We start from the raw sequence: 55569 nt of genomic DNA, 5'->3' as shown, positions 1-55569 counted from the left end.
TGGCCATCCAGTTCACGCTGTGGACCGGATTCGGGCTGGTCTTCGGGGAGTTGGCGGAGCGGGTGCTGAACCCGAGGCCGGCGAGGGCGCCGGCCGCGGCGGTCGCCGCGCCCGGCTGAGGGTGAGGGGCGACCAGGCGAGAGGGCCCGCGGAACGCGTCCGCGGGCCCTCTCGCGTTCTCGGCTAGTCGGCGGGCAGTTCGGCCCGGACCGTACGGGCGGCGGCCACCAGGTTCTCCAGGGAGGTGCGGGTCTCCGGCCAGCCGCGGGTCTTCAGACCGCAGTCGGGGTTGACCCACAGGCGCTCGGCGGGGATCGCCTCCAGCCCGGTGCGCAGGAGGCCGGCGGCCTCCTCGGTGCTCGGGATACGCGGGGAGTGGATGTCGTAGACGCCGGGTCCGGCCTCGCGCGGATAGCTGTGCGCCGCCAGATCGCGCGCCACCTGCATGTGCGAGCGGGCCGCTTCCAGGCTGATGACGTCCGCGTCGAGGTCGTCGATGGCCTGGACGATGTCCCCGAACTCGACGTAGCACATGTGCGTGTGGATCTGCGTGTCCGGGCGGACGCCCGCGGTGGTGAGGCGGAACGACTCGGTGGCCCAGCCGAGGTAGGCGGGCCGGTCGGCGGCGCGCAGCGGGAGGGTCTCGCGCAGCGCGGGTTCGTCGACCTGGATGACCGAGGTCCCGGCCTCCTCCAGGTCGCCCACTTCGTCGCGCAGGGCGAGGGCGACCTGGCGGGCGGTTTCGCCCAGCGGCTGGTCGTCGCGGACGAACGACCAGGCGAGCATGGTGACCGGCCCGGTCAGCATCCCCTTGACCGGACGCCCGGTGAGCGACTGCGCGTACGACGTCCAGCGCACGGTCATCGGCTCGGGGCGCGAGATGTCCCCGGCGAGGACCGGCGGGCGGACGTAGCGGGTGCCGTAGGACTGGACCCAGCCGTGCTGCGTGGCCAGGTAGCCGGTGAGCTGTTCGGCGAAGTACTGGACCATGTCGTTGCGCTCGGGCTCGCCGTGCACCAGGACGTCGATGCCGGTCTTCTCCTGGAAGGAGATGACGTCCTGGATCTCCGTCCTGATGCGCTCCTCGTACCCGGCCGTGTCGATGCGGCCGGCCCGCAGGTCGGCGCGGGCGGTGCGCAGTTCGTTCGTCTGCGGGAAGGAGCCGACCGTCGTCGTGGGCAGCAGCGGCAGCCCGAGATGGGCGCGCTGGGCCACGGCCCGCTCGGCGTACGGCTGGGAGCGGCGGGCGTCGGTGTCCGTGACGGCGGCGGCGCGGGCGCGCACGGCCGGGTCGCGGGTGATCGGCGAGTTCGCGCGCGAGGCCAGGTCGGCCCGGTTGGCGGCGAGTTCGGCGGCGATGGTGTCGGTGCCCTGGGCGAGGCCCTTGGTGAGGGTGACGACCTCGGCCGTCTTCTGCTTCGCGAAGGCGAGCCAGCGCAGGATCTGCGGGTCGATGTCGCGTTCGGCGGACGCGTCCAGCGGCACGTGCAGCAGCGAGCAGGACGCGGAGACGTCGACGCGGTCCGCGAGCCCGAGGAGCGTGCCGAGGGTGGTGAGGGACTTCTGGAGGTCGTTGATCCAGATGTTGCGGCCGTTGACGACGCCCGCGACCAGCCGCTTGCCGGGCAGTCCGCCGACGGCCGCCAGCGCGTCGAGGTTGGCGGCGGCGTTGTCGGTGAAGTCCAGGGCGAGGCCCTCGACCGGCGCCTTCGCCAGGACCGGCAGGGCGTCGCCCAGCTGGTCGAAGTAGGAGGCGACCAGGAGTTTCGGCCGGTCGGTGTGGGCGCCGAGGTCGCGGTAGGCGCGGGCGGCGGCGTTGAGTTCGGCCGGGGTGCGGTCCTGGACCAGGGCGGGTTCGTCGAGCTGGACCCATGCGGCGCCGGCCGCGCGCAGGTCCGCCAGGACCTCCGCGTACACCGGGAGCAGGCGGTCCAGCAGGGTGAGGGGTTCGAAGTCGGCGGCGACTCCGGGAGCGGGCTTGGCGAGGAGGAGGTAGGTGACCGGGCCGACCAGCACCGGGCGGGGGGTCAGGCCGAGCGCCAGGGCCTCCTTCAGCTCCGCCACCTGCTTGGCGGAGTCGGCCGTGAAGACGGTGTCCGGGCCCAGCTCCGGGACCAGGTAGTGGTAGTTGGTGTCGAACCACTTCGTCATCTCGAGCGGGGCGACGTCCTGGGTGCCGCGGGCCATGGCGAAGTAGCCGTCCAGGGCGTCGGCGTCGACGGCCGCGCGGTGGCGGGCGGGGATCGCGCCGACCATGACGGAGGCGTCGAGGACGTGGTCGTAGAACGAGAAGTCGCCCGTGGGGACTTCGGTGATGCCCGCCTCGGCGAGCTGGCGCCAGTTGCTCTGGCGCAGGCCGGCGGCGGTGGCGCGGAGGTCGGCTGCGGTGACGCGGCCCTTCCAGTAGCCCTCGATCGCCTTCTTCAGTTCCCGGCCCTGGCCCTGGCGGGGGTAGCCGTACACGGTGGCCCGGGCTGCCGCGGCTGCGGACTTCGGTGTCACGGAGATCTCCTTCGCGAGATGAATCCCTGAGATTCCCCGGAGACGGAATCGGGAGCGCGAAGGGGATGACGGACCGGACGGCCGCGACCCCGCGCGGCAATGGCGCGGTCGCTTTTCCGTCCGATATGTACGCCGACCCGCCCACGAGGTCACCGGGGTGTCCGCGCACGGAACGGTCCGTGCGCGGGCGGCTGGCAGGTCTTCGGACTCACGAGCACACCTTCTTCCCCAAGAATTCAGGAAGAAGACACCTACTGGCCGTCGCTTCCCAGACCCAGTACTTCGGGTCCAGTGCTTATGACGGCGGTCGTTCCCGTTCACCGCTGCGGGGCAGTCCCGGATTTCCACCGGGTTCCCTCTTACGACGCCCCGCCTGGCGGACGGGGCGAACCAACTGCTGGGGATCACCCTACGGGCTGTCGCCGTCCGGGGAACAGAGCGCCCGCGCTACGGAAAACGGTGGTGGGGTTTTTCAGGGGGTGCTCCTAGGGGTTATTCTCCGCCGCCGCGCCTGCTCCCCTGGCGGGGCACGAGGCCCAGCTGGTCGGAGAGTTCGGAGCGGCGGCGGACCGAGAGTTTGCGGTAGACGCGGGTCAGGTGCTGTTCGACGGTGCTCACCGTGATGTACAGCTGGGTGGCGATCTGCCGGTTCGAGCGGCCCTCGGCGGCCAGTGACGCCACGCGCCACTCGGCCTTCGTGAGCACGTCCTCCTCCTCCGGGTCCCCGTCGTCCACCGGATCGGGGTGCGGGTGCGGTCCGGCCGGGCACGGCGTTCCGTCGCCCGTGGCCAGGAGCCGGCTGATCCGGTGCGCGATCCCGCTCGCGCCGGCCAGTTCCATCGCCTCGTTCCAGCGGGCCCGCGCGATCCGGGTGAGGCCGTCCGCCAGGTCCTCCTTGCACAGGTGGGCGAGCGCGTGGACGAGCGAGACCTGGTCGCCCGTCTCCCGCAGGGTCACTTCGGCCTCCTCCAGATGGGCGCGGCGCCGGTCGGGGCCGTCGACGGCGGCCAGGACCAGCAGGGCCCGGCCCCGGGAGTCGCTGGAGCCGCGGGGCCGCGCGAGTTCCTCGCCGGCCATGTGGCGGGCCCGTTCCGGGTCGCCGAGCGCGAGATAGGCCTCCGCCGCGCGGGCCCGCCAGCCCAGCAGGTCCGGTGCGACGCAGACGGGGCGTGGCCGGCCCTGCGGCTCGGGCGGCTCCGGCGGTTCGGCGGCGGCGCAGGCCAGGAAGTCCTGGAGAGCGGCGTGCGGGTGGCCGGTCTCCAGGAGGTAGGCGCCGCGCGCGAGCCGGTACTGGGTGCCGTGGGGGGAGTCCCACATCTCGTCGGGCACCGGGCGCTCCAGGTAGCGGGCCGCCAGGTTCGGGTTCCCGAGGAGGGTGTGCGTGGAGACGAGGACCGCCAGCGGCGTCCCGATCACGATGCCCCAGCTGTGGTCGGGCAGCAGCTCCAGGGCCGAGGCCGCGTACGCCGCCGCCGTGCGCAGGTCGCCCATGTGCGAGCGGACCCGGGCGTGCAGGGCCGTCACGAACGCCTGCCGGGCCGGGAGCCGGCCCGGGGGGAGCTTGCTCAGCTGCTCCTGGCACAGCTGGTCGGCGGCGGCCAGCTCGCCCTGGCCGATCAGTCCGACGACGGACGCGAGGTCGAGCCCCCAGAGCCGGCGCGCGTCCATGGTGCGGTCGGGGGAGCGGCCGGCGCCCCCGTCGCGCTCGCCGGCCGGGGTGAGGGCGGCGGTGGCGCGCCGGCCGCGGAAGCAGGCGCGCAGCTCGGGCGCGTCCAGCAGCTCCGGCCACAGGGAGTCGATCAGGGTGGCCAGGCGCTCCACCTCGGCGTGGCTGTGGAACGGGTAGCAGGACTCGGCCAGCATCAGCGCCAGCTCCCGTGCCTGGTCGCGGTAGCCGAACCAGAGGAACCAGATGGTCAGCAGCCGCAGCGCGGAGCAGTCGGTGTGCCCGGCGCGCGCCGCGGCCAGCAGCCGCTCCACCTCCGGCTCCGCCGCCAGCGGGCTGAGCTGGCACAGCGTGGCGACGAGCAGGCAGACGGTCTTGGCGTGCTGGGCCTCGTCGAGGTCGACGCGGTCCGCGAGCCGCAGACAGGCCAGCGCCCGCTCCGGCTGCCCGGCCGCCAGGAACTGCCGCCAGGCGTGGTGCAGCACCCGTACCTCGGTCGGGTCGGGCGGCTCGTCGGCGGCCATGAGGTGGCCGGCGATCTCGGTGGCGGGCGCCCCTTCCCTGAACAGCAGCGAGGCGGCCCGCCGGTGCAGGGCCGCCAGCTCCGGGCCGAGCATGCCGAGCAGGGCGCCGGGGATCGCCGGGTGCAGGAAGCCGCCGTTCTTCAGCAGGCCCGCGTTCTCCAGTTCCACGATGCGCTGCTCGACGTCCTTGAGGGGCTGGCCGAGCAGGACGGCGGCGCGTTCGGGGGTCGCGTTCTCGCCCAGCACCGCGAGCGCCTCGACGGTCCGGGCGAGCGCGGGATGGCGTACCAGGGAGGCGAGGAAGGCGGTCCGGAAGGACTCCCCGATCGTCACCGGCGCCTGGGCGCGCCCGTGTCCGGCCCGCAGCAGGTCGAGGACCAGCGCGGTGACCAGGGCGAGGTTTCCGCCGCTGACCCGGTGGACCTCCTGGGCCAGCTCCCCGGCGGCCCGCGCCCCGATCCGCCGCTCCAGCAGCGCCCGCACCTCCTCGTGGCTGAGGGGGACGACCTCCAGCAGCCGGGCGTCGGGCAGCCCGAGGAACTCCAGGTGTCCGTCGGTGATGGAGAGGGTCCGGGGGAACGCCAGGACCAGGGTGATGGCGTGGGAGCGCACCCGCCGGGCGAGATAGAGCAGGCAGGCGCGCGACGCCGGGTCCATGAACTGGGCGTCGTCGACGACGAGGACGACTTCGGTGCGCCCGGCCGCCGCGCCCAGTTCGGTGGCGAGGTTCTGGAGCAGCCGCGCGGGCGCCGGCTCCGGGTGCTCGACGAGCCGCCGTACGGCCGATCTGACCTCTTCGGGAATACCGGGAGCGTGGCCGAGCTGCTCGACGACGGAAAAGGGTACTTCGTGTTCGTCACGGAATCCGGTGGCGTGCAGACAAACTGAGCCGACCCCCGCGGCTCGTCTTTTCATGTCCTCCAGAATGGAGGTTTTTCCTGTTCCAGGGCCTCCTCGAAGAATAAGGATGCCGCTGCGTCGTTCGGTCTGCCGGTCGCAGCTTTCCGATTGCATGATGATCAAGTTTAGGCGAGCCGGGACAGAGCGACAGATAGAGATCGGCTATTTTACAGCTTGTTTAACGGGGATGTCACATTACTTATAAGAAACTCATAGCGTTCTATTCGTGCCCTTCGCGACCTTCACGGACCTAGCGGACGTGCACCGGCCTGCCGGTGCGCGCGGACTCGTATACGGCCGCGACCACGGCCACCGCCCGCCGCCCGGCCTCGCCGTCCACCAGCGGCGCCCTGCCCTCGCGCACCGCGTCGCAGAAGTCCGCCAGCTGGTCCCGGTGCGGCTGGTACAGCAGGCCCCCGGCGTCCCGGGTCAGATCCCGCGCCAGCGCCTGCGCGTGGTCGGCCGACTGATCGCCCGCGCCGAACGCCCCGTACGCGGGCGCCTCCTCGCCGTCCTTGGAGAGGTGGACGAAGGCGAGTTCGTCGTCGTCGATCACCACACTGCCCCGGTCCCCGTTCACCGCCGTGCGCGCGGTGCGGCCCGGGTAGGCGGCCGTGCTGGCGAGCAACGTGCCCAGCGCGCCGTTCGCGAAGCGCAGGCTGGCGCTCGCCACGTCCTCCACCTCGATCTCCGGGTGCGCCAGCCGCGCGGTGTGCGCGGCCACCTCCTCCACCGGACCGGCCAGCCACTGCACCAGGTCCACCGTGTGGATCGCCTGGTTCATCAGCGCCCCGCCGCCGTCCAGTTCAGGCGTGCCGCGCCAGGTCCCCGACGCGTAGTACGCAGGCGCCCGCCACCACGACAGCTCGGCCACCACCGAGGTGATCCGGCCGAGCCCGCCGGAGTCGATCGCCGTACGCGCCAACTGCGCGGCCGGGTCGAAGCGGTGCTGGGACACCACCCCCAGCGTCCGCCCGGTCTCGCGCGCCACCGCCGTCAGCCGGTCCGCGGCCTCGGGCGTCACGTCGACGGGCTTCTCCACCAGCACGTGCTTGCCCGCCCGCAGCGCCGCCTCCGCCAGCTCCGCGTGCGTGCCGCTCGGCGTGCAGACGAGGACGGCGTCGACGTCCGGCCGCGCCAGCAGCCCCGCGACGTCGCTCGCCGTGCAGCCCGCCTCGGCCGCGAGCGCGCGCGCCCGCTGCGGGTCGCGGCCCGCGACCGCCGCCAGCCGGGCCCGCCCGGCCAGCATGCTGTCCTCACGGGCCAGCAGCCGGGTCCAGAACCCGCCGATCGAACCGCAGCCGAGCACGCCGAACGTCAGCATGAGACCTCACATTCCAGGGAGAGATGATGGGGGAGCGCGGCCGACTCGCGCTCCAGGGCGTCGAATTCGGCCTGGTAGCGCTCCCAGTACCGCCGGTTCACGTCCTGCACGCCCCGCCAGGTCGCCGGGGCGCTGCCGCCGCCGAGCGCGGGGGCGAGCCGGTCGTACGCGGCGGTGCCCGGCCGCAGGACGAACCGGCCGAGGGCGAAGCGGGCCGGCGGGTCCGGGACGCGGGTGCCGCCGGGCTCGCCGACCAGCAGCGGCACGCACGGCACGATGCCCGCGCGCGACAGCTTCAGCGCCGCCGCCCGCACCAGGGGCCCGGCCTCCAGCCACATGCCCCGGCAGCCCGCCCGCGCCCACCGCCCGACCTCGCTGCGCAAGACGACGTCCGCGCGCGTACGGCCCGTCCACTCCACGCCCAGCCCGGCCAGCCGGCCGCACAGCGCGCCGTGGAACGCCGCGTCCGCCCCGAACACGTCGTCCAGGAACACCACATGGCCGAGCCCGGCCGCCCGCTGCGCCGCGATCTCCGCGAGCACCTGGCTCACCGACCGGTACGGGCCCGGCGCGGAGCGCACCGCGCCCGCCGGCACCAGACGCGGGACACCGTCCACGACGACCTCGGCCGTGTACCGCGACAGCGGCACCACGTCGTAGGCGGGCGGCGGCCAGTGGCCCAGCTCCCGGTAGGGCGCCGGGCGGTTGCCCACCACCAGCACCGGCGGCACCGGACGCGTGAGGCCGCCGTACAGCACGGGCACGTCCAGGCCCGACGCCAGGTCGCGCACGCCCCGCACCGCCGCCGAGTCCGCCGCGCCGACGGCGACATGATCCGCCGTCAGCTCCAGCAGCGTCGCGCCCGGCAGCTCCGTGCCGTGCGGGCCGACCGCCAGCACCCGCACGCCGGGGAACCACCGGCGGACCCGGTTGACGGCGGCCCCGGCCGGCCACAGGTCCACCGGCCAGGGCGCGCCGACCGCCGTGAACACGACCAGCAGGTCGGGCACGTCGGCGGTCGGCGGCAGCTCGGAGAGCCGTTCGTCCCAGACGGTGACGTCATGGCCGTCGGCCCGCAGCCGGGCGGCGGCCAGCAGGGCGTCCAGCGGAACCCTGACGTCCGGCTCGCCCGTGGCGGGCACCAGCAGACAGACCCGTAGCCGCATCACGTACGCACGGACGGCGGCCGGGGCGCGGGGTGCGCGGTCTCGGCGAGCAGACCGATCCGGGCCACCCCGCGCAGGTCGAGACCGGGCGGGCCGTCCGGGGACAGCAGCGTGGCGACCGACCAGCGCAGGGCGTTGTCCAGCGGCGAGTCGTGCACCAGCCACTCGCGCCGCAGCCCCGGACCCTCCACCGCGAGCCGGTGGGTGTTGCGCGGCAGCCGGGTGCCGTTGGCCAGCGTCACCGGGTCCAGGTCGAGCCCGAACCGCACCGGACCCGCGACCACCTCGACATGCCGCTGCCTGCTCTCCCCGGCCGTGACCGGCAGCTCGAACCAGGACGGCACCTCGACCCGGCCCGTGGGATCGGGCCCGACGATCGTCGAGTACAGCTCGACGTCCACCTCGCCCGCGCTCACCCGCTCATAGGCCGCGGTGCTGGTCAGCTCGGGATCGGTCGCCACCCGCAGCGTCCACTTCGCCGGGCCGGTGTCCATGTACTGGTCGTACAGCTCCGGCGGCAGCGCGCCGCGCACCAGGGCCAGCATGTGCAGCCACTCGTAGCCGAAGACGCCGTAGTCGTGGTCGACGAACCGGCCCGCCGCGATGTCCGCCAGCCGGTCCTTGCCGAACCCGACCCGCACCGCCGCCAGCGGATGCCGGGGCGCCAGCTCCCAGCGCAGCGTGCGCAGCAGCGCCATCGCCTGCGAGTGCCGGTACTGGTCCATGATCACCAGCCGGGCCCCGGGGTGGGTGTCCAGCAGCTCCGTCAGCGCGGGGATCTCCCACGTCCGGCACAGCGGCTTCTCCACCAGCAGCCGGGCCGCCGGATCGAGCGCCAGCACCTGCGCCACCGTCGCCACGTGCGTGGCCGTCGGCGAGCACACCGACCACACGTCGACCGGCCGGCGCGCCGCCGCCTCCTCGATTCCCGCGAGCACCGGGACCTTGACGTCGGGGGCGACCGGGGCGGGGTCGACGACACTGACGTCGAACCCCAGGTCACTCAGCAGCCGCTGGTGCAGCCGGCCCGCCGCCCCGAACCCGATGACGCAGATGTGCGCCCCGGACGCGCGGGCACTCACCGGGCCGCCGTGGCGTGACGGGGAGTGCCCGAGGCCAGGTACTCCTCGTAGTAGGCGGAGAACAGGCCCGCCTCGTCGATCGCCCGGTCCACCGGCTCCAGATGCATGCCGGGACCGAGCCCCGCCGCCTCACGGCACAGCGTCTTCGCGGCGATCAGCGTGCCCGCGCGGTAGGCGTCGTAGCCCCGGTTCGCGATCCCCTCGTACTCGTACAGGTTCAGCGAACGGCCGTCGCCCAGCAGGGTCGCCGTGGTGCCCGTCGGCAGGTGGTAGCGGACCCCGACCTGCGGGACCGGCGTCGACGTCAGGCCCTCGAAACCCTCGCTGAGCAGGCTGAAGTCCTTGGTCGCGAAGCCCGCGAGGAACACGCCGTCGGGCAGCCGGGGCAGGTCCTCGGGGGTGATCGCCAGCTCGCCGGTGTTGCCGATGATCAGGAACGGGGAGTGCGCCGACAGCGCCTCGCCCGCGCTGCGGTACGTCTCGTAGCCGTGCTCGGCGGCCGTGATCAGCGTCAGGACGTCCGTGTCCACCACCGACACCCGGCAGCCCAGCGCGCGCAGCGCGTGCGCGACCCGGCCGCCCAGCGTGCCGTAGCCCAGCAGCAGCACGTGCCGGCCGATGAACTTCTCCCCCGGCAGGATCGCCCGCAGCCGGCGCACACAGGAGTCCGCGATCTCGTTGTAGCCCAGCATGCTCTTCAGCCGCGAACGGGCCATGTTCAGCACCGGGATGTCCAGCTCGCCCGGCGCGTTGATGATCCGCTTCAGCCCGCTGACCGTCAGCTCCAGCGCGCCGTCGATCCGGTCCTCCAGGACCCCGTCCGCGCCGTAGCCCTGCGCGAGCAGCCCGCCGTCGTCGACCACCAGCACCTTGCGGCCGGCCTGGTGCGCCTGGCGCACGAACTCGTCGACCCGCTCGTTGACCGCCAGCGCGTACGCCTTCTCCGCCGTGTCCGCCGTGTCGTTGATCACCGAGTTGTCCAAGGTGTCACTGCGGTAGCCGCGGCTGAGGAACCAGGCGTGCACCCGGTCGCGGTGCAGCGTGCGGTCGCCCTTGTTCAGCGCGAAGATCCAGTTCCGGTCGATGCCGGCCCGCTCCATGCCGAGCAGGAAACCGACGCTGTTCTCCACATAGTGGTCACGGAAGATCAACGCCCAGTCCCGCAGCGCGGGTTCCTCGGTGGCGTACAGGTCGACCAGGGGCATGCCCTTGACGATCGACTCGATCTCCGCCTCCGTGTAGCAGCTGCCCCGCAGCCGCAGCGCGTCCGCCACGCGCCCGAAGACCTCGTCCGCCGCCGGGGTCAGATACCCCTCGGCCTTCAGCAGCACCTGCGTCCGGCCGGCCGGCGGGTCGATGGCGTCCAGGGTGTCCGGCGCCGCGTCCGCCACCGGCCTGCTGTACACGTGCACCGGCGTGCCGTCCAGGTCGAAGCGGACGTCACCCGTCGGCGACGGCGTGGCTGGCACCCCCTCGCCACGCAGTACCGTGAGGACCGTATCCTCCACATCCTGGAGCGTCATACGGCCGTCGACGATCTCGTACCGGCCTGCCCCGGGGGCCGCGGTCGCGTTGTCGACCGCGAGACCCGCGGACTCGCTCTCGGTGATGGCCATGTCTCAGCCTCTTCTCGTCAAGAATCGGGTGGGGGGATCGGCCGCTCGGAGGGCCGATGTGCGAGAACCGGGTCGCGGAGGCCAGGCCACGAAGGGCGGCCTCCGATCAGGGCGAGCCTATGAAGATCGTCAGCGGCTTCCCCAGCCCCTAGGACCCCTACGACCCCCTACTGGAGTGCGCACCAACCCCTAGCGGGGCGCGACCGGGGGCTCGCGGCCCTACCGCACCGGACCTGCGGGCACTTCCGCCACCCGCCGCGCCCGCAATAGGGGTTCGTAGGGGTCGTAGGGGCTGGGGGAAGCGATGTCGATCTTCATAGGGTCGCGGTACCGGGGACCGCTCCGCTGTGTCCCGGTCACCCGCCCACGATCTCGACCGGGAGCCCCCATGACCCAGGTCTGCTTCGCGATTCCTGACGATGAGTTCGAGCGCAACTTCCTCCAACTGCCCCTGGACGTCGCCAACGCCTGCGCCGCGCTGCGCGCCGAGGGCGTCGACGTGTCCGTCTGGGACAACCGGCTCAGCGACACCCCGCCCGACGCCGACCCCGACCTCGTGGTCATCGTGACGGCGATCGCCGACCGCGCCCAGTGCTACCCCCTCGTCCTCGACCCGGTCAGGGAACTGGCCGAGAAGGCCCGCGCGCACTGGCCCCGCGCCAAGACGCTGGCCTGCGGACCGCACGCCACCCACCTGCCCCAGGCGACCCGCGCCGAACTCGGCGTCGACCACGTCGCCCGCGGCGAGGTCGACTCGGCCGCGATCCAGGCGGTCCGCGACCTCACCGGCGGCAAGCCCGCCCTGCCCGTCATGCCGCTCGCCGACAGCTACCCCCAGCTGTCCACCGACGACTGGCCGCTGCCCGCCTACGACCTGTTCGACCTGAACGCCTACACCGCCGAGGTGTTCACCGACGGCCAGGTCCGCCGCGGCTCCTGCGGCATGGCGCTCGGCGTCCGCGGCTGCACCTACGGCTGCACCTTCTGCCACCTCCCCTTCGGCACCAAGATGCGCCCCCAGGCCGTGGAGCGCACCCTCGCCGAGGTCGCCGCGATGCGCGAACGGGACGTCGACTTCGTCTTCTTCCTCGACTACGTCTTCGGCCTGCACCCCACCTTCTACAAGGAGCTGTGCGACGGCCTCATGGGCCAGGGCCTCGGCTGGACCGGCCAGACCCGCGCCGAGGTCGTGCGCCGCACGGACGTCGAGCAGTGGGCCAAGGCCGGCTGCAAGGGCATGTGGCTCGGCGCCGAGTCCCCCGGCATCGCCGAGACCCCGGTCGGCAAGCGCGTCAAGCCCGAGGTCACCAACGGGGCCGTGCGCAAGCTCCAGGACGTCGGGATCACCCCGTTCGCCTTCATCCTCCTCGGCCTGCCCGACGACCCCGCCTGCGGCAACGGCGAACTGCTCCAGTGGGCCGCCGAACTGCCCGGCTACTTCGGCCTCAACCAGATGTTCCTGCGCCCCGGCACCCCGCTCTACGACCAGCTGGCCCCCAGCTACAACGACGGCCGCATGCCCACCACTTGGGCCGAGGTCGAGGCCGTCACCCGGCGCTACCGCGAGAGCTACCCGGTCGACCTCGACCACCTGTGGGACGAGCTGAAGCGCATGCCCAACTACCTCGGCAACGCCATGGCCGCCACGGCGTGACGTCGAAGGCACTCGGCCTGCCCCGGCTGGAAGGGCAGCGGCTGCTGTTCGCCGCCGTCGTGATCGACAGCACCGGCAGCGGCCTCGCCGTGCCCTTCCTGCTGCTCTACCTCACCTGGCAGGACGGCATGTCGGCGGCCGGGGCGGGCACGGTGCTGACGGTCGCCGGCGTCGTCGCGCTGGCCGCCGGGCCCCTCTCCGGGCCGCTGATCGACCGGCTCGGCCCGCGCCGGGTCGTCCAGGCGGCCCACATACTGCGCGCGGCGGCCTTCCTCGGCTACCTGACGACCGGCTCGCCGCGCGCGGCCCTCGCCCTCGCCACCCTCGCGGCGGTCGGCGACAACCTGTTCTGGCCGGCCAACCGGGCCTTCCTGGCCCGGCGTTGCGCACCCGGCGAGCTGATCCGCTGGTACGGCTTCGAACGGACCCTGCGCAACATCGGGCTCGCGGCGGGCGGGCTGGCCGCGGGGTTCCTCGCCGGGGCCGGCGGGAGCGGGCTGCGGGTGGTGATGGCGGGGAACGCGGCGAGTTATGTGCTGGCCGCGGTGTTGATCGCGTTGCTGCGGGATGCCGGGGGCGGGGCTGAGAGGGAGGGCGGTATAGAGGAGGGGAGCGGCGTCGAGAAGGGGAGCGGCGCTGAGAAGGGCGGCTCGTCCGATGTCCGCCCGGCCCCTACAGTCGGCCCCCGCCCGGACCGCCCGTACCTCATCATGATCGCCGCCAACACCCTCCTCGTCCTGGTCGCCTCCGCCCTCCCCGTCCTCGTCCCGCTGTACGTCGTCGAGGAACTCGGCCGGCCGTCCTGGCTGGTCGGGGCGTTGTTCGCGGTCAACACGCTGCTGGTGACGGCGGGTCAGCTGCCGGTGGTGCGGTGGCTGGAGCGGCGCGAGTACCTGCGGGCGCTGCGGTGGGCGGGGCTGGTGTGGGCCGTGGCCGCCGTGCTGTTCGGCGCGGCGAGCGGGGTGACCGGCGCCGCCGTACCGCTGCTGCTCACGGCCGCCGTCGTGACGTTCACGGCGGCGGAGCTGATGCACGGACCGACCAGCGACGCCGTCGCCGTCCGGATGGCCCCCGCCGGCCGGCCCGGGCGCCATCTCGGGCTGCACCAGCTGTCGTGGGGCGTCGGCTCCGCGCTGGCGCCGCTGCTGCTGACCGGCGCGCTGAGCCTGGGCGCCGGCTGGCCGTGGGCCCTGCTCGCGGCGGGCGCGCTGGCGGCCTGCGGCGCGCTGTCCGCCGTGCGCCGGGACACCGGGGAGATCTTCGGCCGGCCCCCAGAGACCGCCGGGCCCGGCGTGCCCACCGAGACCGCCGGGCCCGGCGCACCCATGGAACCCGCAGGGCACGCGGACCGAGAAGAGAGGCAGAGGGAGCCGAGCGATGGCCGATGAGATGACGTTCTGGGACTACTCCAGGTCACAGGTGCTCAGCCGGTACAACGGCGCGACGATCGACGTACGGGAGCTGCCGGAGCTGTGCCGGCTGCGCGCGGACGCCGAGTCCGTGGACGTCGAACTCCCGTCCCCGGACGCGATGGCGGGCATCCACCCGCTGGCCCTCAAGAGACCCCGCCGCTGGGAGGCGGCGATCGGCGCGGCCGTCTACGCCGGCAGCGGGCAGCTGCCCGTGCGCGAGGAGATCATCAAGGGCCGCGAACTCCTGGACCGGCTCTCGAAGCCGGAGCGCGCTGCCCTCACCGTCCCCCGCATGCTCGGCCTCGTCCCCGCCATGATCGCCGGCTTCAAGCTCAGCCGGCAGGGGACGGAGTACAACACCGAGTCCAACCGGTACGTCGACGGCGCCCGGTTCCTGTCCATGCTCCTGGCGGACCGCCCCGCCCTCGACCTCCAGATCGGCCTGTGCGCGCACCGCACCGCCGTCACCGACCCGACGCTCCCCGCCCACGTCAGCCCCCTCGGCGCCGCCCGCATGGTCGCCTTCGTCAGCTCCCTCACCGACAACTCCCGCGCCCGCCGCCGCACCGTCGAGGTCACCCAGCAGACCGCCACCGACCACGCCGCCAGCACCGTCAACTCCCTCGTCTTCATGCGCTACGCCGCCGAGGGCCGCATCGAACACCTCCTGCGCGTCCTCGACCAGCACGCCGACGACATCCGTACCACCCTGGCCCGCCACAACGCCCTCTCCGCCACCGAGTTCCGCTTCGCCCCGCTCGACCCGCTCAGCGAACTCGTCGAGCAGGACATGGCGCGCGCGTTCGGACCCGACTGGACCGGGGCGCCCGCCGAACCCCGCTGGCAGGCCGGCACGATCCTCGACGCGGCCGTCGAGGCGGCGAAGAGCACGATGACCCGGTTCCTGCGCGAGGAGACCTTCGACCTGGAGCAGGCCCTCAAGATCCACGACACCTCCGCCACCCCGACCGCGCGCGGCGCCTCCGCGCTCGCCTGGTTCGCCCAGTACGAGGACCACCCCCTGGAGGCCCGCGCCCGCTACCACGTCGCCTTCACCCATCGCCTCGCCCTCACCACCCTCGAACGGGACGGCATCGGGATCGGGATGGAGCGCGGCTGGTACGAGTACCAGTGGCAGGCGTGGTCCGCCGCCTACGACTCCCGGCCGCTGCCGCTGCTGTATGCCCGGAGCTCGGTGGAGCCGCCCAGTCCGGTGTCGCTGCGGAGCTTCAACTTGAGGCAGTTCTGGTGAAGTTGTAGCGGGTGGCGTGTTGCTGGGGCCGGCCGGTGTCGGGCGTCTGTCGGTGCTCTGTCGGCGGCGGCTGAGACCTTGGCCGGGTCGTCGTACCTGAGCACAAGGAGCCCGTCATCGTGTCTTCCGCTTCCCCGAACCGGCCGTGGGACGTACGCCGGCCGCCCGCCGCCGAGGGCCGTGTCTTCCTCGTCACCGGAGGCAACGCGGGGATCGGCTACTTCGTCGCGGAGCAGCTCGCCGGGACCGGAGCGGTCGTCGTCCTCGGCAGCCGGGACGCCGCGAAGGCGGACGCCGCCATGGGCGCGATCCGTGCGCGCGTGCCCGGCGCGCGGCTGCGGCGGATCCAGCTGGACCTCGCCGACCTGCCGTCCCTGAAGACCGCCGCCGACCGGCTGGAGTCGGACCGGCTCGACGCGGTGGTCTGCAACGCGGGGATCGCGCTCGACGACCCGCCGCGCCGGGAGACGCGGGACGGTCACGAGCTGATGTTCGCCACCAACCACCTCGGCCACTTCGCGCTCGTCCACCACCTCGCCCCGCTGCTGTCGGCGGCGCCGGCGGGGCGGGTCGTGACGGTGGGGAGTTTCGCGGCGCGGTCCGAGCGGCTGGACCTGGGCGATCCGCAATCGGCCCGGGACTACCGGCCCAAGCGTGCCTACGGCCGCTCGAAGCTGGCGCAGATGTCCTTCGGCCTCGAACTCGACCGCCGGCTGCGGGCCGCCGGGAGCACGGTGCTCAGCGTGGTGGCCCACCCCGGCGGCGCCCTGGACTCCCTCACCCCGTCCCGCCCGCCGGTACGGGTGACGACCCTCGCCGAACGGCTGCGCGCGCTGCCCGCCGGGCTGCTGGTCCAGGGCAAGGAGGCCGGCGCGTGGCCCGTTGTCCGCGCCGCCCTCGACCCCGAGGTGCGGGGCGGACAGATCTGGGGCCCACGGGTGTTCGGCCTACGCGGCACACCCCGGCGCGAGCCGGTCCCGGCACACATGGCCGATCCCGCCGTCGGGGCTCAACTGTGGGACATCAGCGCCGAGTTGACGGGGGTCGGGGGTCACTTCGGTTTCTGACGGGGTTACCTTGGCGCCATGAGCGATCACCCCGTGCCCGTCCCCGCCTTCGAACCCCCTTACTACGTCGCCGTTTTCACCACCGTGCGGACCCCGGAGCAGGGCGGGTACGCCGAGACCAACGCGCGGATGGAGGAGCTGGTGAAGGACGTCCCCGGGTTTCTCGGGATGGACCACGCGCAGACTCCCGGCGGGCTCGGTATCAGCGTCAGCTACTTCCGTGACGCCGAGGCCCTCGCCGCGTGGCGTACCGACGCCGAGCACCGGGCGGCGCAGCGGCGGGGGCGGGAGCAGTGGTACCAGAGCTACACCCTGCATGTGGCGAAGGTGGAGCGGAGCAGTGGGTTCACGCGGGCCGGCTTTATTGCGGGATGAGCGGCGCGGTGCCCTGTTAGGGTGCGCCGATGTCATCGATCAAGCAGGTTCAGATCACCTTCGACTGCGCGGAGCCCGAGCGGGTCGCCCGGTTCTGGTGTGAGGTGCTGGGGTACGTCGTGCCGCCTCCGCCGCCGGGGTTCGACTCCTGGACCGACTTCGACCGCTCGCTGCCGGCCGAGCGGCAAGGGGCCGCGTTCGCCTGCGTCGACCCTTCCGGGGCGGGCCCGCGGCTGTTCTTCCAGCGGGTGCCCGAGGGGAAGACCGTCAAGAACCGGGTGCATCTCGACGTACGCGTCGGCACCGGTCTGGTGGGGGAGGAGCGGCTGGCCGCGCTGGAGGCCGAGTGCGCACGGCTGGTCGCACTCGGCGCGGTCCGTGAACGGCTGCTGCGCGCGGACGGGTTCAACGAGTCGTGCATCGGGATGCGGGACGTCGAGGGGAACGAGTTCTGCCTCGACTGAGGTTGTTCCCTGGGGTTACGAGTAGACCGTGAGCCAGGGCGAGCAGCTCTCCGACGAACCGCGGACCCCGCAGGCCCGCATCAAGTACGCGGTGTCCTCGGGGAGGTTCCCGGTCGCCCAGGGGCTCCAGTACGGGGAGTTGTGCCCCCGGGTCGTGGCGATACGGCCGGTGCTGAGCCGCCCTTCGACCCCCCAGCCGTCCGCCGCTCCGTCGTACGCGATCATCGCGTCACCGGGGTCGGTGACGCCGTCACCGTTCAGATCGCCCCCGGGGTCTCTGCTCCAGTAGACGTCGCCGGCGTAACTGCCGTTCAGGTATGCGGTGATGTGGTAGTAGGGGCTGCGCAGGTCGTTGGACACCTGGAACGTCATGGTGCCTTTGGCCGCCGGCTCTGCCCAAGCCGCGGGGCTCGTGGTGAGTGTGGTGGCCGCGAGTGCCGCGGCTGTCGTACCGATGATGGCGAGTTTCTTGCGCATGCTCATGAAATGTGAGGATGCTGGTGGAACATTTGCTTCAGAAGGGGTTTTCCGGCCGAGTGGTTCCGGCCTTCAACGGGCCCCCGCCGCTTCCGCTTCCGCTTCCGTCTCCGCCGGCGCGTCGCGCAACCCCAGCCGCAGGTGCTCCACGTGGTGCAGTGCCTGTTCCAGGAGTTCGGCCACGTGGTTGTCGTAGAGGGCGTAGATGACCGAGCGGCCCCGGCGCTCGCCGGTGACCAGGCCCAGGTTGCGCAGCAGGCGGAGCTGGTGGGAGCAGGCCGACTGTTCCATGCCGACGGCGTCGGCGAGTTCGGTCGCCGCGCAGGGGCCCTCCTGGAGGCGGGCGAGGATGCGCAGGCGGGAGGGGGCGGCCAGGGCCTGGAGCGTGGCGGCCACGTCGGCGGCGCCCACGCTCTCCAGGCGCTCGCGCGCGGTGGCGGTGGTGTTCTTCGCGTCTGCTCCGTGGCCCATGACGCCCATCCTACGGACCACGTCCCATGAACGTATGAATGAGTCTTCATGCCTTCATGTACGGTGGAGGGAGCGGCACCGGACCCCGGCCTGCCGCCGCCTCGCCCTGCCTCCGTCCGCGAAGGACCGCCCCGCGATGACCTCCACCGCCGTCACCCCCGCAGCCCCGCACACGACCCCGCCGCCCGAGGACGCCGTACCCCGCCGCCGTACCCGTCTCCTCGCCCTGCCCGAGGTCCGCTGGGCGCTCGCGGCGACCGTCCTCTTCCTGCTCGCGCTGCCGCTGCAACTGGCTGGCGCGCCGGGGTGGGCGTGGGGGCCGCTGTACGCGCTGGCGTACGTGACCGGGGGCTGGGAGCCCGGGTGGGAGGGGCTGAAGGCGCTGCGGGAGAAGACGCTCGACGTCGATCTGCTGATGGTCGTCGCGGCGCTCGGGGCGGCGGCGATCGGGCAGGTGATGGACGGGGCGCTGCTGATCGTCATCTTCGCCACGTCCGGCGCGCTGGAGGCGCTGGCCACCGCGCGGACCGCCGACTCGGTGCGCGGCCTGCTCGGCCTCGCGCCCGCCACGGCGACCCGCGTCGCCGCCGACGGCACCGAAGTGAGCGTCCCCGTCGGGGAGTTGGCCGTCGGTGACACCGTCCTGGTACGGCCCGGGGAGCGGGTCGGCGCCGACGGGCGGATCCTCGGCGGGGTGAGCGAGGTCGACCAGGCGACCATCACCGGCGAGCCGCTGCCGGCCGTGAAGGGGAAGGGGGACGAGGTCTTCGCGGGCACCCTCAACGGGACCGGCGCGCTGCGGGTACGGGTCGAGCGGGACGCCTCCGACACGGTGATCGCCCGGATCGTGCGCATGGTGGAGGAGGCGTCGCGGACCAAGGCGCCGACGCAGCTGTTCATCGAGAAGGTCGAGCAGCGGTACTCGCTCGGCATGGTGGCGGCGACGCTGGCCGTGTTCCTCGTGCCGCTGGCCCTCGGCGAGCAGTTCACGGACGCGCTGCTGCGGGCGATGACGTTCATGATCGTGGCCTCGCCGTGCGCGGTCGTCCTCGCGACGATGCCGCCCCTGCTGTCGGCCGTCGCGAACGCCGGGCGGCACGGTGTGCTGGTCAAGTCGGCGGTCGTGATGGAGCGGCTCGGCCAGGTCGACGCGGTCGCCCTCGACAAGACGGGGACGCTGACCGAGGGGACGCCGAGGGTCACCGACGTCCTGCCGCTCACCGGGTCCGCCCCGGACCGGCTGCTGCGGCTCGCGGCGGGCGCCGAGCATCCGAGTGAGCATCCGCTGGCGCGGGCGGTGGTGGATGCGGCTCGGGAGCGTGGGGTGGCGCTGCCGGTGGCGGAGGGGTTCGGGTCCACGCCGGGGGTCGGGGTGGCGGCGGTGGTCGAGGGGTGCCGCGTTGAAGTCGGCGCACCTGCGCGGCTGTTGAGCGGCGGATCTGGTCAAGTGGCGGGGTTGGCGGGTGGGTTGACGGACGGCTACGGCCAAGGGGTGCTGCCGGCAGGCGGGTTGGCGGACAGCTCTGGTCAGCCGGCGGGTAGGCTGGACGACAACTCCGGTCAGCCGGAGGGTGATTTGAAGGACAGCTCCGCTCAAGTCGCCGCACTCACCGCCGAGTTGGAGGCCGGCGGCCGTACCGCCGTCGTCGTCATCGTGGACGGCGTCCCGATCGGCGTCCTCGGCCTCGCCGACCGGCTGCGGCCCGGCGCCGTCGCGACCGTCGCCGCGCTCACCTCGCTCACGGGCACCGCGCCCCTCCTGCTGACCGGCGACAACCCGCGCGCCGCCGCCCGGCTCGCCGCCGAGGCCGGTATCGACGACGTACGGGCCGGGTTGCTGCCGCAGGACAAGGTGGGCGCCGTGAAGGAGCTGACGGGGGCCGGACGCAGGGTGCTGGTCGTCGGGGACGGGGTGAACGACGCTCCGGCGCTGGCCGCCGCCCATACCGGCGTCGCCATGGGGCGGGCCGGTTCCGACCTCGCGCTGGAGACGGCCGACGCGGTGATCGTCCGCGACGAACTCGCCACCGTCCCCGCCGTGATCGCCCTCTCCCGGCGGGCCCGGAAGCTGGTCGTGCAGAACCTCGTCATCGCCGCGGTCTTCATCGCGGGCCTGGTCGTCTGGGACCTGGTCGGCCATCTGCCGCTGCCGCTCGGCGTCGCGGGGCACGAGGGGTCCACGGTGCTGGTGGGGCTCAACGGGCTGCGGTTGCTGCGGGAGTCGGCGTGGAAGGGGGAGTAGCGCGCAACCTCAACCGGCCCACCTGCAACCAAGGTTGAGTCGATCGGCACAGGCCCCGCACAGGACCGTCAACCCTGTGCGGGACCCCGGATTCCTCACCCGCAGACCGCCCCCACCCCATCCGTCAGCCGGGCGAACGGGCTGAAGCGGGTCAGTTCCGCCGCGCCGCTCGTCACGCCGAAGAACGCCCGGCGCAGCCGCAGCCCGTCGGGGGCGGGGAGTTGGAAGGTGGCCCTGACCGCCTCGTCGACGTCCATGAGGAGCGCCGCGTCGATACCGGGAGCGTCGCCGTCGCCGAGAACGGCCTGCCGCCAGAACCGGCCCACCAGCTCGCGCAGCGCCACGGCGTGCGCGGTCCGGCCGGCCGCCGTGCCCTCCAGCGCGGCGTCGAACACCCGCCCCCAGTCGCCGTCGAGCGCCAACAGCGTGCCCGCGTCGGAGAGTTCGTCGCAGCGGGCCAGCACCGCAGCCGCCGCCGCCTCGCAAACGGGACCGGCGAGGCTCCGCCGCGCGATCCGGCGCGCCCTCTCCCCGGCGGGGAGCGCGGGCGCCGGTTCCCAGAGCGGTTCCCAGCTGGTGCCGTACAGATCGTGGCCGGGGCGCAGGGCGTACGCGGCCGGGGACGGGGCGTACGCCGCCGCGATGTCGCCGCCCGCCTCGGTGAACGCGGCCAGTTGGCGTCTGACCTGGTAACGGGGGGTCAGCAGGTACCACAGGCAGGCCCCCATGGACAGTTCGGCGGCCTCCTCGTGGCCGGGCTGGTCGCACGGGCAGTCCAGGGCGGCGTCCGTGACCTCGGCGAGGGCCGCGCCGAAACCGGTGGCGGCGGACGGGCCGGCGACAGCCACCGCCAGGAGGAGCTGGTTGAAGCTCTCATGGTGGGCGTAGTCCGCCACGGCGTCGGTGACATCGTTGTACCGCATGATGTTGTCGATGGCCCGCTGGATCCGGTCGCAGGCCGCAGCGGAAGTGAACTCGCCCCAGGCGTCGCCGACTTGACGGTAGTGACTGCTGCTCAGCATCACCCGGTAGTACGGGGCGATCGCGCCGTCCCACGAGCGCGCGCCCATGTACTCGTCGGGGGTCACCGGGGCCGCCGTGCCGTCGTACGGCTCGGTGGCCATCGCGTCCTTGACCACCATCAGTCCGCCGACCGCGACCATCTCCCGCACCGCGAGCGTCGCCGCCGGTCCCGACAGATGGGCCAGGCCCTCGGCGGCTGCCGCCATGTACAGGTCGTGGCCGCCCGCGCCCGAGTCGTCGAAGGCGTCGCAGAAGTCCACCGCCGACGTCAGCGACAGCATTGACGCGCACAGGTCGTGCAGCCGCGCGTCGTCGCCGCGCATGAACTGCCAGGCGTAGACGCTGCCCCACAGGTCGCGCATCGCCATGATCGGGTCCGTCGCGGCCGGCACGCGCCGCAGGTACTCCGCCCACAACTCCCTTGTCTCACCGCCCTTGTTGGGCGCCACCGCCGCCAGCCGGGCGAGCCCCCGCGCGGCCGGCGTCGCGTCCGCCCGCCACAGCGCGGCGGCCTGCACGGCCGTCGTCCGCCGCGCGATGTCGGCGAGCGGACCCGCCTCGACGGCCCGCAGCAGCTCGGGTTCGTACACCGCCCGCATGACGCGCCGCGCCATCCGGTACCCGGCGGCGGGGCACGGCATCGTGGCGGTGCCGTACGGGACGTAGGCGGGTGCGCCGATCAGGTACGTCGTCGCGCCGTCGGCCGCCGCCGGGCCGTCGGCGACGGTGTGCACCCGGTCGAGGAGGGCGAGGGCGGCGGGCCCGGAGACCAGTCCGCCGAGCTGGGCGTCCCAGGCGTCGGGGCGCGAGCGCCGGGCGGGGCTGTCCGCCAACGCCCCTTCCTGGAGCGGGAGTTCGGCCGTCGTCATCGCTGCTTCCTCTCCACCCGCACGAGCGTGCGCGGCGGGATCAGCAGGGCGGTCACCGACGGCTTGTCGGCGGCCGAGCCGGGCTTGTGGTGCAGGCGCCAGCGGCTGACGACGGTGGCCAGGGCGATCGTCGACTCGACCGTGCCGAAGACGTCACCGATGCACTTGCGCCGCCCGGCGCCCAGGCTGAAGTAGCCCTGGCGCTGCACGCTGGTGACGCGGTCCGGGTGCCAGCGGTCGGGGTCGAACCGCTCGGGGTCGGCGAAGACCTCGGGGTCGCGGTGCAGCGTGTACGGGGTGAAGAAGACGCCGGCGCCCTGCGGGATGCGGGCCTCGTCCCACGCGACCTCCTCGACGGCCACGCGGCTGACGATCCAGGCCGGCGGATACAGCCGCAGCCCCTCGGTGAGCACGTTCTGCGTGAAGCGCAGGTTGGGCAGGTCGGCGTACCCGGGCAGCCGGGGCTCGTCGCCCCCGCCGAGCGCCTCGTCGACCTCGGCCACGACGCGCGCGGCGATCTCCGGGTGCTGGTCCAGCAGGCGCAGCGTGTACACCAGCGAGGCGGCGACCGACTCCAGACCCGCCGTCAGGAACGTGACGACCTGGTCGTAGACCGCCTTGTGCGGATCGGCCTCCTGCTCGCAGGCGGCGACGACCATCGACATCAGGTCGCCCCGGTCGGTGCGGTCGGCGCGGTACTGGTCGACGACGTCGCCGACGACCTTGCGGGTGCGCTCGGTGACCTCCTCGTAGCGCCGGTTGACCGGGATCGGCAGCTTGGAGAAGAACTGGCCGGGTACGACCATCCGCCAGTACACGCCGCGCATGATGTCGGGGACGGCCGACGCGATGTGCCGGGCCGCGGGGTTGGCGGTGTCCGCCGAGACCAGCGTGCGGCCGATGACGCTGGTGGTCAGCCGGTGCATCTCCTTGTACAGGTCGAGGACCTGCCCCGGCTGCCAGGAGCCGGTGATCTCGTCGGCCGACGCGGTCATCTGCTCGGCGTAGCGCTCGATCCGGGAGCGCTGGAACGCGGGCTGCATCGCGGGGCGCTGGACGGCGTGGTCGTGCGCGGGGCAGCTGGCGAGCCCGTTGCCGACGTAGTGGCGGACCTTGTCGAAGAGCGGGCCGCCCTTGTCGAACAGGTCCTGGTCGCTGACGTGCAGCCGGCGCACCAGCTCCGGGCTCGTCACCACGTACGCCGGGCTGTTCGCGATGCGGATGCGGACCACCGGGCCGAGGGTGCGCAGCTGGCCGAAGAAGCCCAGCGGATCGCGGGCGATGCTCGGTATGTGGCCGAGCAGCGGGAGCGCTCCCGGCGCGTCGGGGATCGTGGGAGGCCGGAAGGTGGGGGAGAGGTGGGGGCTGGTGGTCATGAGGTCCTCACAGTGCTGGTGATGGCTATCTCCCGCAGGGCCGCGTCCGCCGCCGGCGGCAGCGCGGCCCGGGTGAGCGCGTGGCACGCCTGCTCCTGCCGGGCGAGGATGAGGCGCTCCACGGCGGCGCGCGCCCCGGTGGCGTCGAAGACCCGGCGGACGTGGTCCGCGCCCTCCTCGTCGAGGGCCGGATTCCCCACCGACGTCCGCAGCAGGTTTTGCTGCTCCTCGTCGGCCTCCCGCATGGCGAAGGCGACGAGCAGCGTGCACTTGCCGTCGCGCAGGTCGTCCAGGCACGGCTTGCCCGTCCGGCGGGGGTCGCCGTAGGTGCCCAGGACGTCGTCGCGCAGCTGGAACGCCTCCCCGACGGGGAGCGCGTACTCCGACAACGCTGTCATCAGCCGCGGGTCCGCCCCGCCCAGGGCCGCGCCGAGGTGCAGCGGGCGTTCGATCGTGTAGCGGGCGGTCTTGTACCGGGCGATGCGCAGCGCCGCGTCGGCGTCGTCGTCCGGTGGCCCGGTGGCCACGAGGTCGAGGTACTGACCGAACATCACCTCCCAGCGCATGGCGTCCGCCACCGCCCGTACGGCGCCCGCGCGGTCCTGCGGCACGTCCGCGCCGTGGAGGAGCTCGTCCGACCAGGCGTGGGCGAGGTCGCCGAGCAGGATCGCGCCGTGCTCCCCGAACCGGCCGGCGTCACGGCGGTGCGCGTACCGCTCGGCCAGCGCCCGGTGCACGGTGGGCGCGCCCCGGCGGGTGTGGGCGCCGTCCATCACGTCGTCGTGGATCAGCGCGAACGCGTGGAACATCTCCAGCGACGCGGCGGCCTGGATCACGTACCCGGGCGGTTCCTGCCGGCCGCCGGCCGCGTACCAGCCCACCGCGCACAGCACCGGGCGCACCCGCTTGCCGCCGCCCAGGACGAAGTCCCGCAGCAGCGAGGTGACTTCGGGCGGCAGGTTCCGGGTCGCCGCGGCGCGGGCCTTGGCGTCGAGGAACGTCGTGAGGACCTGGTCGACCCGGTGGCGCACGGCGGGCAGGGAGATCGGCGGCCCGGCCGGCGCGCGGGACGCGGGCATGGTGGACGGAGGGTGGTCGGTTTTCATCGGTTTCTCCAGGAAGGGGGAACTGCGTGGGGCAGGGGAGACCGAGAGAAGGGGGTTTGGGAAAGGGCGAACGTACGAGGTCGCGGGCCTGGTGAATTACCGGGGCGGGAAGGCGACTCAGGAGCGGGATAAGGCCCCGCGCATGCTGAAACGTACGGATCCCATGTCTGTGCCTCGCTCGTTTCGCGGAGTTGCAGACGCTACAGGGCGGGTCTGTAAAAGTTCAAGCAGTTCTTGTTTCTTTTGTGGGTCGCGAGATGACAAGCACTATTTGACGTGAGGTCAATAAGCTATTTGACCGCTGGTGAACGGGCCGTCCAGCGCCGCCCACTGGAGCAGCATGATGGTCTTGGCGTCGGTGATGCGGCCGTCGCGGATCATGGACAGGGCCTCGGTGAAGGGCAGTTCGAGGACCTCGATGTCCTCGCCCTCCTCCTCCAGGCCGCCGCCCGCCGAGGTGCGGTCGGCCGGGGTGTAGGGGGCGGCGAAGAAGTGCAGCCGCTCGGTGACCGAGCCGGGGCTCATGTAGGCGTCCAGGACATGCGTCAACGGGCCGAGTGTGACGCCCAGTTCCTCAGCGCTCTCGCGGCGGATCGCGGCGAGCGGGTCGTCGCCGTCGAGCAGCCCGGCCGCCGCCTCGATCAGCATGCCGTCGGGGTGCTCGTTGACGTAGGCCGGGTAGCGGAACTGACGGATCAGCAGCACCCGGCCGCGCGCGGTGTCGTAGGGCAGGACGACCGCGCCGTCGCCGCGGTCGTACGTCTCGCGTTCCTGGGTGGTCCAGCGGCCGTCGCGGCGGCGCTGGTCGTAGGTGGTGCGGCGCAGGACGTGCCAGCCCTGGGAGGTGAGTTCCACCTCCCGGACGACGATGTCGGGGTTGCGGTCCAGGCCGAGGCCCGCGCGGTCGAGTCCGGTGCGGCCCCGGTGGTCGGGGGTGTCGACGCCGGGGCGGGGCAGGGCGGTGCGGTGATCACTCATGGCGCGTTACAGTACAGGCAGAAACGTGCAAGAACAGGAGAGAGTGCGGATGCTCGCAGCCGAACGCCGTGACCACCTGCTGGGTCTGCTCGCCCGCGCCGGCAAGATCGTCGCCAAGGACGTCGCCGCCGACCTGGGCATCTCCGAGGACAGCGTCCGCCGCGACCTGCGCGACCTCGCCGCCGAAGGCCTCTGCCACCGCGTCTACGGCGGCGCCCTCCCCGTCTCCCCGGCCGTCGCCGGCTACACCGCCCGCCAGGCCGTCACCCCCGACGCCAAACGGCAGGTCGCCGAGACGGCCGCCGCGCTCGTACGCCCCGACAGCGCCCTCATCCTCGACGGCGGCACCACCGCGCTCGCCGTCGCCCGCGCGCTCCCGCCGGACCTGGCCTGCACGGTGATCACCCACAGCCCGACCATCGCCGCCGCCCTCCTGGACCACCCGCGCGCGGAACTCTTCCTGCTCGGCGGGCGCGTCTTCAAGCACTCGGCGGTCGCCTGCGGCGCGGCGGCGGTCGAAGCGGCGCAGAACGTCTCGGCCGACCTCTGCCTCCTCGGCGTCACCGGCGTCCACCCCGAGGCCGGACTCACCACCGGCGACGCGGAAGAGGCCGCGATGAAACGCGCCCTCGCCGCCCGCGCCGCCGACACCTACATCCTCGCCTCCTCCGAGAAGATCGGCGCGGCCTCCCGGTACCGGGTGCTGCCCTGGGAGGAGATCAGCGGGGTGATCACCGACGCGGGCCGCCGGAACCCGGTGATCCGCCAACTCGCCGCGCGCGGCGTGGAGATCCTGCCCTAGGGCCTGTCCGGCGGATCTTGCTGGGGTCGCGGGCCCTGGCACGCACATCTGCCGCGTTGTCGTCGGTCGCCGACGCTCCGCGTCAACTCCCTCCTCCGCCTTGCAGCTGCACGCACCAGACCCCGCTCGCGTGAGCTGGGCAGATACCGTCTATTTCCTCCAGCCTGATCCGCCGGACAGGCCCTAGCCGTAGACGAACCCCAGCATCCCGACCGCCTCCCGCGCCCGCTCCAGGGCGAGTTGGGGACTTTCACCCACCGCGAGCACCCGTCCCGACCGGTCGAAGTTCGTGGCGACCTCGGTCCGCGCGCTGCCCGGCTCCCGCAGCAGCGTGACGGCCCGTACGTACGGCAACTCCCGTACCTGCTCGGCCCCTTGGATCTCCAGCAGGGTTTGCGTCGCGGGCCCCGAGGGCGCCGCGTACCAGGCCGCCGCGCTCATCTCGTGCACCACCTCCGCCGGCAGCAGCGCCCCGATGTCCTCGCCGATGCTCTGCCGGGCGACCATCTCGTACATGTCCACGCCGGTCGACAGCCGTACGAGGTCGATGATCGCGTCGCCCGCGACCCGGTTGTGCATCTCGATGATCCGCGGCCCGCGCCCGGTCAGCATGACCTCGGTGTGCGAGGGGCAGTCGTGGAACCCGAAGGCGTCCAGGACCCGGGTCACGTACGACGTGACGGCCGCGTGCTCCTCGGGGGTCAGGGGAGCGGGGACCACATGGCCGCGGGAGACGAACGTGACCGGGTCGGTGAACTTGCGGGTGACGGCGATGATCCGGTGCCGCCCGCCGACGGACAGCGCCTCGACGCTGAACTCGGCGCCGGCCATGAACTCCTCGACCACCACCCCCCGTTCGAGGTGATACGGCCCGACCCGGCGCAGCGCGGCCTCGACGTCCCGCTCCGCCCCGACGTACGACACGCCCACGCTGCCCTCGGTGTCCACCGGCTTCACGACGCACGGCAGGCCGATCCTCCCGATCGCCTCCAGCACCGCCGCACGGCCCCGCGCGAAGGCGAACTCACAGCTGGGAAGGGAGTGTTCGGCCAGGATCTCCCGCATCCGGGCCTTGTCCAGGACCCGCCGGTACAGGTCGACGTCGACGGTCGTGGGCACCCCGAGCCGCCGGCCGACCGCGTCCACGATCGGGTACGTGTGCTCGTTGTACGCGGCCACGGCGTCGAACGGCGCCCGGCGGTGCAGGACTTCGGCGACGTCGGCCCAGACGCCGGTGCCGGGCCCGTCGAGGATCACCACATCGGTGTACGGGCCGGCCGCGTCCTCGGGCAGGGCCCGTCCGCGCGGCACGAACAGGACCAGTTCATGGCCCTGTTCGTGGAGCCGTTCGTGGCATACGCGGTTGGTGCCGATGACGAGGACACGCATGAACTCTCCTGACAGGGGCGGTAGTTGATCAGAGAGGCGTCGAGGTGACACGGACGAGGTCCAGGGCCGCCTCCGCCTTCGCCACGGCGTCCGCAGTGCCGTCGCCCGCGCACAGCACGTACCCCTGCCGCGAGTCGGAGGAGCGCAGCGGCCCCAGCTCCTGCCCCGCCCGCAGCGCGCACACCGCCCGGATCACCCCCGGCGCCCCCTCGGCCGTGCCCTCCACGCGGAGCACGCGTTCGTTCTCCCGGCCGAAGAAGCGGATCGCCGCCGCCCGCGCCCCCGGGACCCGCGGCGGATCGGGCCTGCCGAGCAGCGCGCACATCGTCTCCGTGATCTGGTCCGCCCCGCTGACCAGCTCGCACATCTCCCAGATCTGGTCGCCCCCGACCCGCGTCTGCGCCTCGATCAGCCGCGGCCCGGCGGGCGTCAGCCGCAGCTCGCTGTGGACCGGACCGGTGCGCTGCCCGACAAGGTCGAGGAAGTCGAGGATCAGCTTCTCGACCGCCGCCAGGTCACCAGGGGCCAGCCGCGCGGGCAGTTGGTGGCCCAGCTCCACGAACCCCGGGAAACCGGTGGTCAGCTTCTCGGTGACCATGACGACCTCGTGCCGCCCGTGCCGCGACACCGACTCGACGCTGTACTCCGGCCCGGCCAGGAACTCCTCCGCCAGCACCGGCTCCGGCCCCGCCACCGCCTTCGTCCACGCCCACCGCTCGGCGAGCTGCGCGGCCGACTCGACGACGTACACCCCCTCGCTCAGCCCGCCCGACGGCGGCTTCAGCACCAGCGGCCCGCCCAGCGCGGCCAGGAAACCGGCGGCCTCCGACTCCGTCGCGCACACCCGGTGGCGTACGGGGCTCAGGCCGCGGGCGTCGAGCAGGGCGCGGGTCCTCGTCTTGTCGCGGGTGGCGAGGACGGCCGGCAGGTTGTCGCCGGGGACGCCCAGGTCGCGGGCCACGCGGGAGGCCGGTTCCAGGCCGTACTCGGTGAAGGAGAGGACCGCGTCGAACGGGTCGGCCGCGTGCCAGGCGCGGGCCACCGGGAGCAGCGCGGCGAGGTCGCGGTAGTCGAGGACCTGGTAGCGCTCGGCGCCCGCCGCGTGCCCCGCGTCCGCCCGCTCCGGGAGCTGCGTCATCGAATAGCGCACGCCCAGGGCCACCGCCTTCGGCACCTCGTGACCCCGGCCGCCGACCAGCAAGATGTGCTGCCTCATGGGGTCTTTGTACCGCACGGGCGGGCTCCCCCGAGGGACTTCGCGGGGCGCTGCGCGGCGTTCACTGCCGCAGCCGGGACAGGTCGATCTCCATCCGGTCCGCCAGCGCCCGCGCCCGCGCCATGACGACGTCGAACAGCTCGGAGTGCGTCACGCGCAGCTCCTCCGGATTGAGCGCCAGCGCCAGCAACTCCCCGATCCTCTGCCGGACATGGGCCCGCAGGTTCGCCTCGTCCAGACACTTGCGGCCGAGCCCGATCGAGTCGTCCAGCAGCTCGATGCGGTGGAACCACAGCGCGGGCAGATACAGCACGTCCCCCGGCCGCAGCACGAACCGCGCCAGCCGCGTGTCCGGCGAGGAACGCAGCGCCTCCACCCCTGTCTCCGGCAGGAGTTCGGCCCCGGGGCCCATGACGTACCAGAGCTTCTCCCCGACGATCTGCGCGTGCATGACGTCCACCGAGTACGCGTCCTGGTGCAGCCGCGTGATCCCGCCCCGCTGCCCGATCCACAGCTGATGGTTCACCGACGCCGCCTCGCCGTACAGCTCCCGCCTGAAGTCGTACTGGGCGATGTCCAGTTCGGGCATGTCCGCCGCCAACTCCGGAGCGCTGGTCCGGTAGTACCACTCCTGGAGGTACACCGGCCCTTCGCTCTCGGCGAGTTGGGCGACGAACGCGCCGAACGTCGTCCGCCGCGCGGCCTCGCTGCGGTAGCTGTCGACCACCACGGGTACGTCCGCGCAGCGCTCGGCGAGGTTGCGGAACGTCCAGCCGCGCACCGACGGCCAGTCGGCGGCGTACCCCTCCAGGACGACCGGGCGGCCCTTGAAGCGGTACTCCTGCTCGAACTCCTCCCGCGTCAGACCGCTGCGGCGCTCCAACTCCGGTGCGGTGGCGAGGAGTTCGGCGAGCGGGCCGGTGCGGAAGGCGGCCTCGACCGTCCTGAGGGCTTCGACGTCACGTCGCTTCAGCAGATTCCGCTCGGTCATGGTGAGACGCCTCCTGTGAAGTGGGCGCGGCGAGCAGGCGCAGCACGGCCGCCACGACCCGCTCCCGCGAGGACTCCTGGCCGGGCAGCCACCGGTGGACGAAGTGACCGCACCCCTCCAGCCACACCACCTCCCGCGAACGGGCCCGGCGCGCGCTGTCGACGTACCCCTCGATCACCTCCGGCGGACACACCTCGTCCGCCCGCCCCCCGAAGACCAGCAGATCCCCCTCGAAGTCCCGCAGCGCGGCGTACGCGGGGGAGTCGGGGTGCCGCGCGGGCCGCACCAGGCTGCCGTCGAAAGGGAGTCCGGCGGCGCGCGCGGGATAGGTCGCGGGACAGAACAACACCAGCGCGCGGGGCTTGAGTTCCCGCACGGTCCAGGCGGCGAGATGCGCACCCATGCTGGTGCCCACGACGACGGGGGCGCGTCTCTTGTCCAGCCGCTCCGCCGCCGCCAGCGTCTCGGCGCGCCGGCGGCGGAGCGTGGCGCGGGTCAGCTCGCCGCTGCTGTCGCCGTTCCCGGAGAAATCGAAGGTGAGCGAGCCGTGCCCGTGCGCCGCCCACGCGTCCAGCAGATAGCGCACCCGGTGCCGGGTCGCCGTCGCCCCCAGGCCGTGCAGGGCGAGGATCTCCGCGTCGCCGTTCCTGGTCGCCGCCAGCCGTTCCCCGCCGGACTCGAAGAAGAACTCCATCCCCGGCCCCCTCAGTGCTCGAAGCGTTCCTTGCGCACGGCCGGCCACTCCTCGCGCAGCACGCTGTAGTAGACGACGTCCCGACGCCGCCCGCCGGGCATGACGTTGAAGCTGCGCAGCACGCCCTCCTCCACGGCCCCGATCCCCGAAAGTCCCGCACGTGCACCGGAGTTGAGCACATCGGTCTTGAACTCGACCCGCTCGCAGTCCAGTCGCCCGAACGCGTGGTCCAACAGGGCCAGCTTCACCGCCCTGTTGATCCCGGTCCCGCGAGCCCCCGCGCACAGCCAGGACCAGCCGATCTCCAGCCTGCGGTCGGCCGGGGCGAGATTGCCGTACGCGGTGCTGCCGACGATCTCGCCGGTCGCGTTGTCGAGGATCGCGAACACGATGCGGGTGCCGGTCAGGGTGTCGCGGATCGCCGTCTCCAGGAAGGCGTGCAGATCCGCCGGAGTCTCGATGCGCTGCACGAAGTACCGCCAGATCTCCGGCTCGTACACGATCCGCGCGAACGCCTCGGTGTCGGTGACGCGGACCCGCCGCAACGTCACGCGTTCGTTGGAGAGTTGGAGATCGGCCAGCGCGTCCCAGCTCACGGAGCCTCCTCGACGACCAGCACCGGCGCGGTACTGATCGTGCCGTCGTTGTAGACGCGGTGCGTGGCGTACACCCGCTCCAGATCGGCGGCGTGCCGCTCGCCGATCCGCGTCCGCATCAGCTTGTACTGCGCGTTGAGCATGCCGTTGTCGACGGAGAACGGCTCCTGCGCGACGACGACACCGTAGATCCGCTGCTCGTAACGGAGTTCGGCGTTGAGCTTCGCGAGGTCTCGGGCGAGGTCGGCCGGTCCTGCGAGGGTCACGACCGCCGTGAGATACGGCCGCCCGTCGCCGAACACCGCGCAGTCACGCACCCCGGGCAGCTCCCGCACCCGCTCCTCCACCAGGGGCACCAGGATGTTGAGCGCCCCGCTGAGGGTGACGATGTCGTCGACACGGCCGTCGATGTAGAGGAACCCGTCCGCGTCGACATGCCCGACGTCGTACGTCCGCACCTCCCCGGTCGGCAGGAACACCCGCTCGCTCGCGCCCGGCGCGCACCACGTGTAACGGGTGTTGACGGGGGCGGTGGTGCCGACGATCAGGACGCCGTCGGCGTCGAAGCGGACCGTCTTGTGCGGCAGGGGGCGGCCGACGCTGCCGAGGCGGAAGGCGCCGGGGTGGTTCTTGGCGACGATGCAGGTCTCGTTGAGGCCGTAGCCCTCGTAGAGGGGGACTCCCGCGTCGTTGAAGAAGCGCAGCACCTGGCGGCTCGCCGGCGCTGAACCGGTCCAGAGGTAGCGGATCCGGCCGCCCAGGGCGCGCTGGATCTCCGCCCGCCGGTCCTCCTTGCCAGCCAACTGGGCCTTGAGCTGTTCGTAGAACCCGGGTACGCCCATGACGACCGTCGGCGAGACCGCCCGCGCCGTCTCCAGCGCCGTGAACCGGTCGGCCAGCGTGGCGTCGTGGCCGTGCGCGAACGCCGAGTAGATCCAGTAGCGCTGCTGGAGGAAGCGGACGGGGAGGAAGACCAGGAGGTTGTCGCCGTCCTGGTGGCCGAACATGTCCTGCACGGCGGCGAGGGAGGCGTTGACGCTGGCGACGGTGACTTCGATGCCCTTGGGCGGGCCTGTGCTGCCGGAGGTCTGTTTGATGGCGAGGATGTCGGCGGGGTCGTGGGCGGGGAGGGCGGGGAGGTCGGGGACGGGGGTCGGGGCGGGCGGGAAGGCCCAGTCGTGGACCTCCGCGATGTCTGTGCCCGCGTCTGTGCCCGCCGTCCCCGGTTCGTCGGTGAACAGGACTGTGAGGCCGAACTCGGCCTGGACGGCGGCGGGTTGGTGGCGGCCCGGTTCGATGCCGGCGGTCACGGCGCCGAGTCTGAGGGCGGCGAGGTCGAGGAGGATCCACTCGATGCGGTTGGGGGCCATGACGCCGACGCGGTCGCGGGCGCGGACGCCGAGTTCATGGAGGCGGGCGGCGACGCGGCGGGCGGCCGTGTCGAGTGCGGCGAGGGTGAGGGAGCGGATCTCGTCGCCGGCGCGGTAGTGGATGCGGTGGCGGGTGTCGGTGGAGGGGGTGCGGGTGAGGTGGCCGATGATGTCGGGGGCGGCGGCTTTCAGAGGAGGGGCCTCCTTCTCGTACGGGCTCTCGCTCATCTACGGTGCGTCCTCCAGCTGTTGCGTTCCTCGGGCGTCCAGGGCCGGGACCGTTCCCCGGGCGTCCCGGGCCGGGACGGCGACGGCCGGCCAGTCCCGCCCCGCCGCCCCGCTCACCAGCCCGTACGCCTCCAGCCGCGCCCACCCCCACCCCCCGTACCAGTCCCGGTCGAAGCCGCCCAGCGGCCGTACCGGGAGGGTGCCGCACTCGGCGCCCTCCGCGAGGGTCCGCCACAGCTCGTCGACGAGGGAGCAGTGCCGTACGGCCTCGCGTAACTCCCGCAGGGTGTACGGCGGGCCGTCCATGCGGACCAGCCGGATGTCGTAGCAGCCGCGGAAGCCGTGGCCGTAGGCGGTGAACGGCGGGTGCCAGACCTGGGCGCCGGGGGCGCGGATGGAGAAGCGGACGCGGGAGGCGATGTGGCCGCCGTGGTGGTGGTCGGCGTGCTCGGCGAGGTCGGGGACCTGCGGCGGGAAGAAGTAGTGGCGCCTGTCCGGGATGTCGGCGCGGTCGAACTCGCCGGGGGCGAAGTGCCAGCGGTTGTACATCATGCGCTGCGCGGCCCGCCACAGGATCGACGGTGTCTCCTCGCCGGCGTCCGCCATGCGGGTGGGGTGCGGCAGGCAGCAGCAGACGAAGTCGGACTTCTTGAGTCCGAGGACCCCGTCGGGGCCGCCGGGACGGGCGCCGCGCAGCCGGGTCAGGTCGCGGACGGAGCTGGTCATGCCGTAGTCGGAGTCGGTGAGCTGGACGGCGGAGAGGACTATGGCGGCGAGGAGTTCACCCAGGGGGCCGTGAGCCGGGGCGCTGTGACCGGCGTTCTCAGGGTGCGGCGGCTCGGTCGTGGCCGTCGTCGCGGCGATCGTCAGGGCCCGCAGATCCTCCCGCGCCCGCCCCGTCGGTTCGATGCCGAGATGCTGCCGCCCGTGCCGGGCGATCAGCTCCGGCAGGACCTGCGGGTCCCGGGGCTGCGGGAAGTCCGCCAGGTGCTCGTTCTTCACGAAGGTCAGGCCGTTGATACGGCGGTAGCGCATGAGCGGCGAGCGCCGGTCGACCTCCTCCTGGAGGGCGCGGACCTCCGCCGCCAGCGCGGGCAGCGGCAGAGCGTGGGCGCCCCGGCCCGGCCGCCCGACCGCGGCGCAGTAATGCGCGTGCCGGTCGAGAAGGAATTCATGGAGCCGGGTGGCCGACAGCTGAGTCCCGTTGAATTCCTCGAACCGGACGGATCTCCCGCTGCCGAACAGACAATGCGCGAGGACGACGAACAACCGGTCGGCCGTACTCCACGTGTCGACCGGACGCAGCCGCAGTCCCGAAATCCGGCCGTCCCGCGTCAGCGTATTGCTCCCGGCGTCGGACTTCGAGAAGACCTCGCGCCCCACGAACACATAGACCGTCTCGACCCGTTCGACCCAGTCCGCGAGCCGCGCGAGCCGCCCGTCGAGCTCGCCGGCCTCCGCCCAGCCCCGCAGGAGCGCGTCGACCTCCTGGAACTCGGCGGCCTCCCGCGCCTCGGCGGCCCGCGTCTCCTCCTCGGCCATGTCCAGCACCTCGTCCGGCACCCGCAGCCATCCGAGCTGCGCGGCCCCGGCGGTCGGCGGCTCGCCGGGCCGCCAGAACGACACCCCGAACAGCGCCGAACGCGTCACCCGGACCAGGCCGTCGGTGACGAGCGGCGCCGTGACGACCTCGACGTCCGTGCGCCCGAGCACATGCTGGACCAGCAGCCCCTCCCAGACCGTCAGCCGCCGGCAGGCGAGCCGAAAGGGAATACGCCCCCCGCCGGTCAGTTCACCCAGCAGCCAGCCCGACACTTCCCGTGCGCGTGGAACGGCGGTACCCGACCCTGACGAAAGCATGAAGGTCCCCCGTCGTGCGGCGAAGAAACGCGTCAACAGATTTCACGAAACGTGTTGAGCTGCCTGGACGGAACCCGGTCATCGTGACAGTACGCCGCTTCCGCGTACATGCCGGTTTTCGGCCGTTCAAGGTGCGGGAAAATGCCGTCGGCATGCACGCCTAATCCGCCTTCTTGCCGGGCCCCGGCATCAACGCCCCCCACAACGCCGAGGCCGCCCCCCGGTTCCGCGCGCTCAGTTCCTCCAAGTACCAGTCCTGGCCCAGGAGTTGCTTGACGCGGGGGATCGCCTCGCCGTCGGGGCCGCTGTAGTAGTGGACCTTCTTCGTGTCCCCGTCGGTGACCATGCGGAACATGACGTCGGCGGTGAGCGCGGGGTCCGAGCGGACGAGGTTGAGGCTCGCGAACTTCTGCCAGGACGCGGTGTAGTCCTCGGGGACGTCCCGGGCGCGGTCGGCCTTGCCGAAGATCTTGGTCTCCATGCTGCCGGGGTGCAGGGCCTTGACGGAAACGCCGAACTCGGCCAGCTCGGCGTGCAGGCCCTCGGTGAGGGCGGCGACGGCCGCCTTCGACGCCTGGTAGACCGAGGTGTACGGGAAGCCGCCGTCGGCGCTGATCGAGCTGACGTTGACGATGACACCCGAGCGCTGCGCGCGGAAGACCGGGATCACGGCCTTGTTGAGGGCGATCAGGCCGAAGACGTTGGTCTGGAACTGGCGGTGGGCCTGGTCCATGGTGGTGGCCTCCAGCGGGCCCGACTGGAAGTACCCGGCGTTGTTGATCAGCGCGTCGAGCCGGCCGAACCGGGACAGCGCGAGGTCCCCGAAAGCCGCGTCGGCGGCCTCGTCGTCGACGTCCAGCAAAACGGTGCCGACGTTGTCCAGGCCGGCGTGGACGCCCAGATCCGCTTCCTTGCGGACCGTGGCGACGACGTTCCAGCCCGCCCCGGCGAAGCGGCGCACGGCGAGGTGGCCGAAGCCGCTCGCGGTGCCGGTGATGGCGATGGTCTGCGCGGACATCGGAAATGCCCTTTCCGTGAGACAGGTGAATCCCGTGAATCCCTCCCCGTGAGTTAGTGAAACATGGGTTCGTTAACCACGCAAACGCAACCCTGTTGCGTTAAGCTGCCGCCATGACGACTCCGTTCCAGCGCGCCCGCCGCCCCGAACACAAGGAACGCCGCCGCCAGGACATCCTGGAGGCGGCCGCGACCCTGGGCCGGCGCGACGGCGTGCGGACGGTCACGCTCACCGACATCGCCGCCGAGGCCGGCGTCCACAAGTCGGCCGTCCTGCGCTACTTCGCCTCCCGCGAGGCGGTCTTCCTGCTGCTCACCGCCGACGGCTGGCAGGAGTGGGCCACCGCCGTCGAAGAGGTGCTGCGGGGACCGGCCGAACCGCACGAGACGGCGGCGGCGCTCACCGGAGCGCTCGCCGCCGACCCCCTCTTCTGCGACCTGCTCGCCCACGCCCAGCTCAGCCTGGAACGCGGCGTCACCCGGGAACAGGTCCGCGAGTTCAAAGTCACCACCCTCGACGCCGTCGACCGCGTCACCGGCGCCCTCACCACCGCCCTGCCCTGGCTGACCCGGGGCCAGGCGGTCGACGTCGTCGCCGGTACGACCGCGATGGCCGCCCAGCAGTGGCAGACCTCGAACCCGCCGGACACCCTCGCCCGCCTCTACGCCGAGGACCCGCTTCTCGCCCACGCGGCCTCGGAGTTCACGCCCCGGCTCACCCGGCTGGTGGCCATGCTGCTGGCCGGGGCGCAGGCGAACCGCCGCGATTCCTGACGCTCAGGACTCCTTGGGCTTCGGCCCCCCGAACCCGTGCTCCGAGAGATCGAACCAGTTCCCCTCCGGATCCATCGCCCGGTACTCCGCGAACGGGCGGTTCGTGAACCGCTCGGCCGGCTTCGGCGTCCCCGCGTCCGTCAGCGCCTCCGATATCGCCGCCGTGTCTTCGATGTGGAACCCGAAGTGGTTCATGCCGACCGGCGTGTCCCCGTCCAGCTGATGCTTGATCAGGGCGAGGGAGAGATAGCCGTCGGAGAGGAAGCAACTGCCGTCCGGGTCACGGTGGAAGAGCTCCATCGCGAAGACCGACGAGTAGAACTCGGCGAGCTTCTCCGGGTCGCGGGCCACGATGGCGAGGTGGCGGAGCTTCGGGCGGGAGGTGTCCATGGGGGAGTCCTTCGGGGAGGGCGACTGCGGTGGTGCGGGGATCATGTTGTGGAACGCCGAGATCGACCAGCGGCCCTCGGCCGTCCGCTCGACGACGGCCAGCGCGTGGGTGCCGGCGAGGACCTCACCGTCCGCGCCGGTGATCGCCGACTCCGCCTCGACGGTGGCCAGGTCCGGCCGCAGGAACCGGACGGCGACGACCCGGGCGGCCAGGACGGTCCCGGCGTACGGCCCCTGGAACAGGGCCCGGTGCCCGGCCTCGACCCCGGCCCGGCCCGGCGGCTTGTCGCCCCGCACGGTCGTGAAGTCGCAGTCCTCGGCGAAACCCGCGGCGAAGACGGCGGCGTCACCGGCGGCCCAGCCGCGCGCCATGCCGTCCCACAGGGCGTGGATCGCCTGGACGTCGGGGGTGTTCTGCTCGCTCATCCTCAGGCCTCCGTCAGTGAACCGACACGCACCCGCAGCGCGACCTCGCGGCACTCCGCGCCGTCCGGGGTCCAGGCCGTCAGCGCGTGGTAGAAGGCGCCGCCCCGGCGCTCCACGTAGCACACGATGTTGAGCGGCCACCCGGTCCGGCCAAACAGATGCCGGTCCATGGCGGTGGGCTGCTCGCTCAGCAGGTGCCCCCGCTCCGAGGGCGGGCCGAGCCGGTGCCAGTCGGGGTGCATGTGGATGGACCCGAGCAGGTCGAGGTCCAGCGCGTCGGCCTCGCGGGACGCCCGCAGCAGGTCACGCGAGTCCATCCACCAGCCGCGGTGCTCGTTCTCGTAGGCGGGGCCGAAGCTCGGCACTATCGTCTCGCGGAACTCCTCCCGCGCCGCCGGGTCGCTGCCCCGGGCATTGCGCCCGAAGGCGACCCGTCGCACGTGGTACGTCGCGTCCCGCGCGGTGCCCAGGAGGAGCGCGAAGCAGGGCAACGGGGCTTCTGCGGTGATGAGTTGGTACTCGATCACGGCCGCGCCGAGGAAGTCGGTGAGGGCCTGGTCGTCCATGAGGACGGTGGGGACGGCGGTGCCGTCCCGGGCGTCCGCCGGGGCGGCGCCGGAGATGTTCGTCGCAGCGAGCATGGGGGGTGGTCTCCGATGAGATGGGGGTGGGGAGGCCATGGGTGCGGATGCGCTGCGACGTTACTGGACGTTCATGTTCGGCTGAACGGGTGATGAAGATCGTGGGGATATCCCTACGGCTTGTTAAGGACTTGCGGGCGCGGCCAGCGTCACCACCACTTGATCGCCCTGGGCCCGCGCACGCGTCGTCCAGCCGTTCGCCGACGCCGCGCCGCTCCAGTCCCGTCCCGCGAAGTCCACCGAGGCGATGTGCAGGTCCTTGGCGTGGGTGACCAGCCAGAGGGACAGCGCCCAGCCCTCGGTGGCGTCCGGGGTCTGGTAGGTGACGTCTGTGGGGGAGGCGGCGAACCAGGTCGGGCCCGAGCCGAACGCGCGGGTCACCTCCGCCGTCAGGGCCGGCGCCGGAGCCTGGGGGCCGACGCCGCTGAACCGGCAGGTCAGGGCGGCGCCCGCGTGTCCGGTGAGGGCGGCGGACAAGGTCGCCGCGTCCTGCTCGTGGCGGGCGTACGCGTCGGGGTAGTTGCTGTGCTGGACCTTCTGCGCGGCCTCGGTGAGGGGAAGCCGGAGATATCGGGGAACTCTTACCAGTGCGGCGTAGAACTTCGCCGAGGCGTGGACCGGGTCGAGGATCTCGGCGGGGGTGCCCCAGCCCTGGGAGGGACGTTGCTGGAAGAGACCGAGCGAGTCGCGGTCACCGTAGTCGAGGTCGCGGAGCTTGGACTCCTGCATCGCGGTGGCCAGCGCTATGGTGGCGGCCCGTTCGGGCAGTCCCCGGGCGATGGCGACGGCGGCGATGGTCGCCGCGTCGGCGGCCTGCTCCGGGCTCAGGGTGACGGCCGCTCCGGACGGGCCCCGGGCGGTGCACTCCTCGGCCGGTGCCGAGCGGAGGTAGTGCACGGTCAGGTAGCCGGCGAGCGCCAGGACCAGTCCGAGTCCGATACCGATCGGCCACAGCCGGCGCTTCCTTACCGATCCGCTCAGTCTCATCGCCCCCTCGGGTCTATTGTTGCGTTGTTGCGCAACTCTATAACTTTTCCGGCGGACTCCCCGCCGGTTCACTTTCACCCGGGGGGAGCCGCATGCGTGACCGACGCGAACCGGCCGTCCGCTACGGCCGGCTGACCAGCCGTGGCGTCGAACTGACGCTGGTGCTGGGCGCGGTGCTCATCTGCGGTTACGGCTACGCCGAGACCACGTTGGCCACCGGCGGACAGCTGACCGCCATGACGCTGGCGCAGATCGCCGGGCTCGGCGCGCTGCCGGTGCTGTGCCATGTCATGGTCCGGCGCTTCGCGCGGCACGCCGATCCGCTGATCCTGCCCATCGCCACGCTCCTCACCGGGCTCGGCATCGTCCTGATCCACCGGCTCGACATCGCCTACCGCGCGCACTACAACTCCCCGGAGGCGATGCCGGGCCAGCTCGTGTGGTGCGGTATCGCGGTCGTCGGCTTCACCGCCGCCGTCATCGCCCTGAAGGACCACCGGCACCTCCAGCGCTACCCCTACCTGGCCATCACCGTCGGCCTGGTGCTGCTGATGGCGCCCGCCTTCTACCCCGGTGACGTCTACGGCGCCAAGCGCTGGATCTTCATCGGGCCGCTCTCCTTCCAGCCGGGCGAGTTCGTGAAGATCGTCATCGTGGTGTTCTTCGCCGGCTACCTCACCATGCGCCGCGACGCCCTCGCGCTCGCCGGGCGCCGCGTGATGGGCCTCTACCTCCCGCGCGGCCGGCAGCTCGGGCCGATCGCCGCCGTGTGGCTGCTCAGCCTCCTCGTCCTGGTCTTCGAACGCGACCTCGGCACCTCGCTGATCTTCTTCGGCATCTTCGTGGTGATGCTCTACATCGCCACCGAGCGCACCAGCTGGGTGGTGTTCGGCGTCGCCATGTTCGCCGTCGGCGCCTTCGTCGTCGGCTCCTTCGAACCCCACGTCCACGGCCGCGTCGTCGCCTGGCTGCACCCCATGGACATCTATCTGCCGCCCGCGCAGCGCCCGGCCGGGCTCATCTCCGACCAGGCGGCGCAGGCGCTGTTCAGCTTCGGCTCCGGCGGCGTCCTCGGCACCGGGCTCGGCCAGGGGCACCCGGAGCTGATCGGGTTCGCCGGGCGCAGCGACTTCATCCTCACGTCCGTCGGCGAGGAACTCGGCATGGCCGGCGTGACCCTCGTCCTGCTCCTGTACACGCTGCTCGCCGAACGCGGCCTGCGCACCGCCGTCACCGTCACCGACCCGTTCGGCAAGCTCCTCGCCTCCGGGCTCGCCACCTCGCTCGTCCTCCAGGTCTTCGTCGTCACCGGCGGCGTCACCGGGCTCATCCCGCTCACCGGCAAGGCCCTGCCCTTCCTCGCGCAAGGCGGCTCCTCCCTGGTCGCCAACTGGCTGCTGGTCGCCCTCCTCATCAAGGTCAGCGACACCGCCCGGCGGCCCGCGCCGCTGCCGATGCCGGACCTCAGCGCCGAGGAGACGCAGGTCGTGCGGTAGGTGAGAGGACGGTGAGTAGTTCGCGCCGCCGTCCTGCAACGCCTGGTCAGCGACGTCCGACGGCTACGATTCAGGCATTGCGCAACCGTCTTAGGGGCGGCTTGGCGCCGGCTCGTGAGAAAGGCTGTCGATGGCCGCCCTGTCGTATCCGGAAGCCGTGGGAGTGGGTCTCCTCCAGGGCGTCACGGAACTCTTCCCGGTCTCCAGCCTGGGGCACAGCATCCTGATCCCCGCCCTCCTCGGCGGGCACTGGGCCAAGGACCTCGACGTGTCGGCCGACGGCTCGCCCTACCTGAGCGTCCTCGTCGGCCTCCACCTCGCCACCGCCCTCGCCCTCGTCGTCTACTTCCGCCGCGACTGGGTCCGCATCGTCCGGGGGCTGGTCTCCTCCGTCCGCAACCGCCGGATAGAGACGGCCGAGGAGAAACTCGGCTGGCTGCTCATCGTCGGCACCATCCCGGTCGGCATCGTCGGCCTCGCCCTGGAACACTTCCTGCGTACGGTGATGGGGCGCCCCGTCCCGGTCGCGATCTTCCTCACCCTCAACGGTCTTGTCCTGTACGGCACCGAGCGGCTGCGCAGCGGCGGCACCGGACGGCACAGAGCCGACGGCGCCCCCGCCCCCGGCGAGGAACACCTCTCCGAGGACGAGCTCTCCGACCGGCGCCTGGCCAAGCTGACGTTCGGGCACGCCGCCCTGATCGGCGCCGCCCAGATCCTCGCCCTGTTCCCCGGCATCAGCCGCTCCGGCTCCACCATCAGCGCCGGCATCCTGCGCGGCCTCTCCCACGAGGACTCCGCCCGCTTCGCCTTCCTGCTGGCCACCCCCGTCATCGGCGCCGCCGCCCTGCTGAAGGTGCCCGCGCTCCTCGGCAGCGCGGGCGACGGCATCCGCGGCCAAGTCCTCGCCGGCAGCGTCGCCGCCTTCGCCGCCGGTTACATAGCCGTCGCGTTCCTCACCAAGTACTTCGAGACCCGCTCCCTGACCCCGTTCGCCGTCTACTGCTCCTGCGCGGGCCTGGCGAGCCTCGCCTACTTCACCCTGACCTGACCCTGACGGATGGTGACATGACCGGCGCGAAGACCTTCGCCGTCCAGGGCTACGGCCCCGCCCGCGCAGGCTGGACCCGCCTGTTCGCACGCGACTCGGTACTGCGCCGGCTGGACTGGCCCATACTGCTGGCGGCCCTGGCCCTCTCGCTCATCGGCTCCCTCCTCGTCTACTCCGCGACCCGCAACCGCAGCGCCATCAACCAGGGCGACCCGTACTACTTCCTCGTCCGGCATCTGATGAACCTCGGCATCGGCTTCGCGCTGATGACGGGCACGATCTGGCTCGGGCACCGCGCGCTGCGCAATGCCGTCCCCGTCCTGTACGGGCTCTCCCTGTTCGGCGCGCTGCTGGTGCTCACGCCGCTCGGGGCCACCATCAACGGCAACCGCAACTGGATCGTCCTGGGCGGCGGATTCTCGCTCCAGCCCTCGGAGTTCCTGAAGGTCACCATCGTCCTGGGGATGGCGATGCTGCTGTCGGCGCGGGTCGACGCGGGGGACCGGACCTACCCCGACCACCGCACGGTCGTCCAGGCGCTGGCCCTCGCCGCCGTACCGATCCTGGTCGTCATGATGATGCCGGACCTCGGCTCGACCATGGTCATGACGGTCACCATCCTCGGGGTGCTGCTCGCCTCCGGGGCCTCCAACCGGTGGCTGTTCGGGCTGCTGTCCCTCGGGGTGCTCGGGGCGCTCGCCATCTGGCGGCTGCATCTGCTGGACCAGTACCAGATCAACCGGTTCGCCGCCTTCGCCGACCCCAGCCTCGACCCGTCCGGCGTCGGCTACAACACCAACCAGGCCCGGATCGCGATCGGTTCGGGCGGGCTCACGGGCGAGGGGCTGTTCCACGGGACGCAGACCACCGGCCAGTTCGTGCCCGAGCAGCAGACCGACTTCGTGTTCACCGTCGCGGGCGAGGAACTGGGCTTCGTCGGCGCCGGACTGATCGTCCTGCTCCTCGGGGTGGTGCTGTGGCGGGCCTGCCGGATCGCGCGGGAGACGGGCGAGCTGTACGGGACGGTCGTCGCCGCCGGGATCGTCGCCTGGTTCGCCTTCCAGTCCTTCGAGAACATCGGGATGACCCTCGGCATCATGCCGGTCGCCGGCATCCCGCTGCCGTTCGTGTCGTACGGGGGTTCGTCGATGTTCGCGGTGTGGGTGGCGGTGGGGCTGTTGCAGTCGATCAGGGTGCAACGGCCCATGTCCGCCTGAGAGTTGGCTCGTCTCCCGCGCAGCATGTTTTACAGTTGCGCAATTGGAGAACCATTGCCGTGTCGTTCACGTCTACCAGGGCAGACGGTGCGAGCTGTGAAGTGTTTCGAGCGGGGAGCCACTCATGCCAACGTCCGACCGTCCGCGCAAAGACCTCGACGCCGTGTTCGACGAGGTACTGGACCGCGCCCTGTCCTCCCAGGAGGTGAGCCGGGCGCTGCGCGGCCCCACCGCGCGCGCGGACCTGCGGGCCCGCGCGGTGGCGGCGCGTGAACGGATCACCGTCATGGCGGCGCCCGAGTACCAGGACTACCTGGAGGCGAAGGAGGCGGCGGCCGAGGGCGGCAGCGGCGGTTCGCGGTCGGCGGGCGGGATCCTGCCGCTGCTCGCCGTCTTCGTGCCGAGCCTGTCCGTCGTCGCGGCGGCCGTCTTCCTGATCGCCGGATACGCGCTGGGCGCGATCGGCGGGACGCGGCACATCGGCGAAGGGCTCGTCACGGCCGGTCTGGTGGCCGCCGTCGTCGCCCTCGCGGCGGTGATCGTCGACCTCGTCTGGCTGTTCGCGGTCGCGGGACGGGGGCGGTCCACGGGCGGCGACGAGGCGGCCGGCGCGGCCGACCCCGCCGTCCAACAGGCCTGGGAGGCCTGGAAGTCGGCGCTGCTGGAGCGGGGCGTGCTGCCGTTCCTGCTCGGGCATCTGGAGCAGGGGGCCGGGAGCCGGCCCGCCGCCGCCGAGGAGCCGCAGCGGGCCCGGCGCCTCGGGTTCACGTCGCCGGACTTCGCCAGCCCCGATTTCGCGAGCCCGGACTTCGCCAGCCCGGACTTCACGGGGCCGGAGTCGCCGCGGCTGGGCTGAAGCGGCTCGGCCGGTCAAGTCGGCCTGAAAGACGGCCAGTTGAGTGACCCGTCAACTGGCCCCCCGTTGTCGCGCCCGTGCGGGCGGGTAGGACACAGGCCATGCGACCACGGTTCACTCCAGGAGAGATCATCGTCCGCCGCGAGATGCTGGACGATCGGGAATGGCTCCTCTATCCGGTTCGGGTCGTCGCCGACGACGGGGATCTGCTCGCGGTGTACGTCGCCCGGGGCACCCCGCTGACCTTCGGCGAGGGCGAGTTCAGCTGGGGGCCGCACCGCTGGCGGGAGGCGGACCCCTTCTGGCGTTCGGAGGGCGTCCTCCAGGTCCAGCGGGCCGGGGAGCACTACGCGGTGTGGGCCTACCGCGAGGGCGGCGAGTTCACCGGCTGGTACGTCAACTTCCAGCGCCCGCCGCGCCGTTCGGAGCGCGGCTTCGACACCCTCGACCTCGAACTGGACCTGTGGGTGCCGGGGGACGGCTCGGCGCCTGTGTGGAAGGACGTGGAGGTGTTCGACGGGATGGCGGAGCGCGGCGAGCTGTCCGGGGCCGAAGCGGGGGCCGTCCGGCAGGCCGCCGGTGAGGTGGAGAAGCTGGTGGGGGACGGCGCGCCGTGGTGGGAGCGGTGGAGGGGGTGGCGGGCGCCGGGGGAGTGGGAGGTGCCGCCCGGTGCGGTGGAGTTGACCGCCATGTGATCCGGGTTCGGAAAGCGGACCGCCCCGGCAGCCGGCCGGGGCGGTCCGCCGAGGTCAGCTCGGCCGGGTCGACGGGGACAGCGGCGGCCGTACCCCCTCCGGCCCGTCCGGCAGCGACACCTGCTCCCAGAACTCCCGCAGCCAGCACAGGATGTCCTGCATGACGTGATGGTTCTGCTGCGGTCGCAACGCGCCCAGCTGGAAGAACATCACGCCTTCGCTGGGCGGCCCGAGGACGGTCAGCCGCGGCTCGGGGCGCCCGTCGCGCCGTACGGGATGGAAGCCGTCCGTCAGGTCGAGGCCGCCCGGGGTGAAGTCCGGCTCGTCCACCCCGGGGTTGACCCAGGTGCGGATCAGGCCCCGGCGCAGGAGGTTCGGGTAGAGCGGGGCGCTGTCGTTCCCGGCGTCGAAGGGGTGCACGCGCGAGTCGACGAGGACGTCGGCCAGGATGTCCGCGCCGGTCGCGGGGCCGTGCACCCGGAACCTGCCGCTGGCCGGGTCGGGGCGGACCTCGGCGCCCGGGCCCGCCGAGACGTCGACGACACCGTGCCGGATCAGCGCCCGGATCTTCTCCATCACCTCCAGCGCGGCCCCGTTGCACAGCCGGTTGTGGTGGCGCATGAAGACATCGAGGAAGTCCCGGTGCGAGGAGGCCCGCAGCCCGCCGAAGTCCAGCACCTGCGCCAGGACGTCCCGCAGATCGCGCCAGACGCCGTCGGCGGCGGCCTTCGCCGGGTTCCACAGATTGTCCTGCGCGGCCCAGCGGTGGTCGGTGTCCATGAAGTCCAGCAGCGCCGCGGTGTAGTCGGCGGGCCGGTCGTAGCGGCGCCCGGCCAGCGGGTGGATCAGCCGGTCCCAGGAGAACCGGTGCGCGCCGGCGGACGTGGGGTGCCGGTAGGGCGACTCGGCCTCGGCGACGGCCCCGGCGAGGGCGAGGGGGGCGTCCAGCAAGGTCGCCAGCCGCTGCCCCTGCTCGACGCCGAACACCACGGACAGATAGCGGCGGACGGCCGGCTGGGCCCAGGTCCACCGCCGCCGCGCCCGGGCCGCCGGGAGCGTCCCGCCCAGCACGCCGTCCACCGTCTCGACGGCCTTGCCGACGGCGCGTTCGACCGGCGCCAGCAGCCGGCGTACCGAGTTGTCGGAACCGGCCCCCGCGCCGCCGTCGGCGAGGAACGCCTCGTACTCGGGGCGCGCCTCCTCCTCCAGGTAGTGGCCGAACTCGGGGCCGAAGAGGGTCGTGTAGTAGACGTGGGCCATCTCCAGGACCAGCACGGGGAAGACGTGGCGGCGGAAGTCGAGCTGGCGCAGGACCTGGTCGCCGGAGCGGACCGGGCGGGCGGCGCTGGCGCGCAGCAGGGTGACCGCCTCGGGGACGAGGAACACCCCGCGGTGCTCCAGGTGCTCCGGGTCGCGCTCCTTGGCGTTGTGCGGGCGGGCGAAGGTGAACAGGCCCGCGCGGCTGAACACGGCGATGGACGCGGGCTCCGCGCCGGACGGCCGGTAGGTCAGACGTCCGCCGGCGTCCGTGTCGAACGTGCCGCCCCGGCCCTCGGTCAGCAGGAGGATCACGTCGATGGCCGTCAGGCCCATCCCCACGCAGCCGACGACGCTGCCGGGCCCGGCGTCCCCGTCGGCGAAGGCGTTCTCCAGCGGGTAGGCGGACGGCACGAACAAGGTGCCGTGCTCGCGGGCGAACCGCACCCACTCCCGCTGCCGGGGGTATTTGAGCGGGTCGTTGGAGGAGTGCCCGGTGAGCATGAGGACCTGGTCGGCGTGGACGTCGCGGTCCCCGTCGGCGGTGATGACCGTCAGCCGTCCGGAGCCGGGGTCCTCGGCGAGGTCGACCACCTCGGAGCGGTGCAGGTGGACCTCCGCGCCCGAGCGTTCGCGCAGCACGCGCACATAGAAGGAGAAGCGGTCGCGCAGCGCCTGCCCGTGCACGAACCGCTTGGGCCAGTCCTCGGCGGTCAGGTCGAAGGCGGGGTCGTGGGTGGCCGCGTACCGCTCCCGGCACCACTCCAGCAGGGTGGGCCGGTCGGCGGGGTCGAGGAGCGGGCCCGCGTCGCGGACGCTCTCGTCGGCGGCGAAGCCGACCTGGCCGACGATCCGGTTCAGGTAGCTGGTGGCGGGCTGGTCGGGGCTGTGCACCTGGCCGGCGCCGAACTGGCCGGTGCGGTCGAAGACATGGATGTCGAGCCGTGGCGGACACTTCGCGGCCTGCGCGGTGGCGGCCAGGCGTTCCAGGACGTAGGTGCAGCTGGGGCCAGCCCCGATGATGGCGAGAGTCGTCGAGCCCATGCAACAGTCTCCTCGGTCAGTCCTGCGGGGTTAAGGCGGCGGTGGCCGGCGCCACGACCTCGTCGAACGCGGTCAGGAAGCCGGCGATGTCGGCGTGCGTGAGCCGGCCCATGGTGGCCACCCGGAACTCCGCCGCCCCCGCCGCCTGGGTCGCGTAGATGACGTAACCCCGGGCCTTGAGGCCGTCGTGGAGCGCGTCGTACGTCACGCCCTCGGGCAGGCCGAAGCAGGTGAGGGAGCGGGAGCGGTGCGGCGGGGGCAGCGGGATGCGCAGGCCGCGCGCCGCCAGGCCGGCCCGCACCTGCGCGGAGCGGGCCGCGTAGCGCTCGCCCCGGGCCCGTACTCCTTCCTGGAGCGTGAGGTCGAGGGCGGTGTCGAAGGCCGACATCACCTGGAGGGGGAGGGTGAACAGCGGGATGCCGGCGCGGTCCTGGGCGAGGAAATGGCGGTACAGGTCCAGGGAGAAGGAGCGGGCCGGGACGTTCTCCAGGGCGGCGAGCTTCTCGCGCGGGGCGACGACGAAGCTGACGCCGGGGAACCCCTCCAGGCATTTGCCGGCGGTGCTCACGCACCAGTCGACGTGGTCGGCGACCACGTCCAGCGGTTCGGCGCCCACGCTGCTGACCGCGTCGACCAGCAGCGAACGGCCCTGCCGGGCGACGGCCGCGCCGATCTCCCGCAGCGGGTTCAGCGCCCCGGTGCTCGTCTCGTGGTGGACGACCGCGACCTGCGTGAGCGAGGTGTCCCGGGCCAGCGCCCCCTCGACGGCGGCCACGTCGACCGGGCCGCCCCAGCCGAACTCCAGGTGCTCGTGCGCGATGCCGTGCACGGCCGCGATCCTGCGCAGCCGGTCGCCGTAATGGCCGTTGTCGACGACCAGGACGCGGCCGTCCGGCGGGATCGCGGAGGCGAGCGCGGCCTCCAGCGCGGAGGTGCCCGAACCGCCGAGCAGGACGCTGGTGTGCCGGCCGGCGCCGCCGCAGATCCGGGTGGTCTTCTCCCTGATCCGGGCCAGCAGGCCGAGGGCCTCGGGCTCGCGGTGGCAGCGGTCGGGCACGGTGAGGGCGGCCCGGACGTCCTCGTGGACGTTGACGGGACCGGGGTTGAAGAGGACCTGGCGGTCCCGGCCGGTGGCGGGCCGGTGCGTGGTGCTGGACGGCGAGGACATCGCGGGCTCCAACGGGTGAGGACATGCCGTGACCGGATCTCCCGGAGCCTAGAACATGATCGGCAGGCGTCGACGAGATGTACTCAGGATGTCCGGAAGACACACTGTGGAATTCACTAGTGGAGCGGAACCTGTCCATTTCCTGTGAATGCCGCCGGTACTTACGTGGCTGGTGAAACAGTGTTTATCCGGCAGGGGAGTTGTTGAAAAGTCAAGCCATGGGGTATTTGCTGGCCGACTGAAAGATTGCTTGTGGGATCTGCGGGAAACGAATTAATCTACTGTTCGACTGAATTCACGCTCAATCCTCTCGGTTTTCGGAGAAAGCAGCCGTGCCTATGCAACGTGTCATTCACCGTTCCTTCCGCTCGATCATGGAAAGCCAGACCGATCAAGTCGTCCGCATCGCCGGGGCGCACGACGCCCTCGGCGGACTGCTCGCCCAGGAGGCCGGCTTCCAGGCCGTCTGGTCCTCCTCGCTCGAAGTCTCCGCCGCCCGCGGCCTGCCCGACGCCAGCCTGCTCGGCATGGCGGAGTACCTGGAGGCCGCCGCGCACACGCAGCGGGCGATCGGCGTCCCGGTCGTCACCGACTGCGACACCGGCTACGGCGGCCGGATGAACATCGCCCACATGGTCCACGAATTCGAGGCCGCCGGACTCACCGCGGTCTGCGTCGAGGACAAACGTTTCCCGAAAGTGAACAGCTTCGCGGACACCGGCCAGACCCTGGAGGAAACCCGGGAGTTCGCCCACCGGATAGCGCTCGCCAAGAAATCCCAGTCCACCTCGGAAATGTTCGTCATCGCCCGCACCGAGGCCATGATCAGCGGACTGGGCGTGGGCGAGGCACTGGAAAGGTGTACCGCGTACGTCGATTCCGGCGCCGACGCCGTACTGGTCCACTCGAAGGCCCGCAGCCGGGACCAGGTCGCCGAATTCCTGGAGAAATGGGATTCGGAGTGCCCGGTGGTGATCGTGCCCACCACCTACCCCGACTGGCACATCGAGGACATCCGCAAGGCCGGCGTCGCCGCCGTCATCTACGCCAACCACGGCCTGCGCGCCACGGTCAGCGCGCTGCGCGCCACCTACGGGTCCGTGTACGGCCACGGCGACACCACCGCCGTCGAGGACAGCATCGCCTCGGTCAAGGACATCTTCGCGCTCCAGCGGCTCAGCAGCTGGCAGTCGCTGGACCAGTGACCCCCGCCTCCTCCTCCGAGAGGTCCCCCCATGACGCACACCCCTTTACCGGGCCCCCGCCCTGAAGGCCCCGCATGAGCGGGGCGCTGGACGCCGGCCAGGTCGCCGGCACCTTCCTCGACGCCGGTTTCGGCCCGTTCACGGGCGTACCGTGCTCCTTCCTCGGCCCCCTGATCAGCGCCTTCCAGGCGGAGCACCCGGCGGCCTACTTCCCGGCGGCCAACGAGGGCGAGGCCGTCGCGATCGCCGCCGGCACCCGGCTCACCGGCCGCCGCCCCGTCGTCATCCTCCAGAACTCCGGCCTCGGCAACACCGTCAACCCCCTCACCTCGCTCTGCCACACCCTGCGCCTGCCGGTGCTGCTCCTGGTCACCTGGCGCGGCGAGCCCGGCCGCCCCGACGAACCCCAGCACCAGCTCATGGGCCCCATCACCCCGGACCTCCTCACCGCCATGCGGATCCGGCACCGGCGCTTCCCCGACGACCTGGCCCGGCTCGGACCGGCGCTCGACCTGGCCGCCGCGCACATGGCCGACACCGAGCTGCCGTACGCGTTCCTGGTGCCCAAAGGGGCGCTGGAGCCCTACCGTTCGGCGCGCCCCGCCCCGCCGCCCGAGGCCGGCCTCATGCTGCGGGCCGAGGCGATCGGGCACGTCGTCTCCGCCGTCCCCGAGGACGCGCTCGTCGTCGCCACCACCGGCAAGACCGCCCGCGAACTGGAACGCGACCGCGACCGGCCGGAGAACCTCTACGTCGTCGGCTCGATGGGCTGCGCCTCCAGCGTCGGCCTCGGCGTCGCCCTCGGCGCCCCCGACCGCCCCGTCGTCGTCCTCGACGGGGACGGCGCGGCCCTGATGCGCCTGGAGTCGATGGCCACCATCGGCCGCGAGGCCCCCCGCCGCCTCCTGCACGTCCTGCTGGACAACGAGGCGTACGAGTCCACCGGCGGCCAGCCCACCATGTCGGCCGGCGTCGACTTCTGCGCCGTCGCCAAAGCCTGCGGATACCGCTCGGCGACCGTGGTGCGCGACAGCGCCGCGCTCACCGCCGGACTGCTGCGCGCCCGCGAACTGCCGGGCCCCCACCTGCTGCGGGTGCGCATCCGCAGCGGCTCCGACCCCGGCCTCGGCCGCCCCGCCCTGGCCCCGCCGCAGGCCGCGGCCCGCTTCGCCGCCGCCGTGGCCGCACCCCGTCCACGATTGGGACCGCTGATGAGCGATGAGACAGCCGCGACGACGCAGACGGAAGCGGCTCCCGGGCAGGACCTGCGCATCAAGCAGAACAAGCTCGACCAGAACCTCCCGCAGAACAGCCCGCTGCGCCTCTACCTGTCCGAGAAGGACGAGACCGCGCGGGTGCGCAAACCCCGCCGCGAGAGTGAACTCGTCGACGTCGCCGAGCCGTTGGGCCGCATGCCGCGCACCCTGCTGGTGATGCCGCCCATGTGCATGTACGAGGGCGCGGTCAAGCGCGTCGTCCCGCCGATCGGCCTGTGCTACATCGCGGGCGCCCTGGAGAAGGAGGGCATCGACGTCGACGTCCTCGACTGCATCGTCGAGGGCATCGACGACGAGGTCCCCGTCGCCGAGGGCGTGTGGAACATGGGCATGTCGCAGGAGCGCTTCCGCGCGTACATCGCGGAGCACGACTACGACGTCGTCGGCTTCACCATGATCTACTCCTCCGACCTCCAGAACCTCTACCGCTACGCCCAGCTGGTCAAGGAGGTCCGCCCCGCCACGACCGTCATCGCCGGCGGGCTGCACGCCAGCATCTACGCGCGCCGCTTCCTCCAGGACGCGGTCGCCGACGGCGTCCCCTTCATCGACTACGTGCTGCGCGGCGAGGGCGAGATCCGGCTCGGCGACTTCCTGCGCAACCTGGCCGACGGGAAGATCGACGTGCACGCGGACGGCCTGGCCGGCCGGCGCGACGGCAAGGTCTTCGCCAACGCCCAGCTCGCCCGCGTCACCGACCTGGACGCGCTGCCCTTCCCGGCGTACCACAAGCTCCCGCTGGAGAAGTACTTCGCGCACAACGTGCCGTTCTCGCCCTACCCGCGCGGCAAACGGGTCCTGCCGCTGTACACCTCCCGCGGCTGCCCCGTGGGCTGCACCTTCTGCGCCAGCACCAACTTCTCCAAGCAGTACATCGCGCGCACGCCCGACAACGTGGTCGCCGAGATGCAGTACTACAAGGACCGGTTCGGCGTCGACGAGGTGCAGTTCGCCGACGACAACCTGACGTTCGACAAGAAGCGGGCCCAGGAGCTGTTCGAGAAGATGACCCCGCTGGGCCTGCCCTGGTGCACCCCCAACGGCATCATGGTCAACACGCTCAGCCCGCCGCTCGTCGACCGCATGGTGGAGTCCGGCCTCTACCAGATCACCCTCTCCCTGGACAGCGGCAGCGCGGAGACCCTCAAACAGCAGCACCGCAAACCCGTCGACCTGACCCGGGTGCCCGACCTCATGGCCTACCTCGACAACCTCGGCGTCTTCATGCACGGCACGCTGGTGGTGGGCATGCCGGGGGAGACCGAGGCGCAGATCGAGGACGGCTTCTCCTTCGTGGAACAGCTGCCGTTCCACTCGATCAACGTGTTCATCGCGGCGGCGATCCCCGGCTCCGAACTCTTCGAACAGGCCGTCAGCAACGGCACGATCAGCTACCAGGGCGCCCTGCACATCGACACCGCCCGCTCGACGCTGCGGCTCAGCGCGATCTCCTCCGGCCGCCTCGAAGAGCTGGTCAACGGCTTCCTCCAGCGCTACAACCAGGCGATCTACGAACGCGACCCGGAGACCTGGGAGCGCAAGTACGAGGAGCACCGGGAGCGGATGGCCCGCATCTGCGTGGGCTCCGCCTCCGCCATCACCTCCACGATCATCGACGTCAGCAGCGCGGTCGGCTGACCCGCGGCCACGGAAAGGACGCGAGACATGGTGCAGTGCGCGGTCGTGCTCGCCGCGGGCGAGAACCGCCGGATGGGCGCGGAAGGCGCCGCCGTGCCCAAGGCCCTCCTCCCGCTGCGGCGGGACGCTCCAGCCGGTGCCACCTTCCTCAGCCGCCACCTGGACCTCCTGCGGTCCGCCGGCGTCGAGCGGATCTTCGTCGTGGTCAGCCCGGAGAACCGCGAACGCTTCGCCCCCGTCGCCGACGACGTGGTCCGCCTCGTCGTCGCCGGACGCCCAGAGGACGAGCCGCGCAACGGCTCCAGCGTGAGCATGCTCGCCGGCCTGCGCGCGGTCCTCGACTGGCGGCCAGGAGGGGCCCGGACCCTGGTCTCCGACGCCGACATCGTCTACGAACGCGGCCTGCTGGAGCGCGTCGCCGCCACCGACGGCGCGCGGCTGTGCGCCGTCGAACGGGTCAGCGGCGACAGCGAGGAGGTCCGCGTGTACGGCCGCACGGCGGACGAGCCGACGCTGATCGGCAAGGGGATGAACAGCGCCATGACCCAGGGCCTGGAACTCCTCGGCGAGAGCCTCGGCCTCATCCTCCTCGACGCCCCGACGACCCTGCTGGCCGCCGAGGTGACCCGCTGGATCGTCGGGGAACCGCCCGCGGAACGGGCGTACGGGTACGGCGGCCGGCTCTCCGAGCACGAGGAGGTCTGGCAGTACCTGTTCACCCTGAACCGGCTGGGGGTGCTGTCGTTCCCCGGGGACCTGCTGTTCTCCGAGTGCGACTTCCCCGAGGACTACCGCTATGTACGGGAGGTGCTTTTTCCGGCGATCGAGGAACGGGACGCGGTGGAGGGGGCGTTGTCGGGCTGAGCGGGCCGCTGAGCCCCCCTGTCGTCGGACCCTCTGTCGGAAAGGCCGGCCCCCTCCCGTGCAACCCCACGTGCTCGCCGCCTTCGTCCTGGCCCTGCTCCCGCTGACGATCACCCCCGGAGCCAGCTTCACGCTGCTGGTCGAGAAGGTGGCCGCCGGGGGGCGCGGCCAGGCGCTGCCGGTCATCGGCGGCACGGTGAGCGGGCTGTACGTGCACGCCTCGCTGACCGCGATCGGCCTGTCGGCCCTGGTCACCCGGTCCGACCGGGCCTTCGCGGCGGTCAAGCTGGCCGGCGCGGTCTATCTGATCGGCCTCGGCCTGTGGACGTGGTGGGGCACCCGGCGCCCCTCGCGGACCGCGCCGACCCCGTCGTCCACCCGCTCCGCCTCGACCTACTCCAGCGCGTTCCTCGCCAACGTCCTCAACCCCAAGGCGGTGTCGATCTACCTCACCCTGTTCCCCCAGTTCATCCGCTCCGACCGGTCCTTCGCCGTGCAGATCCTCACCCTGGCGACCGTCCACGCCCTGCTGACGGCCCTCTGGCTGACCTGCTGGACCGCCCTCGTCCACCGCGCGGCGCACGTCATCCGCCGGCCCCGGACCAAGCGGGCGCTGACGCGGGTCACCGCGGTGGTGTTCGTGGTGCTGGGGGTGCGGACGGCTCTGCTGTGAGCCGCCGGTTTCACAGGGGCCGGTGCCAGGTCTGTCCGACGAGGTCGTGCCCGAAGCTGTGGTGGGGGTTCTCGGCGACCAGCTCGAACCCCTGCTTCCGGTAGATGCGCCGGGCCGCGCCGAGGACGTCGTTGGTCCACAGGGTGATCCCCTCGTACCCGGCCTCCCGCGCGTACGCGAGGCATTCCCCGACCAGCCGGTCGCCGAGTCCCAGGCCGCGTGCCGGTGTGTCGACCAGCAACAGGCGCAGTTTCGCGGTCCGTTCGTCCTCCGGCACGCAGAAGACACAGCCGGCCCGCACCCCGTCGACCTCGGCGATCCAGGCGGCCCGCGCCCCCTCGCCCTCCGTGTAGGCGGCGACGATCCGGGCGACCAGCGCCTCGAAGCCGGCGTCCCAGCCGAACTCCCGCGCGTACAGCTCGCCGTGGGCCATCACCACCCACCCCAGATCACCGGGCAGCCCCAGCGGCCGGACGACCACCTCACGCTCCGCCATCCCAGACTCCTCCCGCCCACTGAAACGACTGTTTCAGTAGACTAGGCCGGTGACCGAGCCCGAAGCAAACCCCTCCGCCCGCCGCCAGGAACTCCTCGAAGCGGCCTACGCCCACGCCCTGCGCAGCGGCCTGGGCCGGCTCTCGCTGCGCCCGCTCGCCGAGGAGATCCAGTCCAGCCCCCGCGTCCTGCTCTACCTGTTCGGCAGCAAGGACGGCCTGATCCGCGCCCTGCTCGCGCGGGCCAGAGCCGAGGAACTGACCCACATCCGGCAACTCGCCGACGCCCCCGAAGGGCTGGGCCCGGTCGCGCGCGAACTCTGGGGATGGCTGTCCGCCGACACCCACCGCGGCCTGCTGACCCTGTGGGTGGAGAGCTACGCCCGCTCCCTCACCGAACCCGAAGGACCCTGGGCCGACTTCGCGCGGGACACAGTCACCGACTGGCTCACCCTGCTCGCCGCCGGCCAGCCCGCCGCCCGCCGCGACACGAAACCCGCCCTCGCGGAACGCACCCTGGTCCTCGCCGTCCTGCGCGGCGCCCTCCTGGACCTCCTCGCCACCGGCGACACGGCCCGCACGACCGCCGCGGTGCACCTCCAACTGGCAGCCCTGGAAGCGTGTTGAGCGCCTTTACGGTGACGGTGCGTCAGATAGCGTCACCCCATGCCCGTACCCCCCACCTTCGACCACCGCGCCACCGGCTACAGCCTCCCGCACGCCTACAGCCTGGCGAACGCCTCCGACCTCGCCTACAAGGACGAGGCCACCATCGAGAAGCAGGCCCGCGCCTGGGGCTTCGGCGAGGTGCGCCACCATCACACACGGTTCACCCGGCCGTTCCCGCTGGAGGACACCCAGGCCTACACCATGGCCGACGACGACATGATCGTCACCGCCTTCCGCGGCACCGAACCCCTGCAACTGCGCGACTGGCTCACGGACGCCGTCACCCCGCCCTGGCCCGGCCCCGCCCGCACCGGCTACGTCCACTACGGCTTCGCCCGGGCGCTCCAGTCCGTCTTCCCCGAAGTCGCCGAGACGGTCGCGCGGTTGCGCACCGGCGGCCAGAGCGTGTGGTTCACGGGCCACAGCCTCGGCGGCGCCCTCGCGATGCTCGTCGCCGCCCGCCTGGAACTGGAGGAACCCCGCCTGCGCGCCGACGGCGTCTACACCTTCGGCCAGCCCCGCACCTGCGACCGCCTCCTGGCCGCCGCCTACGACAAGGGACTTCGGGGCCGCACCCACCGCTTCGTCCACGGCAACGACATCGTCCCCCAACTCCCCCCGGAACCCGCCTTCACCCACGTCAAGACCCTGTACCACATCGACTCCACGGGCCGCGTCCGGGAGAACCCGAGTGTGCTCACCGGCCTGACGAACCGCGCCAAGGGCCTGGGCACGGCCGCCTTCTCCCCGACCGGCGAGGGCATCCGCGACCACTTCATGGGCAGTTACCTCGGGGCGTTGGAGAAGGCGTTGACGTGACCGGCGTGTTCGGCCGCCGGGGCTGCCGGCGGTGAAGATCGCCGAGTGCATCGAAGCCGCGACCTGGTCGGGTTTCGGGACCCTCCGGCCGACCCGGCAGTTCGTGCTGATTGAGACGGCGGCGCTGCGGGCTGATTTGCGCTGGATCTTCCAGAGCTGTCACGTCGAGGACCTGCCGTGCCCGGTTTGCGGCGGTAGCGGCCGACGTACGCACCAGCG

Annotated in this window: 48 protein-coding genes and 1 riboswitch (2 of these 49 only partly in view); of the genes, 22 read left to right on the top strand and 26 right to left on the bottom strand. The window is 72.4% G+C overall.

Going from position 1 to position 55569, the window contains the following annotated elements:
* On the top strand, positions 1 to 119 hold the 3' portion of the coding sequence (locus tag ACYUD3_RS19400) for a CbtA family protein (RefSeq protein ID WP_470971466.1). It extends 631 nt beyond the left edge of the window; 119 of the gene's 750 nt are visible here — the last part of the coding sequence; its start codon lies off the left edge, out of view; its stop codon occupies positions 117 to 119.
* A gap of 64 nt (positions 120 to 183) precedes the next feature.
* On the opposite strand, the gene metE is transcribed toward ACYUD3_RS19400, so the two are convergent.
* The 6 genes from metE to ACYUD3_RS19370 form a co-directional block, all read right to left on the bottom strand.
* Entirely contained in the window at positions 184 to 2502 is a 2319-nt protein-coding gene (gene metE, locus ACYUD3_RS19395; protein WP_470971464.1) for a 5-methyltetrahydropteroyltriglutamate--homocysteine S-methyltransferase, read from the bottom strand.
* 176 nt (positions 2503 to 2678) lie between these two features.
* A riboswitch (cobalamin riboswitch) is annotated at positions 2679 to 2912 on the bottom strand.
* An 82-nt stretch (positions 2913 to 2994) separates the two neighbouring features.
* A complete protein-coding gene (locus tag ACYUD3_RS19390) occupies positions 2995 to 5706 on the bottom strand; it encodes a helix-turn-helix transcriptional regulator (RefSeq protein ID WP_470971461.1) in 2712 nt (903 codons plus the stop codon).
* Between the two features lie 136 nt (positions 5707 to 5842).
* The gene (locus ACYUD3_RS19385; protein WP_470971459.1) at positions 5843 to 6916 is read right to left on the bottom strand and encodes a Gfo/Idh/MocA family protein; all 1074 of its coding nucleotides are present in this window, start codon (positions 6914 to 6916) and stop codon (positions 5843 to 5845) included.
* Positions 6910 to 8082 (bottom strand): radical SAM protein, encoded by a 1173-nt coding sequence (locus ACYUD3_RS19380; RefSeq protein WP_470971964.1) that lies wholly within the window; start codon positions 8080 to 8082, stop codon positions 6910 to 6912. Before ACYUD3_RS19380 ends, ACYUD3_RS19385 begins: the two co-directional genes overlap by 7 nt.
* A complete protein-coding gene (locus tag ACYUD3_RS19375) occupies positions 8082 to 9164 on the bottom strand; it encodes a Gfo/Idh/MocA family oxidoreductase (RefSeq protein WP_470971456.1) in 1083 nt (360 codons plus the stop codon). Before ACYUD3_RS19375 ends, ACYUD3_RS19380 begins: the two co-directional genes overlap by 1 nt.
* A complete protein-coding gene (locus ACYUD3_RS19370) occupies positions 9161 to 10780 on the bottom strand; it encodes a Rossmann-fold NAD(P)-binding domain-containing protein (RefSeq protein WP_470971454.1) in 1620 nt (539 codons plus the stop codon). Before ACYUD3_RS19370 ends, ACYUD3_RS19375 begins: the two co-directional genes overlap by 4 nt.
* A gap of 388 nt (positions 10781 to 11168) precedes the next feature.
* Between ACYUD3_RS19370 and ACYUD3_RS19365 the strand changes: the two genes are divergently transcribed.
* The 6 genes from ACYUD3_RS19365 to ACYUD3_RS19340 all read left to right on the top strand — a co-directional run bounded on the left by ACYUD3_RS19365 (position 11169) and on the right by ACYUD3_RS19340 (position 17004).
* Complete coding sequence (locus ACYUD3_RS19365) at positions 11169 to 12434, top strand: B12-binding domain-containing radical SAM protein (protein ID WP_470971452.1); 1266 nt, start codon at positions 11169 to 11171, stop codon at positions 12432 to 12434.
* Positions 12431 to 13822 carry an MFS transporter gene (locus tag ACYUD3_RS19360; protein ID WP_470971449.1) on the top strand — a complete coding sequence of 464 codons (1392 nt, stop codon included), beginning with the start codon at positions 12431 to 12433 and terminating at the stop codon, positions 13820 to 13822. Before ACYUD3_RS19365 ends, ACYUD3_RS19360 begins: the two co-directional genes overlap by 4 nt.
* Positions 13812 to 15098: a hypothetical protein gene (locus tag ACYUD3_RS19355; protein WP_470971447.1), complete on the top strand. Its 1287-nt coding sequence runs from the start codon at positions 13812 to 13814 to the stop codon at positions 15096 to 15098. The genes ACYUD3_RS19360 and ACYUD3_RS19355 overlap by 11 nt, the downstream gene beginning before the upstream one ends.
* 119 nt (positions 15099 to 15217) lie before the next feature.
* Positions 15218 to 16165 carry an SDR family NAD(P)-dependent oxidoreductase gene (locus ACYUD3_RS19350; RefSeq protein WP_470971445.1) on the top strand — a complete coding sequence of 316 codons (948 nt, stop codon included), beginning with the start codon at positions 15218 to 15220 and terminating at the stop codon, positions 16163 to 16165.
* 18 nt (positions 16166 to 16183) lie between these two features.
* Positions 16184 to 16540, top strand: coding sequence for an antibiotic biosynthesis monooxygenase family protein (locus ACYUD3_RS19345; protein WP_470971442.1), 357 nt, complete (start codon positions 16184 to 16186; stop codon positions 16538 to 16540).
* 29 nt (positions 16541 to 16569) lie between these two features.
* A complete protein-coding gene (locus ACYUD3_RS19340) occupies positions 16570 to 17004 on the top strand; it encodes a VOC family protein (protein WP_470971439.1) in 435 nt (144 codons plus the stop codon).
* 15 nt (positions 17005 to 17019) lie between these two features.
* Here the strand turns inward: ACYUD3_RS19340 and ACYUD3_RS19335 are convergent, their stop codons facing one another.
* Both ACYUD3_RS19335 and ACYUD3_RS19330 read right to left on the bottom strand, forming a co-directional pair.
* The gene (locus ACYUD3_RS19335) at positions 17020 to 17487 is read right to left on the bottom strand and encodes a hypothetical protein (protein WP_470971437.1); all 468 of its coding nucleotides are present in this window, start codon (positions 17485 to 17487) and stop codon (positions 17020 to 17022) included.
* 66 nt (positions 17488 to 17553) lie between these two features.
* A complete protein-coding gene (locus ACYUD3_RS19330) occupies positions 17554 to 17952 on the bottom strand; it encodes an ArsR/SmtB family transcription factor (protein WP_470971434.1) in 399 nt (132 codons plus the stop codon).
* A gap of 136 nt (positions 17953 to 18088) precedes the next feature.
* On the opposite strand from ACYUD3_RS19330, the gene ACYUD3_RS19325 reads away from it, so the two are divergent.
* Positions 18089 to 20194, top strand: a complete 2106-nt coding sequence (locus ACYUD3_RS19325) for a heavy metal translocating P-type ATPase (RefSeq protein ID WP_470971432.1) — start codon at positions 18089 to 18091, stop codon at positions 20192 to 20194.
* Positions 20195 to 20289: 95 nt separating this feature from the next.
* On the opposite strand, the gene ACYUD3_RS19320 is transcribed toward ACYUD3_RS19325, so the two are convergent.
* The 4 genes from ACYUD3_RS19320 to ACYUD3_RS19305 form a co-directional block, all read right to left on the bottom strand.
* On the bottom strand, positions 20290 to 22086 hold the full coding sequence (locus ACYUD3_RS19320) for a hypothetical protein (RefSeq protein ID WP_470971429.1): 1797 nt from the start codon (positions 22084 to 22086) through the stop codon (positions 20290 to 20292).
* Positions 22083 to 23462 carry a cytochrome P450 gene (locus tag ACYUD3_RS19315; protein WP_470971426.1) on the bottom strand — a complete coding sequence of 460 codons (1380 nt, stop codon included), beginning with the start codon at positions 23460 to 23462 and terminating at the stop codon, positions 22083 to 22085. Before ACYUD3_RS19315 ends, ACYUD3_RS19320 begins: the two co-directional genes overlap by 4 nt.
* On the bottom strand, positions 23459 to 24541 hold the full coding sequence (locus ACYUD3_RS19310; RefSeq protein WP_470971424.1) for a polyprenyl synthetase family protein: 1083 nt from the start codon (positions 24539 to 24541) through the stop codon (positions 23459 to 23461). Before ACYUD3_RS19310 ends, ACYUD3_RS19315 begins: the two co-directional genes overlap by 4 nt.
* A 309-nt stretch (positions 24542 to 24850) precedes the next feature.
* A complete protein-coding gene (locus tag ACYUD3_RS19305) occupies positions 24851 to 25546 on the bottom strand; it encodes an NUDIX domain-containing protein (RefSeq protein WP_470971421.1) in 696 nt (231 codons plus the stop codon).
* A gap of 49 nt (positions 25547 to 25595) precedes the next feature.
* Between ACYUD3_RS19305 and ACYUD3_RS19300 the strand changes: the two genes are divergently transcribed.
* Positions 25596 to 26348 carry a DeoR/GlpR family DNA-binding transcription regulator gene (locus tag ACYUD3_RS19300; protein WP_470971419.1) on the top strand — a complete coding sequence of 251 codons (753 nt, stop codon included), beginning with the start codon at positions 25596 to 25598 and terminating at the stop codon, positions 26346 to 26348.
* A gap of 183 nt (positions 26349 to 26531) precedes the next feature.
* Here ACYUD3_RS19300 and ACYUD3_RS19295 read toward each other — a convergent pair whose 3' ends face one another.
* The 8 genes from ACYUD3_RS19295 to ACYUD3_RS19260 form a co-directional block, all read right to left on the bottom strand.
* Positions 26532 to 27737 carry an ATP-grasp domain-containing protein gene (locus ACYUD3_RS19295; RefSeq protein WP_470971416.1) on the bottom strand — a complete coding sequence of 402 codons (1206 nt, stop codon included), beginning with the start codon at positions 27735 to 27737 and terminating at the stop codon, positions 26532 to 26534.
* A gap of 28 nt (positions 27738 to 27765) precedes the next feature.
* Entirely contained in the window at positions 27766 to 28953 is a 1188-nt protein-coding gene (locus tag ACYUD3_RS19290) for an ATP-grasp domain-containing protein (protein ID WP_470971414.1), read from the bottom strand.
* Between the two features lie 61 nt (positions 28954 to 29014).
* The gene (locus ACYUD3_RS19285) at positions 29015 to 29944 is read right to left on the bottom strand and encodes a cupin-like domain-containing protein (RefSeq protein ID WP_470971412.1); all 930 of its coding nucleotides are present in this window, start codon (positions 29942 to 29944) and stop codon (positions 29015 to 29017) included.
* A complete protein-coding gene (locus ACYUD3_RS19280) occupies positions 29913 to 30638 on the bottom strand; it encodes an alpha/beta hydrolase (RefSeq protein WP_470971409.1) in 726 nt (241 codons plus the stop codon). Before ACYUD3_RS19280 ends, ACYUD3_RS19285 begins: the two co-directional genes overlap by 32 nt.
* Before the next feature lie 11 nt (positions 30639 to 30649).
* Positions 30650 to 31234 (bottom strand): GNAT family N-acetyltransferase, encoded by a 585-nt coding sequence (locus tag ACYUD3_RS19275; RefSeq protein WP_470971407.1) that lies wholly within the window; start codon positions 31232 to 31234, stop codon positions 30650 to 30652.
* Positions 31231 to 32832 (bottom strand): AMP-binding protein, encoded by a 1602-nt coding sequence (locus tag ACYUD3_RS19270; RefSeq protein WP_470971404.1) that lies wholly within the window; start codon positions 32830 to 32832, stop codon positions 31231 to 31233. Before ACYUD3_RS19270 ends, ACYUD3_RS19275 begins: the two co-directional genes overlap by 4 nt.
* Entirely contained in the window at positions 32833 to 34647 is a 1815-nt protein-coding gene (locus ACYUD3_RS19265) for a hypothetical protein (RefSeq protein ID WP_470971402.1), read from the bottom strand.
* 205 nt (positions 34648 to 34852) lie between these two features.
* Entirely contained in the window at positions 34853 to 35710 is an 858-nt protein-coding gene (locus ACYUD3_RS19260; protein ID WP_470971399.1) for an SDR family NAD(P)-dependent oxidoreductase, read from the bottom strand.
* A gap of 113 nt (positions 35711 to 35823) precedes the next feature.
* Between ACYUD3_RS19260 and ACYUD3_RS19255 the strand changes: the two genes are divergently transcribed.
* Complete coding sequence (locus ACYUD3_RS19255) at positions 35824 to 36483, top strand: TetR/AcrR family transcriptional regulator (RefSeq protein WP_470971396.1); 660 nt, start codon at positions 35824 to 35826, stop codon at positions 36481 to 36483.
* A 3-nt stretch (positions 36484 to 36486) separates the two neighbouring features.
* On the opposite strand, the gene ACYUD3_RS19250 is transcribed toward ACYUD3_RS19255, so the two are convergent.
* The 3 genes from ACYUD3_RS19250 to ACYUD3_RS19240 form a co-directional block, all read right to left on the bottom strand.
* Entirely contained in the window at positions 36487 to 37299 is an 813-nt protein-coding gene (locus ACYUD3_RS19250) for an SgcJ/EcaC family oxidoreductase (protein WP_470971393.1), read from the bottom strand.
* Positions 37300 to 37301: 2 nt separating this feature from the next.
* Positions 37302 to 37940 (bottom strand): hypothetical protein, encoded by a 639-nt coding sequence (locus tag ACYUD3_RS19245; RefSeq protein WP_470971391.1) that lies wholly within the window; start codon positions 37938 to 37940, stop codon positions 37302 to 37304.
* A 123-nt stretch (positions 37941 to 38063) separates the two neighbouring features.
* Positions 38064 to 38927 carry a hypothetical protein gene (locus tag ACYUD3_RS19240; RefSeq protein WP_470971389.1) on the bottom strand — a complete coding sequence of 288 codons (864 nt, stop codon included), beginning with the start codon at positions 38925 to 38927 and terminating at the stop codon, positions 38064 to 38066.
* A gap of 92 nt (positions 38928 to 39019) precedes the next feature.
* Between ACYUD3_RS19240 and ACYUD3_RS19235 the strand changes: the two genes are divergently transcribed.
* The 5 genes from ACYUD3_RS19235 to ACYUD3_RS19215 all read left to right on the top strand — a co-directional run bounded on the left by ACYUD3_RS19235 (position 39020) and on the right by ACYUD3_RS19215 (position 44242).
* Positions 39020 to 40423 (top strand): FtsW/RodA/SpoVE family cell cycle protein, encoded by a 1404-nt coding sequence (locus tag ACYUD3_RS19235; protein ID WP_470971386.1) that lies wholly within the window; start codon positions 39020 to 39022, stop codon positions 40421 to 40423.
* A gap of 130 nt (positions 40424 to 40553) precedes the next feature.
* Positions 40554 to 41474, top strand: a complete 921-nt coding sequence (locus ACYUD3_RS19230) for an undecaprenyl-diphosphate phosphatase (protein WP_470971384.1) — start codon at positions 40554 to 40556, stop codon at positions 41472 to 41474.
* Positions 41475 to 41491: 17 nt separating this feature from the next.
* Positions 41492 to 42691, top strand: coding sequence for a rod shape-determining protein RodA (rodA, locus tag ACYUD3_RS19225; protein ID WP_470971381.1), 1200 nt, complete (start codon positions 41492 to 41494; stop codon positions 42689 to 42691).
* A 124-nt stretch (positions 42692 to 42815) separates the two neighbouring features.
* A complete protein-coding gene (locus ACYUD3_RS19220; protein ID WP_470971379.1) occupies positions 42816 to 43547 on the top strand; it encodes a hypothetical protein in 732 nt (243 codons plus the stop codon).
* A 101-nt stretch (positions 43548 to 43648) separates the two neighbouring features.
* Positions 43649 to 44242, top strand: a complete 594-nt coding sequence (locus ACYUD3_RS19215) for a ribonuclease FAU-1 family protein (protein WP_470971375.1) — start codon at positions 43649 to 43651, stop codon at positions 44240 to 44242.
* 54 nt (positions 44243 to 44296) lie between these two features.
* On the opposite strand, the gene ACYUD3_RS19210 is transcribed toward ACYUD3_RS19215, so the two are convergent.
* Together ACYUD3_RS19210 and ACYUD3_RS19205 are read right to left on the bottom strand one after the other, a co-directional pair.
* Positions 44297 to 46543: an FAD/NAD(P)-binding protein gene (locus tag ACYUD3_RS19210; RefSeq protein WP_470971372.1), complete on the bottom strand. Its 2247-nt coding sequence runs from the start codon at positions 46541 to 46543 to the stop codon at positions 44297 to 44299.
* 16 nt (positions 46544 to 46559) lie between these two features.
* Positions 46560 to 47711, bottom strand: coding sequence for a pyridoxal-phosphate-dependent aminotransferase family protein (locus tag ACYUD3_RS19205; protein WP_470971369.1), 1152 nt, complete (start codon positions 47709 to 47711; stop codon positions 46560 to 46562).
* Positions 47712 to 48085: 374 nt separating this feature from the next.
* On the opposite strand from ACYUD3_RS19205, the gene ACYUD3_RS19200 reads away from it, so the two are divergent.
* The 4 genes from ACYUD3_RS19200 to ACYUD3_RS19185 all read left to right on the top strand — a co-directional run bounded on the left by ACYUD3_RS19200 (position 48086) and on the right by ACYUD3_RS19185 (position 53368).
* Positions 48086 to 48916, top strand: coding sequence for an isocitrate lyase/phosphoenolpyruvate mutase family protein (locus ACYUD3_RS19200; RefSeq protein ID WP_470971367.1), 831 nt, complete (start codon positions 48086 to 48088; stop codon positions 48914 to 48916).
* A 74-nt stretch (positions 48917 to 48990) separates the two neighbouring features.
* On the top strand, positions 48991 to 51831 hold the full coding sequence (locus ACYUD3_RS19195; RefSeq protein ID WP_470971364.1) for an Sden_1168 family B12-binding radical SAM P-methyltransferase: 2841 nt from the start codon (positions 48991 to 48993) through the stop codon (positions 51829 to 51831).
* A gap of 27 nt (positions 51832 to 51858) precedes the next feature.
* Positions 51859 to 52695: an Sden_1164 family protein gene (locus tag ACYUD3_RS19190; protein WP_470971361.1), complete on the top strand. Its 837-nt coding sequence runs from the start codon at positions 51859 to 51861 to the stop codon at positions 52693 to 52695.
* 58 nt (positions 52696 to 52753) lie between these two features.
* On the top strand, positions 52754 to 53368 hold the full coding sequence (locus tag ACYUD3_RS19185; RefSeq protein WP_470971358.1) for a LysE family translocator: 615 nt from the start codon (positions 52754 to 52756) through the stop codon (positions 53366 to 53368).
* 10 nt (positions 53369 to 53378) lie between these two features.
* Here the strand turns inward: ACYUD3_RS19185 and ACYUD3_RS19180 are convergent, their stop codons facing one another.
* Positions 53379 to 53864, bottom strand: a complete 486-nt coding sequence (locus tag ACYUD3_RS19180) for a GNAT family N-acetyltransferase (RefSeq protein WP_470971356.1) — start codon at positions 53862 to 53864, stop codon at positions 53379 to 53381.
* 49 nt (positions 53865 to 53913) lie between these two features.
* Here ACYUD3_RS19180 and ACYUD3_RS19175 point away from each other — a divergent pair, with 49 nt between their 5' ends.
* The 3 genes in view from ACYUD3_RS19175 to ACYUD3_RS19165 are tightly spaced (at most 39 nt apart) and all read left to right on the top strand, a layout consistent with a single transcriptional unit that may run on beyond the window.
* Positions 53914 to 54489 (top strand): TetR/AcrR family transcriptional regulator, encoded by a 576-nt coding sequence (locus tag ACYUD3_RS19175; protein ID WP_470971355.1) that lies wholly within the window; start codon positions 53914 to 53916, stop codon positions 54487 to 54489.
* Positions 54490 to 54528: 39 nt separating this feature from the next.
* The gene (locus ACYUD3_RS19170) at positions 54529 to 55350 is read left to right on the top strand and encodes a lipase family protein (RefSeq protein ID WP_470971352.1); all 822 of its coding nucleotides are present in this window, start codon (positions 54529 to 54531) and stop codon (positions 55348 to 55350) included.
* 31 nt (positions 55351 to 55381) lie between these two features.
* A protein-coding gene (locus tag ACYUD3_RS19165) for a hypothetical protein (RefSeq protein WP_470971350.1) crosses the window boundary here: on the top strand, positions 55382 to 55569 show its 5' portion. 73 nt of this gene lie beyond the right edge of the window; 188 of the gene's 261 nt are visible here — the first part of the coding sequence; its start codon is at positions 55382 to 55384; the stop codon falls past the right edge of the window.

It is taken from the genome of Streptomyces sp. AMJ-169, from assembly GCF_055597585.1.
Note: the sequence above shows the minus strand (reverse complement) of the source record. Positions and strands in the feature narration are given on the sequence as shown.

What these genes read in the sequence shown, in the direction of transcription:
- ACYUD3_RS19390 (WP_470971461.1), bottom strand. Translation starts at nt 5,706, where the DNA reads ATGCAATCGGAAAGCTGCGACCGGCAGACCGAACGACGCAGCGGCATC.
- ACYUD3_RS19385 (WP_470971459.1), bottom strand. Translation starts at nt 6,916, where the DNA reads ATGCTGACGTTCGGCGTGCTCGGCTGCGGTTCGATCGGCGGGTTCTGG.
- ACYUD3_RS19380 (WP_470971964.1), bottom strand. Translation starts at nt 8,082, where the DNA reads ATGCGGCTACGGGTCTGTCTGCTGGTGCCCGCCACGGGCGAGCCGGAC.
- ACYUD3_RS19370 (WP_470971454.1), bottom strand. Translation starts at nt 10,780, where the DNA reads ATGGCCATCACCGAGAGCGAGTCCGCGGGTCTCGCGGTCGACAACGCG.
- ACYUD3_RS19365 (WP_470971452.1), top strand. Translation starts at nt 11,169, where the DNA reads ATGACCCAGGTCTGCTTCGCGATTCCTGACGATGAGTTCGAGCGCAAC.
- ACYUD3_RS19355 (WP_470971447.1), top strand. Translation starts at nt 13,812, where the DNA reads ATGGCCGATGAGATGACGTTCTGGGACTACTCCAGGTCACAGGTGCTC.
- ACYUD3_RS19345 (WP_470971442.1), top strand. Translation starts at nt 16,184, where the DNA reads ATGAGCGATCACCCCGTGCCCGTCCCCGCCTTCGAACCCCCTTACTAC.
- ACYUD3_RS19340 (WP_470971439.1), top strand. Translation starts at nt 16,570, where the DNA reads ATGTCATCGATCAAGCAGGTTCAGATCACCTTCGACTGCGCGGAGCCC.
- ACYUD3_RS19335 (WP_470971437.1), bottom strand. Translation starts at nt 17,487, where the DNA reads ATGAGCATGCGCAAGAAACTCGCCATCATCGGTACGACAGCCGCGGCA.
- ACYUD3_RS19330 (WP_470971434.1), bottom strand. Translation starts at nt 17,952, where the DNA reads ATGGGCCACGGAGCAGACGCGAAGAACACCACCGCCACCGCGCGCGAG.
- ACYUD3_RS19325 (WP_470971432.1), top strand. Translation starts at nt 18,089, where the DNA reads ATGACCTCCACCGCCGTCACCCCCGCAGCCCCGCACACGACCCCGCCG.
- ACYUD3_RS19320 (WP_470971429.1), bottom strand. Translation starts at nt 22,086, where the DNA reads ATGACGACGGCCGAACTCCCGCTCCAGGAAGGGGCGTTGGCGGACAGC.
- ACYUD3_RS19315 (WP_470971426.1), bottom strand. Translation starts at nt 23,462, where the DNA reads ATGACCACCAGCCCCCACCTCTCCCCCACCTTCCGGCCTCCCACGATC.
- ACYUD3_RS19310 (WP_470971424.1), bottom strand. Translation starts at nt 24,541, where the DNA reads ATGCCCGCGTCCCGCGCGCCGGCCGGGCCGCCGATCTCCCTGCCCGCC.
- ACYUD3_RS19305 (WP_470971421.1), bottom strand. Translation starts at nt 25,546, where the DNA reads ATGAGTGATCACCGCACCGCCCTGCCCCGCCCCGGCGTCGACACCCCC.
- ACYUD3_RS19300 (WP_470971419.1), top strand. Translation starts at nt 25,596, where the DNA reads ATGCTCGCAGCCGAACGCCGTGACCACCTGCTGGGTCTGCTCGCCCGC.
- ACYUD3_RS19295 (WP_470971416.1), bottom strand. Translation starts at nt 27,737, where the DNA reads ATGCGTGTCCTCGTCATCGGCACCAACCGCGTATGCCACGAACGGCTC.
- ACYUD3_RS19290 (WP_470971414.1), bottom strand. Translation starts at nt 28,953, where the DNA reads ATGAGGCAGCACATCTTGCTGGTCGGCGGCCGGGGTCACGAGGTGCCG.
- ACYUD3_RS19285 (WP_470971412.1), bottom strand. Translation starts at nt 29,944, where the DNA reads ATGACCGAGCGGAATCTGCTGAAGCGACGTGACGTCGAAGCCCTCAGG.
- ACYUD3_RS19280 (WP_470971409.1), bottom strand. Translation starts at nt 30,638, where the DNA reads ATGGAGTTCTTCTTCGAGTCCGGCGGGGAACGGCTGGCGGCGACCAGG.
- ACYUD3_RS19270 (WP_470971404.1), bottom strand. Translation starts at nt 32,832, where the DNA reads ATGAGCGAGAGCCCGTACGAGAAGGAGGCCCCTCCTCTGAAAGCCGCC.
- ACYUD3_RS19260 (WP_470971399.1), bottom strand. Translation starts at nt 35,710, where the DNA reads ATGTCCGCGCAGACCATCGCCATCACCGGCACCGCGAGCGGCTTCGGC.
- ACYUD3_RS19255 (WP_470971396.1), top strand. Translation starts at nt 35,824, where the DNA reads ATGACGACTCCGTTCCAGCGCGCCCGCCGCCCCGAACACAAGGAACGC.
- ACYUD3_RS19250 (WP_470971393.1), bottom strand. Translation starts at nt 37,299, where the DNA reads ATGAGCGAGCAGAACACCCCCGACGTCCAGGCGATCCACGCCCTGTGG.
- ACYUD3_RS19245 (WP_470971391.1), bottom strand. Translation starts at nt 37,940, where the DNA reads ATGCTCGCTGCGACGAACATCTCCGGCGCCGCCCCGGCGGACGCCCGG.
- ACYUD3_RS19240 (WP_470971389.1), bottom strand. Translation starts at nt 38,927, where the DNA reads ATGAGACTGAGCGGATCGGTAAGGAAGCGCCGGCTGTGGCCGATCGGT.
- ACYUD3_RS19235 (WP_470971386.1), top strand. Translation starts at nt 39,020, where the DNA reads ATGCGTGACCGACGCGAACCGGCCGTCCGCTACGGCCGGCTGACCAGC.
- ACYUD3_RS19230 (WP_470971384.1), top strand. Translation starts at nt 40,554, where the DNA reads ATGGCCGCCCTGTCGTATCCGGAAGCCGTGGGAGTGGGTCTCCTCCAG.
- rodA (WP_470971381.1), top strand. Translation starts at nt 41,492, where the DNA reads ATGACCGGCGCGAAGACCTTCGCCGTCCAGGGCTACGGCCCCGCCCGC.
- ACYUD3_RS19220 (WP_470971379.1), top strand. Translation starts at nt 42,816, where the DNA reads ATGCCAACGTCCGACCGTCCGCGCAAAGACCTCGACGCCGTGTTCGAC.
- ACYUD3_RS19215 (WP_470971375.1), top strand. Translation starts at nt 43,649, where the DNA reads ATGCGACCACGGTTCACTCCAGGAGAGATCATCGTCCGCCGCGAGATG.
- ACYUD3_RS19210 (WP_470971372.1), bottom strand. Translation starts at nt 46,543, where the DNA reads ATGGGCTCGACGACTCTCGCCATCATCGGGGCTGGCCCCAGCTGCACC.
- ACYUD3_RS19205 (WP_470971369.1), bottom strand. Translation starts at nt 47,711, where the DNA reads ATGTCCTCGCCGTCCAGCACCACGCACCGGCCCGCCACCGGCCGGGAC.
- ACYUD3_RS19200 (WP_470971367.1), top strand. Translation starts at nt 48,086, where the DNA reads ATGGAAAGCCAGACCGATCAAGTCGTCCGCATCGCCGGGGCGCACGAC.
- ACYUD3_RS19195 (WP_470971364.1), top strand. Translation starts at nt 48,991, where the DNA reads ATGAGCGGGGCGCTGGACGCCGGCCAGGTCGCCGGCACCTTCCTCGAC.
- ACYUD3_RS19190 (WP_470971361.1), top strand. Translation starts at nt 51,859, where the DNA reads ATGGTGCAGTGCGCGGTCGTGCTCGCCGCGGGCGAGAACCGCCGGATG.
- ACYUD3_RS19180 (WP_470971356.1), bottom strand. Translation starts at nt 53,864, where the DNA reads ATGGCGGAGCGTGAGGTGGTCGTCCGGCCGCTGGGGCTGCCCGGTGAT.
- ACYUD3_RS19170 (WP_470971352.1), top strand. Translation starts at nt 54,529, where the DNA reads ATGCCCGTACCCCCCACCTTCGACCACCGCGCCACCGGCTACAGCCTC.